Source organism: Chryseobacterium cucumeris (assembly GCF_016775705.1).
In the GTDB taxonomy this organism is placed as follows: domain Bacteria; phylum Bacteroidota; class Bacteroidia; order Flavobacteriales; family Weeksellaceae; genus Chryseobacterium; species Chryseobacterium cupriresistens.
Map to the genome: position 1 here is coordinate 2,479,876 of NZ_CP068760.1, position 57,671 is coordinate 2,537,546.

Annotated in this window: 42 protein-coding genes (2 of these 42 only partly in view); 22 read left to right on the forward strand and 20 right to left on the reverse strand. The window is 37.6% G+C overall.

Annotation, left to right across the window (positions count from 1 at the left end):
* The 6 genes from JNG87_RS11200 to JNG87_RS11225 all read right to left on the reverse strand — a co-directional run.
* A protein-coding gene (locus tag JNG87_RS11200; RefSeq protein WP_202838514.1) for a choice-of-anchor L domain-containing protein crosses the window boundary here: on the reverse strand, window positions 1-1,435 show its 5' portion. 926 nt of this gene lie to the left of the window's left edge; 1,435 of the gene's 2,361 nt are visible here — the first part of the coding sequence; it begins with the start codon at window positions 1,433-1,435; the stop codon falls past the left edge of the window.
* Between the two features lie 194 nt (window positions 1,436-1,629).
* The gene (locus tag JNG87_RS11205; RefSeq protein WP_202838515.1) at window positions 1,630-2,196 is read right to left on the reverse strand and encodes a DUF1003 domain-containing protein; all 567 of its coding nucleotides are present in this window, start codon (window positions 2,194-2,196) and stop codon (window positions 1,630-1,632) included.
* An 11-nt stretch (window positions 2,197-2,207) separates the two neighbouring features.
* On the reverse strand, window positions 2,208-2,978 hold the full coding sequence (locus JNG87_RS11210; protein WP_395972929.1) for a TIGR02757 family protein: 771 nt from the start codon (window positions 2,976-2,978) through the stop codon (window positions 2,208-2,210).
* A gap of 6 nt (window positions 2,979-2,984) precedes the next feature.
* Window positions 2,985-3,899, reverse strand: coding sequence for a ribonuclease Z (locus JNG87_RS11215; RefSeq protein ID WP_110009301.1), 915 nt, complete (start codon window positions 3,897-3,899; stop codon window positions 2,985-2,987).
* Window positions 3,900-3,967: 68 nt separating this feature from the next.
* Window positions 3,968-4,543 carry an RdgB/HAM1 family non-canonical purine NTP pyrophosphatase gene (rdgB, locus tag JNG87_RS11220; protein ID WP_395972927.1) on the reverse strand — a complete coding sequence of 192 codons (576 nt, stop codon included), beginning with the start codon at window positions 4,541-4,543 and terminating at the stop codon, window positions 3,968-3,970.
* Between the two features lie 41 nt (window positions 4,544-4,584).
* Entirely contained in the window at window positions 4,585-5,415 is an 831-nt protein-coding gene (locus JNG87_RS11225) for a CPBP family intramembrane glutamic endopeptidase (RefSeq protein WP_110009300.1), read from the reverse strand.
* Window positions 5,416-5,524: 109 nt separating this feature from the next.
* On the opposite strand from JNG87_RS11225, the gene JNG87_RS11230 reads away from it, so the two are divergent.
* The 4 genes from JNG87_RS11230 to JNG87_RS11245 all read left to right on the forward strand — a co-directional run bounded on the left by JNG87_RS11230 (window position 5,525) and on the right by JNG87_RS11245 (window position 10,083).
* Window positions 5,525-6,226 carry a hypothetical protein gene (locus JNG87_RS11230; RefSeq protein WP_202838516.1) on the forward strand — a complete coding sequence of 234 codons (702 nt, stop codon included), beginning with the start codon at window positions 5,525-5,527 and terminating at the stop codon, window positions 6,224-6,226.
* 1 nt (window position 6,227) lies between these two features.
* Complete coding sequence (locus JNG87_RS11235) at window positions 6,228-6,938, forward strand: hypothetical protein (RefSeq protein WP_202838517.1); 711 nt, start codon at window positions 6,228-6,230, stop codon at window positions 6,936-6,938.
* 161 nt (window positions 6,939-7,099) lie between these two features.
* Window positions 7,100-8,695, forward strand: coding sequence for a peptide chain release factor 3 (locus JNG87_RS11240; protein WP_202838518.1), 1,596 nt, complete (start codon window positions 7,100-7,102; stop codon window positions 8,693-8,695).
* A gap of 443 nt (window positions 8,696-9,138) precedes the next feature.
* On the forward strand, window positions 9,139-10,083 hold the full coding sequence (locus JNG87_RS11245) for a DUF4349 domain-containing protein (protein WP_202838519.1): 945 nt from the start codon (window positions 9,139-9,141) through the stop codon (window positions 10,081-10,083).
* Window positions 10,084-10,323: 240 nt separating this feature from the next.
* On the opposite strand, the gene JNG87_RS11250 is transcribed toward JNG87_RS11245, so the two are convergent.
* Together JNG87_RS11250 and JNG87_RS11255 are read right to left on the reverse strand one after the other, a co-directional pair.
* The gene (locus tag JNG87_RS11250) at window positions 10,324-10,689 is read right to left on the reverse strand and encodes a hypothetical protein (protein WP_034695305.1); all 366 of its coding nucleotides are present in this window, start codon (window positions 10,687-10,689) and stop codon (window positions 10,324-10,326) included.
* A gap of 21 nt (window positions 10,690-10,710) precedes the next feature.
* The gene (locus tag JNG87_RS11255) at window positions 10,711-11,850 is read right to left on the reverse strand and encodes an acyl-CoA dehydrogenase (protein ID WP_110009295.1); all 1,140 of its coding nucleotides are present in this window, start codon (window positions 11,848-11,850) and stop codon (window positions 10,711-10,713) included.
* Between the two features lie 345 nt (window positions 11,851-12,195).
* On the opposite strand from JNG87_RS11255, the gene JNG87_RS11260 reads away from it, so the two are divergent.
* Together JNG87_RS11260 and JNG87_RS11265 are read left to right on the forward strand one after the other, a co-directional pair.
* On the forward strand, window positions 12,196-13,974 hold the full coding sequence (locus tag JNG87_RS11260; RefSeq protein ID WP_202838520.1) for an AMP-dependent synthetase/ligase: 1,779 nt from the start codon (window positions 12,196-12,198) through the stop codon (window positions 13,972-13,974).
* A complete protein-coding gene (locus tag JNG87_RS11265) occupies window positions 13,967-14,641 on the forward strand; it encodes a hypothetical protein (RefSeq protein ID WP_062671147.1) in 675 nt (224 codons plus the stop codon). The genes JNG87_RS11260 and JNG87_RS11265 overlap by 8 nt, the downstream gene beginning before the upstream one ends.
* Window positions 14,642-14,965: 324 nt before the next feature.
* Here the strand turns inward: JNG87_RS11265 and JNG87_RS11270 are convergent, their stop codons facing one another.
* The 3 genes from JNG87_RS11270 to JNG87_RS11280 all read right to left on the reverse strand — a co-directional run bounded on the left by JNG87_RS11270 (window position 14,966) and on the right by JNG87_RS11280 (window position 17,814).
* Complete coding sequence (locus tag JNG87_RS11270) at window positions 14,966-15,742, reverse strand: zinc ribbon domain-containing protein (protein WP_110009291.1); 777 nt, start codon at window positions 15,740-15,742, stop codon at window positions 14,966-14,968.
* 2 nt (window positions 15,743-15,744) lie between these two features.
* Entirely contained in the window at window positions 15,745-16,842 is a 1,098-nt protein-coding gene (locus JNG87_RS11275) for a Nif3-like dinuclear metal center hexameric protein (protein WP_202838521.1), read from the reverse strand.
* A gap of 123 nt (window positions 16,843-16,965) precedes the next feature.
* Complete coding sequence (locus JNG87_RS11280) at window positions 16,966-17,814, reverse strand: hypothetical protein (RefSeq protein WP_228406463.1); 849 nt, start codon at window positions 17,812-17,814, stop codon at window positions 16,966-16,968.
* A 250-nt stretch (window positions 17,815-18,064) separates the two neighbouring features.
* On the opposite strand from JNG87_RS11280, the gene JNG87_RS11285 reads away from it, so the two are divergent.
* Complete coding sequence (locus tag JNG87_RS11285) at window positions 18,065-18,892, forward strand: ion transporter (RefSeq protein WP_202838523.1); 828 nt, start codon at window positions 18,065-18,067, stop codon at window positions 18,890-18,892.
* A gap of 43 nt (window positions 18,893-18,935) precedes the next feature.
* Window positions 18,936-19,094, forward strand: a complete 159-nt coding sequence (locus tag JNG87_RS11290) for a hypothetical protein (protein WP_202838524.1) — start codon at window positions 18,936-18,938, stop codon at window positions 19,092-19,094.
* A gap of 185 nt (window positions 19,095-19,279) precedes the next feature.
* On the opposite strand, the gene JNG87_RS11295 is transcribed toward JNG87_RS11290, so the two are convergent.
* From JNG87_RS11295 to dnaE, 3 genes are all read right to left on the reverse strand, one after another.
* Window positions 19,280-21,604 (reverse strand): GEVED domain-containing protein, encoded by a 2,325-nt coding sequence (locus tag JNG87_RS11295; protein WP_202838525.1) that lies wholly within the window; start codon window positions 21,602-21,604, stop codon window positions 19,280-19,282.
* A 175-nt stretch (window positions 21,605-21,779) separates the two neighbouring features.
* Entirely contained in the window at window positions 21,780-25,061 is a 3,282-nt protein-coding gene (locus JNG87_RS11300) for a fibronectin type III domain-containing protein (RefSeq protein WP_202838526.1), read from the reverse strand.
* A 345-nt stretch (window positions 25,062-25,406) separates the two neighbouring features.
* On the reverse strand, window positions 25,407-30,074 hold the full coding sequence (gene dnaE / locus JNG87_RS11305; protein WP_202838527.1) for a DNA polymerase III subunit alpha: 4,668 nt from the start codon (window positions 30,072-30,074) through the stop codon (window positions 25,407-25,409).
* A 423-nt stretch (window positions 30,075-30,497) separates the two neighbouring features.
* On the opposite strand from dnaE, the gene JNG87_RS11310 reads away from it, so the two are divergent.
* The 4 genes from JNG87_RS11310 to JNG87_RS11325 all read left to right on the forward strand — a co-directional run bounded on the left by JNG87_RS11310 (window position 30,498) and on the right by JNG87_RS11325 (window position 37,207).
* Window positions 30,498-32,618 carry a S8 family peptidase gene (locus tag JNG87_RS11310; RefSeq protein ID WP_202838528.1) on the forward strand — a complete coding sequence of 707 codons (2,121 nt, stop codon included), beginning with the start codon at window positions 30,498-30,500 and terminating at the stop codon, window positions 32,616-32,618.
* Between the two features lie 75 nt (window positions 32,619-32,693).
* Window positions 32,694-34,766 (forward strand): thiamine pyrophosphate-dependent enzyme, encoded by a 2,073-nt coding sequence (locus JNG87_RS11315; protein WP_202838529.1) that lies wholly within the window; start codon window positions 32,694-32,696, stop codon window positions 34,764-34,766.
* 115 nt (window positions 34,767-34,881) lie between these two features.
* Window positions 34,882-35,913, forward strand: coding sequence for a bestrophin family protein (locus JNG87_RS11320; protein WP_202838530.1), 1,032 nt, complete (start codon window positions 34,882-34,884; stop codon window positions 35,911-35,913).
* A gap of 199 nt (window positions 35,914-36,112) precedes the next feature.
* Window positions 36,113-37,207: a serine hydrolase domain-containing protein gene (locus JNG87_RS11325; RefSeq protein WP_202838531.1), complete on the forward strand. Its 1,095-nt coding sequence runs from the start codon at window positions 36,113-36,115 to the stop codon at window positions 37,205-37,207.
* 38 nt (window positions 37,208-37,245) lie between these two features.
* Here the strand turns inward: JNG87_RS11325 and JNG87_RS11330 are convergent, their stop codons facing one another.
* Complete coding sequence (locus JNG87_RS11330) at window positions 37,246-37,704, reverse strand: Lrp/AsnC family transcriptional regulator (protein WP_202838532.1); 459 nt, start codon at window positions 37,702-37,704, stop codon at window positions 37,246-37,248.
* A gap of 157 nt (window positions 37,705-37,861) precedes the next feature.
* On the opposite strand from JNG87_RS11330, the gene JNG87_RS11335 reads away from it, so the two are divergent.
* On the forward strand, window positions 37,862-39,091 hold the full coding sequence (locus JNG87_RS11335; protein ID WP_202838533.1) for an aminotransferase class I/II-fold pyridoxal phosphate-dependent enzyme: 1,230 nt from the start codon (window positions 37,862-37,864) through the stop codon (window positions 39,089-39,091).
* A 197-nt stretch (window positions 39,092-39,288) separates the two neighbouring features.
* On the opposite strand, the gene JNG87_RS11340 is transcribed toward JNG87_RS11335, so the two are convergent.
* Entirely contained in the window at window positions 39,289-40,293 is a 1,005-nt protein-coding gene (locus tag JNG87_RS11340; protein ID WP_202838534.1) for a glycosyltransferase, read from the reverse strand.
* A 209-nt stretch (window positions 40,294-40,502) separates the two neighbouring features.
* Here JNG87_RS11340 and JNG87_RS11345 point away from each other — a divergent pair, with 209 nt between their 5' ends.
* Together JNG87_RS11345 and JNG87_RS11350 are read left to right on the forward strand one after the other, a co-directional pair.
* Window positions 40,503-41,516 (forward strand): SDR family NAD(P)-dependent oxidoreductase, encoded by a 1,014-nt coding sequence (locus JNG87_RS11345; RefSeq protein WP_202838535.1) that lies wholly within the window; start codon window positions 40,503-40,505, stop codon window positions 41,514-41,516.
* Window positions 41,517-41,555: 39 nt separating this feature from the next.
* Window positions 41,556-42,362, forward strand: coding sequence for an AraC family transcriptional regulator (locus JNG87_RS11350; protein WP_202838536.1), 807 nt, complete (start codon window positions 41,556-41,558; stop codon window positions 42,360-42,362).
* A gap of 67 nt (window positions 42,363-42,429) precedes the next feature.
* Here JNG87_RS11350 and JNG87_RS11355 read toward each other — a convergent pair whose 3' ends face one another.
* Together JNG87_RS11355 and JNG87_RS11360 are read right to left on the reverse strand one after the other, a co-directional pair.
* On the reverse strand, window positions 42,430-42,597 hold the full coding sequence (locus JNG87_RS11355; RefSeq protein WP_202838537.1) for a hypothetical protein: 168 nt from the start codon (window positions 42,595-42,597) through the stop codon (window positions 42,430-42,432).
* A gap of 570 nt (window positions 42,598-43,167) precedes the next feature.
* Entirely contained in the window at window positions 43,168-44,334 is a 1,167-nt protein-coding gene (locus JNG87_RS11360) for a class I SAM-dependent RNA methyltransferase (protein ID WP_202838538.1), read from the reverse strand.
* A gap of 137 nt (window positions 44,335-44,471) precedes the next feature.
* Here JNG87_RS11360 and JNG87_RS11365 point away from each other — a divergent pair, with 137 nt between their 5' ends.
* The 4 genes from JNG87_RS11365 to JNG87_RS11380 all read left to right on the forward strand — a co-directional run bounded on the left by JNG87_RS11365 (window position 44,472) and on the right by JNG87_RS11380 (window position 50,606).
* Window positions 44,472-45,197: a class I SAM-dependent DNA methyltransferase gene (locus tag JNG87_RS11365; RefSeq protein WP_202838539.1), complete on the forward strand. Its 726-nt coding sequence runs from the start codon at window positions 44,472-44,474 to the stop codon at window positions 45,195-45,197.
* Window positions 45,197-45,925: a ZIP family metal transporter gene (locus JNG87_RS11370; RefSeq protein ID WP_202838540.1), complete on the forward strand. Its 729-nt coding sequence runs from the start codon at window positions 45,197-45,199 to the stop codon at window positions 45,923-45,925. The genes JNG87_RS11365 and JNG87_RS11370 overlap by 1 nt, the downstream gene beginning before the upstream one ends.
* Window positions 45,926-46,204: 279 nt before the next feature.
* The gene (locus JNG87_RS11375; protein ID WP_202838542.1) at window positions 46,205-48,943 is read left to right on the forward strand and encodes a SusC/RagA family TonB-linked outer membrane protein; all 2,739 of its coding nucleotides are present in this window, start codon (window positions 46,205-46,207) and stop codon (window positions 48,941-48,943) included.
* A 10-nt stretch (window positions 48,944-48,953) separates the two neighbouring features.
* On the forward strand, window positions 48,954-50,606 hold the full coding sequence (locus tag JNG87_RS11380; protein WP_202838544.1) for a RagB/SusD family nutrient uptake outer membrane protein: 1,653 nt from the start codon (window positions 48,954-48,956) through the stop codon (window positions 50,604-50,606).
* A gap of 101 nt (window positions 50,607-50,707) precedes the next feature.
* Here the strand turns inward: JNG87_RS11380 and JNG87_RS11385 are convergent, their stop codons facing one another.
* Entirely contained in the window at window positions 50,708-52,093 is a 1,386-nt protein-coding gene (locus tag JNG87_RS11385) for an OmpP1/FadL family transporter (RefSeq protein WP_238349568.1), read from the reverse strand.
* Between the two features lie 53 nt (window positions 52,094-52,146).
* Entirely contained in the window at window positions 52,147-53,220 is a 1,074-nt protein-coding gene (locus tag JNG87_RS11390) for a prolyl-tRNA synthetase (RefSeq protein ID WP_202838546.1), read from the reverse strand.
* A 144-nt stretch (window positions 53,221-53,364) separates the two neighbouring features.
* Here JNG87_RS11390 and proS point away from each other — a divergent pair, with 144 nt between their 5' ends.
* The 3 genes from proS to JNG87_RS11405 all read left to right on the forward strand — a co-directional run.
* Window positions 53,365-54,840 (forward strand): proline--tRNA ligase, encoded by a 1,476-nt coding sequence (gene proS, locus JNG87_RS11395; RefSeq protein WP_110009327.1) that lies wholly within the window; start codon window positions 53,365-53,367, stop codon window positions 54,838-54,840.
* A gap of 118 nt (window positions 54,841-54,958) precedes the next feature.
* The gene (locus JNG87_RS11400; protein ID WP_202838548.1) at window positions 54,959-56,293 is read left to right on the forward strand and encodes an OmpA family protein; all 1,335 of its coding nucleotides are present in this window, start codon (window positions 54,959-54,961) and stop codon (window positions 56,291-56,293) included.
* Window positions 56,294-56,407: 114 nt separating this feature from the next.
* On the forward strand, window positions 56,408-57,671 hold the 5' portion of the coding sequence (locus JNG87_RS11405) for an Nramp family divalent metal transporter (RefSeq protein ID WP_202838549.1). 71 nt of this gene lie beyond the right edge of the window; only the first 1,264 of its 1,335 coding nucleotides appear in the window; the start codon lies at window positions 56,408-56,410; the stop codon falls past the right edge of the window.

Sequence of the window (57,671 nt, forward strand, 5' to 3'; positions counted from 1 at the left end):
TTTCTTCTTTTCTTAACGTTAAGGTTGCAATTTTACTACAGAAAGCACCATTGGAAACCAGAACATATAATATCTGTCCATCTGTTCCTGTATAATTGGTAAGATTGGTGATATAACTGTTATTTTGAGCCTGCGCATCAGCCTGATTTGCATAAAAACGGAATACCGCTCCCTGCGTTGTACTGATCAGAGGTTTTGCTGTTTCCAGATTAAAACTGGTAATTGCTGGTGTGGTACAGAGCTTAAGTTCAGCATTTTGTACAGTAGGGCTTGTTCCTCCAATAATGGTAATAGTAGCTTCGCCAGGACACTGATTTCCCGGAACCATTACTTTTACCGTATAAACTCCCGCCTGGGTAGCTACATACACGGCACTGGTTGCCCCCGGAATGGCCACTCCGTCTTTGTACCATTGATAAGTCATGCCCGGAATTGCTGCCACCTGTGCTTTCAATTGTTTTGGAGTATTATCACACATGTTGATACTGCCCGGCAGCACTACTCCTGCTTCATCTACAATTTTAATTCCTACGTCAAAAGATCCACCCTCTAAGAAAACTGCAGAGTCATGAGAAGGATCTTTTGCATCAGCCAATACCATTTTGAAATGATAGGTCTGCCCTGGAATTACATCTGCAACAGCTGTCAGAGGTGTTGTTCTTCCATAGTAATTAATAACCAGATGCGGATTGGCCAAAGCCCCGAAATAATTAGCATTGATAGGCCCACAGCTGAATCCGTTTCCTGCAGGAACGATGTTGGTTGCGCTTACAGGTCCGGCACCTCCCGGCAGTACAGCCAGATTGGTATAAGTAGGATCTCCCACTTTTTTCAGCAAAAGGGCAAAGGCATCGGAATACCCGTCACAAGGATAGTTGGAAGTATATTCATCTGAAACGAAGATATAATTAAATTTCACCTGATTGGAATTCGGAACGAAATCAAATTCAAGAGCCACGGCATCCGTTAAGCTAACGGTAGCTCCGGTAGCGGCTACAAGATCTGCATCACTTCCTGTTCCTACTGATTGTCCTACAGCTGACACATAGCTATTACCGGCTTCTGAAGCGTATCCTGTAGTAAGGACGATACCATCGGTAAAAGGAAAGCTGGTAGTTCCTTTATGAAAATATCCCCAGAATCTGTTGCTGTTAGTCACATCATGATTCGGAGATACGGTAACGTTGGTTACATTGGCTGTTGTACAGTTGGTACCGCCATTGATCAGAATATTCTTTACCAACTGCTCCGGTGTATAATTGGAAGGTGTATATGGAGGTACATTCACATCAATGAATGCTCCAGCTCTAAGACTGGCCGCAGAAGGTTTTATTTTTTCGGACTTCCTGACGGGTCTCGTCTGAGAAAATGTGGAAGCAGAAATCAATAAAAAAGAAAAAAGGAAAAAATAGTTTTTTAGTCTATAAATTAACATTTTGTTTTCATTTGTTCAAATGTAGCAAAAATAATTATACTAATTCCCCCTTAACCACTACTATTTTATAATTCATCGTGTACATTCACAATAAATTTTTCTTATCGTTACATTTTCCATAAATCATTAAACCGAACAATTCAGACATAAAAAAACAGACTAAGAGGTTTAGTCTGTTTCCATTTTTAATAAACTTATTCCGTCTGTTTATCATCTTTTTTCAGCTGATCTATTTCATTTTGTAACTGCGAGATAATATCCTTTAAAGCTTTAATTTCATTTTTGTTGGAGCTTACATTGCTCTTGAGCATTACATTTTTCGCTCTTTCATTGTGGTCTTCCTCATCCTCTTCTTCGTTGATCTCTTCAATATCCTCACTGATTTCCTCAATGTCTTCCTGGATATCTTCAATATCCTCATTGATCTCTTCAATGTCTTCGCTGATTTCTTCAAGATCTTCCTGAATGTCTTCGATATCTTCGCTGATCTCCTCAATGTCCTCCTGGATATCTTCAATTTTCTCGTGGCTTTTATTCACAGACATCTGAATGAAGATTGCCAGATAAATAGCTTCCAGGGAAAGTACGGTCGTAAGAATCAGAAGCATTTTATCAAAATCAACGATATTCAGCATCGGAAGTAAAAACGAGGTAAGGAACAGCAGGGTATGAACAATCAGGGACTGAATAGATCCGATCCATGAGGTAATGCTGTCTGCAATTTTCTCAAGAACTTCTGTTTTTTCGTTATATTTTTTCATCCTTTCTATTTTTACAACAGTTCTTTTGTTACTCCTAATCCAAACAATGCAAAATCATATTTTGCAGGGTCTTTTTCATCAAATTTTCTGATGGCAATATCCAGCTCCTCCACTGTTTTCCAATCATTTTGTGTCCTCGAAACCAATCCCAGTTTTCTGGAAATGTTCCCGGTATGTACATCCAGAGGAATGGAAAGATATTTTTGATCAATATTTTCCCAGATTCCAAAATCTACTCCTCTTTTGTCTTTACGCACCATCCATCTTAAAAACATAATAATCCTTTTGGCAGAGGAATTCTTATAAGGTGAACTGATGTGTTTATGGCTTCTGTGCTTTTCTGTTTCCAGAAATCCGTTTCTGAATCTTTCTATGGCATGCAGAAAGTTATTTTCTGTCTTTTTTACTTTAAATAAACTTTCCAGACTTTCATTTTCATTATAAATTCTGTTGAACTGTCTGATAAAATAAGAGAAATCCTGTCCGTTGAACGTTCTGTGAATACTTTTATCCTGAATACTTTCCAGATCTTTTTCAGAATAACTCATTACAAAATCATAGGGTGAATTTCCCATAATATCAAGCATTTTATCTGCAGAATTAATGATCGACTTTCTGTTTCCCCAGGAAATTGTTGCTGCCAGAAATCCTGCAATTTCAATGTCCTGTTTTAAAGAAAAGCGATGCGGAATCTGTATCGGATCATTTTCAATAAAATCAGGAGCGTTATACTGATCTGCTTTTTCGTTGAGAAAATCTCTGAGTTCTTCAAATTTCAGCATATTATTTTAAATCTTTACACTCTCCAATGCTTTTGGCAGAAATGTATTGGGAAATATTTCTCTCGCCTCATCAGTAAATACGGTCAGGTCCCCGTATCTATTAGAAAAGTGGCCTAAAATCAACTTTCCGACCTGAGCTTTCTGAGCTATCGTAGCAGCTTCCAAAGCTGTGGTATGACCTGTATAATCAGCCATTTCCTTAAGATCATGTAAGAATGTGGATTCATGGTATAGAACCGTTACATTTTTAATAATCGGGATGACACTTTCAAGATAACGGGTATCACTGCAAAATGCATAGGATACCGATGGAGCCGGATCAACAGTCAGAATTTCATTTTTAAGAACATAGCCATCACTCAGTACAAAGTCCTTCCCTGCTTTGATATTGTGATAATCGCAGGTTTCAATTTCGCTGTATTTCGCAATCTCCTTCATATTAAGATGTCTGTCTTTCGGCTTTTCTTTAAAAAGATAACCGTTACAGTAGATTCTGTGATCCAGCGGAATAGTATATACTTCTACCCTGTTGTCCTCATATATTTTTTCAGAATAATCTTTATCCAGTTCATGATAAATCACTTCAAAACCACGGTGGGTTTCTGTGATCTGAAAAATAGTTTCCAGCATCTTCTTAATACCTTTAGGACCGTAAACATGCAAAGGCATATCTCTTCCTAAGAGACGGAAAGAAGCTATAAGCCCTGGCAGCCCAAAACAATGATCTCCATGAAGATGAGAGATAAAAATATGATTGATTTTTGAAAATCTTGCTTTTGCTTTTCTCAGCTGAACCTGTGTACCTTCTCCACAATCGATCAGGAAGAGTCTTTCTTCCATTTCCAGCAGCTGTGCTGTGGGTGACGTGTTGATGGTCGGAATCGCAGAGTTAAAACCTAATATTGTTAAATAAGTACTCAAATCAATAATTTATGATGACAAATGTACAACAGAAAAACTAAATGGGGATTTCGCCCTGATATGTAAACTTAATCGGTTACTTTTAAAAAATCCATAAACAGGTCTAATGCCTGTTTGCGGTGGCTGATTTTATTCTTGTCTTCAGGATCCATTTCTGCAAAGGTTCTTTGATATCCTTCAGGAACAAAAATCGGATCATATCCGAAACCTTTGAAACCTTTATTTTCTGTCAGTAAATTTCCATGAACTCTGCCTTCAAAATATTGCGCCCCGTTTTCATCATAATAGCAAAGAACCGTTACAAAATAAGCCTTTCTGTTTTCAATTCCCTGCATTTCTGCCAATACCTTTTCGATATTTTTTGCAAAATCATGGTCTCCGGCATAGCGGGCTGAGAAAATCCCAGGTCTTCCATCCAAAGATTCTACGACCAAACCGCTGTCATCTCCCAAACTTGGAACACCTGTTTTTTCAAAGCAATATTTAGCCTTGATCAGGGCATTGGCATGAAATGAATCTCCGTCTTCTACAATTTCTTCGTGAATATTATAATCGGTAAGACTTTTCACCACGCAGTCACTTCCCAGGATCTGTTGGATTTCTTCTTTTTTATGTTCGTTGTGTGTAGCTACTAATAATTCCATTTCTATATTCATTTTCAATTTTACTTTTTAAATCGGGTAACTTACATTTCAGCATAATGCACTTTATACTTTTTCATAAACAGGTAATAGAATAAGGAGAAAAGTACAATTCCTGCAGCTAATACAAGCCATTCTGAAATATGAAGAACTTTTGCAAAACTCTCATCTTTACCATAAAGAACCAACAATGACAGTGTTAAATTATTAAACGCATGCAGTAATATCGGCATCAGTAAAGATTTTGTTTTATAATAAACCAATCCAAGCACACAGCCCAGCATCACTGCACTGATAAACTGCCATGGATTTCCGTGAACTATTCCAAAAATAATGGAAGCATACAAAATTGCTTTCCAGGGTTCTACTCCTTTATTAATCAATCCTTTCTGGATAATTCCTCTGAAAATAATTTCCTCAAAAACGGGAGCCATAATAACAGTCATGATAATCATTATCACCGGATTATCTGTCAATTGACTCATCAGCCTTGTAAAATATTCATAAAAATCTCCAAAAAAAGGCCCTGTAGTTGGGATCTGAGCGGCTACAAATTCAGAAATAAACATCATTCCCGCCATCATTGGAAAGATGAGGAGATAGGTTGAAAAATTAACTGATGACATGTTGAAATTAAGCTTTTTTTGTGTGGTACGCCTTACGATAAAAAAGTCAAAAAAGGCAATAGCAGTAAGGAATCCTACAGAATTCGCTACCATCAGAAACCAGTCTTTCAATTCAATATTTTCCCTGAAAACCACTTTCCAGAAAGTACTGAATAAAGAAACAGCCATTGTTCCCACGAATAATCCAACCACCAAGACTACACCGCCCAACCATGTAAACGTAAACTTCGGATATTTGCTATTTTCCATCCTTTCTCTCTAAAAAAGTTTATGAAAACAAAGATAATTTTTTTGACTGCTACAGGCAACTAAAAAAGGATTTTCTTATTTTCGTTCCTTTATCCATGAACATCACAAAATGAATACAGAATTTCCATTCCAAAGATTTGAGTCTGCAACCAACAGGTGGATGACTGTTGTTCTGAATGCTCTTTTCTTTGTGATGTTTATTTCTTTCGTTTTGCTTTTTGTTTTAGGTCCTGCTTACGGAATTTACAGAAGAGGGTTTGAAGCTATGCTGTACCCTGCCTTGATCAGTTGGGGACTTTCATTGTTGATTTTGATTCCTGCGATCCGTTATATTATTAAAAGGAAAAAGCCAGCCCATACAATTGTGGTTGATGAAACCGGCCTCTTATTTTATAATTCAAGAAATGAAATTGCAGATCAGATCCTCTACACAGATCTCCGGCCTTCAAAACAGAATTTTGATATTTACACAGTCAATCCGGTAGGATCAGGAATCACTCCTTTACTGGAGGTAACAGTCTTATCAGATAAAAAAGAAGAAACAACAAGGCGTATTGATATGAATCTACCTTTTAAAGTGGTTAAAAATAAATCTGCTTTGTATGCTCATTTTCTGCACGGCATTGTTATTTTCCGTCCTGATTTAACGATAGATCCTTTTGCTTTCCGTAACTACTCTATTGACACAGAAACATGGAAAGTAAACAGCAATGGAATTTCTCTGGGAGGCTGGCTCTTATTTCTGGCAGCACTCATAATTACCGCACTTATATGCGGGCTAGTTTTTTTGTTAACTGAAATCAAGAATTAAAATGATTGAAAAATTCCAGGCCATAGAATCCAAAATCAATACACCCACTACTTATTTTCTCATGGGAATTCTCTGGATCGCTGTTATTCTGATTATGGTGGTAATCGGGGTTGTTTTTAATTTTATCTACAATAATTTCAGACAATATGCAGAAAATGATCCTGGAATCTTTTTCACGATTCTTATTGCCCTGCTTCTTCTTATTTTTTGCTGGGTCGCTTTGATCATGGCTTTAACATACCGTATAAAAGAAAGAGCCAGAAAAGCTGTTGTCAATGAAAAAGGAGTTACTTTTTACAACAATCAAAATACTATTATTGAAACGATCCTGTACAGCGATCTTCAGCCCGCTGAAAATTCATCTGATGATGTATATGTCCGCAACACTCAGACTATAAAATATGGCAAAACAACATTGCAGGTTTACCTGAAAAATAAAGTTGGGGAAATTATACCTTCAACGGTAGACTTTAATTTTAACTTAATAATTCTATGCAACCAATATCAGCTTTACCGTCATTTTCTTAGAGGAATTCAACACTTTCGTCCGGATCTGAAAATAAGCCAACAGACAATTGATCAGTATAATCTTAGTTCAGAACCACAAAAAACAAAATTTGGAATATTTGAATATATCATATCTGCAGTTTTTATACTGATTGCTGCCGGATTGGTTTATGTCTTTATATTGCTGATAAAAATGTTTGTCTGATAAGTAATGTTGACGCAAAGCCAATTACTGATGAGTTTATAGCCATATCTTTCATTCTCAAATGCGGTTATCCTTCTATTCTTCTGCGTAATGAACATTGTCTTCATTTAAATTTGAAAACCTCATAAAAAATCACGATTTTTGCAACTTCAAAATACGATATGTCAGACTTAATCAAAGAAATACAAAAAAGAAAGACCTTCGGGATCATTTCCCACCCGGATGCCGGAAAAACAACTCTTACAGAAAAGTTACTTCTTTTCGGGGGAGCGATTCAGGAAGCAGGTGCGGTAAAATCCAACAAAATAAAAAAAGGAGCTACCTCCGACTTTATGGAAATTGAACGACAGAGAGGAATCTCTGTAGCGACTTCTGTATTGGCATTTGAATATAGAGATCATAAAATCAACATTCTCGATACTCCGGGTCACAAAGACTTTGCTGAGGATACGTACAGAACATTAACTGCTGTAGACTCCGTAATCGTTGTAATTGACGTTGCAAAAGGGGTTGAGGAACAGACGGAAAAGCTGGTTCAGGTATGTAGAATGAGAAACATTCCGATGCTGGTTTTCATTAATAAACTGGATCGTGAAGGTAAGGATGCTTTCGATCTGCTGGATGAAGTAGAACAAAAACTGGGTTTAACCGTTTGTCCGCTTTCTTTACCGATTGGTATGGGAAGTGACTTCCAGGGAATTTATAACATATGGGAAAACAATATTCAGTTATTCCTGGAAGAGAAAAAGCAGAAAGTTGGAGATTCTATTAAGTTTGATGATATCAATGATACTTCAATTGATGATGTTATTGGTGAAAAAGCGGCCAAAAATTTAAGGGAAGAACTTGATCTGATCCAGTCTGTTTATCCTGAATTTAATCGTGATGATTATATGAAAGGTGATCTTCAGCCGGTATTTTTCGGTTCTGCTTTAAATAATTTTGGAGTACGTGAACTATTAGATGCTTTCATTGATATTGCTCCGATGCCGCAGCCAAAGGAAAGTGATACCCGTCTGGTAAAACCTGAGGAAAGTACTTTCACAGGATTTGTTTTCAAAATCCATGCGAATATGGATCCTAAGCACAGAGACCGACTTGCATTCGTGAAGATTGTTTCAGGAACATTCAGGAGAAACGAAAATTATTTACTGGTAAGAGAAGGGAAAAAAATGAAATTCTCCTCTCCCAACGCATTCTTTGCTGATAAAAAAGAGGTGGTAGAAGAAAGTTTCCCGGGTGATATCGTTGGTTTACATGATACGGGAAGTTTCAGAATCGGAGATACATTAACAGGTGGAGAGAAATTAAGCTTCAAAGGAATTCCAAGCTTCTCTCCTGAACATTTCCGTTATATCAATAATAATGATCCTTTAAAAGCCAAACAATTAGCTAAAGGTATTGATCAGCTGATGGATGAAGGGGTTGCACAGCTGTTTACCCTTGAAATGAACGGAAGAAAGATCATCGGAACCGTAGGAGCACTACAGTACGAAGTTATCCAGTACCGTTTGGAACATGAATATGGCGCAAAATGTACTTACGAACCTCTATCCATGCACAAAGCCTGTTGGGTAGAAGCTGACGAAAAATCTGAAGAGTTCAAAGAATTTGCAAGATTAAAGCAGAGATTCCTGGCGAGAGATAAATACAATCAATTGGTATTCCTGGCGGATTCTTCATTCACCATTCATATGACGCAGGAGAAATTCCCGAATGTGAAGTTACACTTCATCAGTGAGTTCAGAGAAAGTTAAGAAGCAATCAGGCAAACCGAAATTGCTTACAATATAGATCCGCAGAAAATTTCTGCGGATTTTTTTATAATATATCGTATGAAACCACCCCGTCAAAAATTCTTTAAATTTTTGCCACCCCTCCGGAGGACGGGAATTTTTAGATTTCCAAACTCATATTTGGTAAAACGACAAAGTGTATGAATAACTGAGTACTCTGTTTGTCATTCTATAGAAATCCAAATCCACAAGTAATAAAACACTGTTATTAAATGTTCCTTTGCGAAGTATAAATCCTATCCTTATTCCATCAAAACTCAGAAAAACGCTTTGTAAATCTTTTGTAAAACAAATACAAAACCCTGGTAATATAAGAGTTAATGTTTTACCAGCATAATACATTTCATTTACAATCTTTACAAGAACTTCCCTTCTAATTTTACTTCATCAAAAAAATTAATCTTATGAAAAAGTTCATCTTACTCGCTGCTGCAGCAGGCACTTTCATTATGTGTAAAAAGGCAGAAGCTACACAGGATAGAATCAATGAAGCCATCCATTCGGCGGACAGTGCTGTCACTGTTGCTACAGAAACCATAGATCATGTCAGTAAAACGGCTGATAAAGTCCTGGACTCAGCCAGTATTAAAATAAAAGATTTTGAAAATTCGAAAAACGACATCCGTCAAAAGGTAGAAAACACTTCCAAAATGGTAGATTCTTTATCGGATAAAATTGCGAATACAAAACTGGAATCCAAAATAGAGAAAAAAGATTCTATAGCAAAGAAATCTGAAAAAATTGCAGCAAAAGTTCCGGCTCCCAAGGTTATTAAAGAAACCAAAATCATCTATAAAGAAAAGCCTAAGAACGGCAGTTACGAACTGAATATGCCACAAGATAAAATGGTAAAATCAGGATATCTATCTATAACCGCAGAGAATGTGGAGACAGTAAAGGAAATCATCAGAGAAGAAATCAGCAGAAATAACGGCTATATCAAAAGTGAAAATCTTTCTTATGTAGAATCCGCCTATCTGCATGGGGAAAACCAAAAAGTATACAGTCTGGATATCAAAGTTCCTATGCAACATTTTGACAGTTTAATGAATGCTATTAACAGCAATGTTGGAGATATTGACACAAAAGATATTCAGATTTCAGGACGAAACTATACGGACAATGCAATCTGTACGATCAATGTAAATATCAGTGAGAAAGCTAAAACAGAAACAGAGCCTGAAACCTTCGGTGGAAAATCCCTGGCAGCCATTGAATCCGGATGGAATGTTATTACTTCTATATTCCTGTTTATCCTGCCGCTGTGGCCTTTATTTCTTATTGCCGGCATTGGATATTATTTCTATAAAAAGAAGAATGGGAACACCGCTGATCGTGATTCTCATTAGATTTTTAATTTTTTTTTAATGAGGTTTGGAATTGGTGTTCGATTCTTATGTTTAATTTTACCAAATATTCAACAGAAGTGTTGTTTATTAGAAAAATAACTCTTAACTTTAAATATAAGCAAAATGCAATGAATCTCCGATCAGACGAGGTTCAAATAAATTTGGAAATTTTATTTCATATATTAATATTTTGTGATTTGGTGTAAAATAAGGCCCTCATATTGAGAGCCTTATTTGTTTTTATTTCATATTCACTACCTTATCTACGATAAATTTTGTGTTTCCTCTCCAGGGAAGTGCGCCATTATACTCTTTGTAATGCAGATCAAAAGTTTTACCACTGTTGGTTTCCAGTTGTTTGAAAACTTCAGGATCATCTACAGAAAATTCGAACTCATAACTTGTAATAGTTCCTGTTTTTCCTCTTCCAAAGCCTTCCTGAATCAGCTTGCCTTCATAAGTTTTGAAGACATAACCTTTTTTCATAGCATAATTCAGGTATCCGGATTTTACTCCTTCTCCGAAAACGAAATAGTACTTATACCAGACAAATACGCCCAGTAACAGCAGTACGACACCGAGGGTGATCCACAAAGATTTTTTCATAGGTAGTGTGTTTTATAAATGTTATTTTGCGATGCTTCTTGAAATAACGATTTTCTGAATTTCAGAAGTTCCTTCATAGATCTGAGTGATTTTCGCATCTCTCATTAATCTTTCTACGTGGTATTCTTTCACGTATCCATATCCTCCATGGATCTGTACTGCTTCAATAGTAGTATCCATTGCCACCTGAGAAGAGTATAATTTTGCCATAGCTCCGCTTTCAGAGATATCTTTTCCTGCATCTTTTTCACACGCAGCTTTGAAACATAACATTCTAGCAGCAGTGATCTGAGTTGCCATATCAGCCAATTTGAATGCAATCGCCTGGTGGTTGATGATTTCAGTTTTGAAAGCTTTTCTTGTTTTAGCATATTTCAGTGCCAGTTCGTAAGCCCCTGAAGCAATACCCAGCGCCTGAGAAGCAATACCGATTCTTCCTCCATTCAACACTGCCATAGCAAAGTTGAATCCGAACCCGTCTTCACCAATTCTGTTTTCTTTTGGAACTTTTACGTTATTAAAGATCAAAGAGTGGGTATCACTTCCTCTGATTCCTAATTTGTCTTCTTTTGGTCCGATTTCAAATCCTTCCCATCCTCTTTCAACGATAAAAGCATTGATTCCTTTGTGTTTTTTCTCAGGATCTGTCTGAGCAATTACGATATAATAAGTAGCTGTTCCACCGTTCGTGATCCAGTTTTTGATACCATTTAAAAGATAGTAATCTCCTTTGTCTTCAGCTGTAGTTTTCTGAGAAGTAGCATCAGAACCAGCTTCCGGCTCAGATAATGCAAATGCTCCGATTACCTGCCCGCTGGCCAGTGGAGTAAGATATTTTACTTTTTGCTCTTCAGAAGCGAATTTTTCAAGACCGGCACAAACCAATGAGTTGTTTACAGACATTACAACAGCTGCAGAAGCATCTACTTTTGCAATTTCTTCCATAGCAAGCACGTAAGAAACGCTGTCCATACCTGCACCGCCGTATTTTGGATCTACCATCATTCCTAAAAGTCCCATTTCTCCCATTTTCTTCACCTGTTCAGCAGGGAATTTCTGGTCACGGTCTCTTTCAATCACTCCAGGTAAAAGTTCGTTCTGTGCAAAGTCTCTTGCTGCCTGCTGAATCATCAGCTGTTCTTCCGATAAATTAAAGTCCATAAAAAAAATAATTAGATAGCCGTAAATTTACACTTTTTAAGCAAATCTGAAAAAATAAATTAAAAGCGGGAAAAAGGCAGGTTTGGGGAGATTCAATGATGATGGATACGTGTTTCGGGAAACGGGATAATGCATTAGGAAGACAATATAAAATGTATTGAGAAAAATAAACCTTTATAAAAGATTAATTGAAAATATAAAATCCCCTTTTCAGGGCTTCCGGTCTCCTTTTTGATTCAAACTGTTATGGTAAGCATTTAACTAATTTCTAATTATTATCTTCGGATGGTTTCAATTAAAAAAAATGCTTATATTTAAATTTCTTTATAAATTACGTAAAAAATCATGACAATCAAGAGATTATTCGATATTCCACACTATGCTTTAGAAAAATATCCTAAAACGGATATATTTGTAACCAAATATCATGGGGAGTGGAAAAAAACTTCTACACAGGAGTTTATTAATGAGGGAAATAAGGTATCCAGAGGATTATTGAAGCTTGGTATAAAACCAGGGGATAAAATCGCTTTAATTACAACCAATTCCCGCACAGAATGGGCCATTATGGATTTCGGACTTTCTCAGATCGGGGTTGTTTCAGTACCGGTTTATCCAAGTATTTCTCCTGAAGATTATGAATTCATCTTCAATAATGCTGAAATCCAGTATTGTTTTGTTTCTGATAAAGAGCTGTTGAATAAAGTAATGAAAGTAAAACATAATATTCCGAGTTTGCAGGGAATTTTTACTTTTGACAGTATCAGCGGGGCTGCCAACTGGAGAGAAATTCTGGATCTGGGCAAGGACGAATCTACACAAATTGAAGTGGATGATCTTTCTAATGCGATCAATACAGAAGATCTGGCAACGATCATTTATACTTCCGGAACCACCGGAAGACCTAAAGGAGTAATGCTTACCCATAATAATATTGTTTCAAACATATTGGGATCCATTCCAAGAATTCCAAAAAAGAGAGGCTTTGATTACAAAGATGCCAGAGCATTAAGCTTCCTTCCTATCTGCCATATTTTTGAAAGAATGCTTTTCTATCTTTATCAGTACAATGGTTTTTCTCTTTATTTTGCTGAAAGTATCGAGAAAATGGGTGAAAACGTAAAAGAAGTGAAGCCTCATTATATGACCGTAGTTCCGAGACTGGTAGAAAAGGTATATGACAAAATCTATAATACAGGATCTTCAGCCGGAGGATTAAAATCCAAAATATTCTTCTGGGCATTGAATCTGATCACCAAAAAGAAAACCATTTCAAAGCCATCCGGACTTCAGGAAATCATCGCAGACAAGCTTGTATTTTCTAAATGGAGAGAAGGTTTAGGCGGTGAAATCGTAACTTTGGTTTCAGGATCTGCTGCACTATCTACAAGACTTAATTTAATGTTCCAGAATGCCGGAATTCCAATTCTTGAAGGGTATGGTTTGACAGAAACATCACCTGTAATCTCTGTGAACAGTTTTGATAAGATGAAAGTGGGAACCGTAGGAATTCCATTGGATAATTTAAAGGTTAAAATTCAGGAAGATGGTGAAATTACGGTAAAAGGGCCATCTGTATTCAAAGGATATTTCCGGAATGAGGAAATGACAAAAGAAGCTTTCACAGAGGATGGTTTCTTCAAGACCGGGGATATCGGACATATCGATAGTGACGGATTTTTACAGATCACAGATCGTAAGAAAGAAATGTTCAAGACTTCCGGTGGAAAGTATATTGCTCCCCAGACTATTGAAAACCTGGCAAAAGCTTCAAAATTTATAGAGCAGATTATGGTGGTAGGTGATGGTGAAAAAATGCCATGTGCTTTGGTACAGCCTGATTTTGAATTTGCAAAAAACTGGGCTATGAGAAATAATCTTAATTTAGGCTCAACACCTGAAGAAATTGCAAAAAGCCCTGAATTGAAGCAAAGAATTGAAAAGGAAATCGAAGGCATTAATGAACACCTTGGAAACTGGGAGAAAATCAAAAAAATTGAGCTTACTCCTGAAGTATGGAGCATTGAAAGCGGATTACTCACTCCAACATTAAAACTGAAAAGAAAGGCCGTAAAAGAGAAATTTATTGCTTTGTATAATAAGATGTACGATCATCATGATTAATTATTCAATGAAATTATGTAAGCATAGATTCATCTACCAATCCACTTTTGTAGGATTGGTATTTTTTATGTTTTCATGTAAACAACAGATAGAAAACACAAAATCAATATCTGAGAAAAAAATTGAAATTCCACAACTTTTGTCAGATTCCACTTTAAAAGAGAAAACATTGAATGATTATATTCAAACTGCTGAAACCATAAAACCCAATGTAAAAAACGGGGTTCCTTTTAACAAGCTTGATTATGATAAAATTATTGCTTATGATTTTGCTGGTGACGAAGAGACCTATCCTAATCCTATTGATAGAAAAGGAAAATTTACACCTGTGATCTTGAAACAACAGTTTCTGACTCAAAAACAAGCTGATCAGATCTTATCTGCTTTAGCAAAAAATTCAAGCTATGGTGAAAGCTCTGCGGCATGTTTTCAACCTCATCTAGGATTAGTATTTTTTAAAGGCAATAAAAAAATCAATCAGATCAGTATTTGTTTAAGCTGTAACACTTCGATTACAGAAATTGAAATTCCCGCCAGAACACATAAAATATTTAATAAGGGAACAGATAATGAGTATTCCTTTACTGGTTTCAAACCGTCTGGAAAAACAGCAATCATCAAACTGTGTAAGGAGATTAACTTTCATTATGGAAACAAGAAAGAGTAATATATTAATAAAATAGATTGAAGAATAACTTTTTATTTATAACAAAGTATTTTATTTCGGATATTTCTATAGTTTTGGCTAAAATTTTATTTTGATTAAACAGGCTAAAGCCCGTTCCTACTGATCCCCATCATTTAGTTTTTTAATCAATTACAACACTATCACCGTCATTCCGTATGAATCCATGCTATGTCGAAAAAAGAGCCGAGATTCTACGGAATGACAAAGACTCTGATTAAATTGTACTGCTATGTTTATATCAGTTCAGATAAAAAAAGCTGTCTCATTTCTGAAACAGCTTTCATATGACTTAAAAATCAATAATTAGAATTTAATTACAGATTTCATTTTTTCGTTTTCTTCCATTACCAACTCATCATCAACAAGGATTTTTCCAGAGTGCTCATCAATGATGATTTTCTTTCTCTGAGCAATTTCCATTTGCTTCTGAGGAGGAATAGTGAAGAAAGATCCTTTTGGAGCACCTCTTTCTAATCCTACAACAGCAAGACCGTTGATAGAGTTTGTTCTGATTCTGTTGTAAGAAGCCAATAATCTCTCATCGATTTTAGCTGCAAATTCTTTAGACTGCTCTAAAAGATATTCTTCTTCTTTCTGAGTTTCAGAGATCAAACCATCCAATTCTTCTTTCTTGAACTTTAAGTGGCTTTTCAAATCGTCGATCTTTGCATTCAGTTCAGCTAAAGTTTCGTTTTTGTGAGCAATTTTAGCTCCGAATTCTTTAATTCTTTTTTCAGCAAGCTGAATTTCCAGCTCCTGGAATTCCATTTCCTTTCCTAATGCTTCAAACTCTTTATTGTTTCTTACATTATCCTGCTGAGATTTGTATTTCTCAATTAAAGTTTTAGCATGGTTAATTACTTCATGCTTTGTTTTGATCTGATCTTCCTGATCTTTGATATCAGCATGAAATTTTTCAGCTCTTTTTTCAAGACCTTCAATCTCGATTTCAAGATCTTCAACTTCAATTGGCAATTCTCCTCTAGTATTTCGGATTTCATCCAATCTTGAATCAATGATCTGTAAATCGTATAAAGCTCTTAATTTTTCTTCAACTGAAATATCGTTGGTTTTTGCCATATTTAAATGAAATAATTTACTGGGTTTGTTTTTTCAATAGATTTTGAAATTGCAAATGTACTAAATTTTTGTGATAAAATTTCAAATAATTGTTGAGCAACAAATTGTTCGGACTCATAATGTCCTATATCACAGATCAGCATTTTAGACTCTGCTAAAAAATAATCGTGATATTTAAGATCTCCTGTAAGGTAAGCATCACATTTTCTGGCCGCTGCAGATCTTATCCCACTTGCTCCCGAGCCTCCCAGAACCCCCACTCTTTTGATTTTTTTATTGTTAAAAGAAGAATGTTTGATCACCTCCAGTCCAAATTTTTCTTTTACAAACCCAAGGAAATCTTTTTCATCCATTTCCTCTTCCAGATCACCGTACATTCCCAATCCGGCATGATGATTTTTATTATCCAGACTATAAACCTGATAGGCTACTTCTTCATAAGGGTGTGCTGACTTCATAGCGCCTACAATCTGCCCTTGTTTAAAGCCTTCAAAAATTACAGAAATCATATCTTCATCTGCATTTTCACGAATACCCTGCTGTCCGGAAAACGGATTTGAGCCTTCCACAGGCCTGAATGTCCCATTACCATTCACTGTAAAACTGCATTCGTCATAGAATCCTATATTTCCTGCTCCGGCTGAGAACATGGCTTCTTTTACTTTTTCCGAATACTCTTTAGGAACAAAAACCGTTAACTGCTTTAAGTTATTTTCTTTGGGCTGAAGAATCTTCATATTCTTTAATCCTAACTGACTGCATATACCGTGGTTCACTCCAAAGAAATCATTGTCAAATGCAGTGTGGATAGCATAGATTGCTACTTTATTTTCAATAGCTTTTAAAACGGCCCGCTCTACATAATTTTTCCCTGTTAAAGATTTTAATCCGGAAAATATAATGGGATGAAAGCACACAATCAGATTACAGTTTCTCTCAATCGCCTCATCTACTACATTTTCCAGCGCATCATGACAAACCAGAATTCCTGATACATCACGATCATAAACACCACACAGCAATCCTACATTATCAAAATCTTCTGCCTGCCTGATGCTTATCTCCTCTTCAATCTTTGCAATTACAGTTTTTAGCTTCATTAATTTATATTTTACGGTTACAGCGAAGATATTAATTTTACCAAAAACCTGGAAAAATTTGCAATAAAAAACCGGCTTCTTCAACCGGTTTTGTTTTGTATTAAAAAAAAATCAATAAGACTATTAATCTTTGAAAAGCGATACTCTTGTAAAGGAATCTACTACTACGCCACAGTTGATATCGGATTCCATAAAAAGCTGATAGCCTTTTCCCGGATCAAGACTCGCAGGGTCCGCAATGGTATAGAAATAAAAGGTAAGAATATTACCTGTTCCACTGGAGCCGCTTGGAACCAGCTGGATAGAATTGATTTCAAAACCGGAATCGGGATTTTTAAAAGTAGCTTTTATGGATCCTGAAGAGTTGGAACCTGGAGTAATTGTAGCGATTGCTCTCCAAAAATGCACCTGCCCGTTAATTTCATTTTCTCTCCATTTACCGGTAGCCGCAATATAGATATTGCTCGTAACTCCCGGAAATGGAACGGTAGTTTCCGGCCAGCTTGTAGTAGGACTTGCCGCAAAAACCAGCGGTGTGGCATAAAGCACCTGTTGTCTCGGGCCATAGCCGCTTCCTGATGCACTTAAATTGAATGAGGGTTTTACATTTGCGTTTCCAGAATTTACTTTAACGACACCGTCGTTACCAGCCTGAGAAGATGTGGGAACAAAAAGCTGTCTCCAGAGGGTACCATCCCAATACTGGAAGTTATTCGTCGTCGTATTATAAATAAGAGTTCCTGCAGTAAGGTTAGCGTTTACTACACCTGCAGGAGGTACAGTGGAAACGTCATTATCAGCCAGGTTGGTATCCCGGTCAGTATCAGTAAGACGAGGAATGAGAATTCCTTTCTGGTTGGAAACTATATCCAGTACTGAAGCACTATTTGGCGTTACAGTATTAATCCCAACCTGAGCATACGCAAAACTGCTTATCAAAAACAGCATTAAAAAGGTTAAAATTTTTCTCATGATATAAAGCTTTTGTAGAATAAAATTACAAAGTTGAACTGTAAAAATGTTAAAAAAAATATTTTTATATGTCATATTTTATTCGTATTTTACTTAATATAATATATTGATAACCACTATATTAAATGATAATAATTCACTTTTACATGATGAATTTTATTTTAACATTTGCAGGATTCTTTTAACAATCATATATTTACCCTATTCTATATATAAATTATTAACTTCGCTGTGAAATAACCCTATCTAAATGGAAAGAGAACATAATCTTATTCCTGAGGAGACTCTATGGAAAAGATTCCTTTACCGGATAATTTATCGCTCCGATACGAAGCTTGGAAAACTGTTCGATATCATATTATTGTTTTTAATTCTTGCAAGTACTGCCATTATTATGATGGAAAGTGTACCTAAGCTTGATAAGAGATTCCATTATACTTTTCTGATTCTTGAATGGATCATCTCCATTTTCTTTACAATAGAATATTCCATGCGGATTGCAGTGGTAAAAAATAAGCGGAGCTATATATTCAGTTTTTTCGGAATTATAGATTTTCTGGCTCTGGTTCCCTTTTTTCTTAGTTTTTTCTTTCCTATTACCAAGTATTTTCTGATTTTCAGAATGTTGAGAATGTTGAGAATATTCAGGATTTTCAATTTACTGGATTTTATGAATGACGGGTATTTCATTGTAAGGGCTTTAAAGAACAGTTCGAGAAAAATTTACATTTTCCTTCTGTTCCTAATCATTTTCTCAGTCATTGTAGGCTCACTTATGTTTATGGTAGAAGGTGGAAGACCTGGATTTGAAACGATACCGCAATCTATCTATTGGGCAGTCGTTACGGTAACTACTGTAGGATATGGTGATGTATCTCCTATTACGCCTTTAGGCAAGTTTTTTGCGGTTATTCTTATGTTGGCCGGTTATTCTATCATCGCAGTTCCTACCGGTATTGTAACAGCAGAAATGAGAAACAAAAGACAAAACCTGGAAATGGTATGCGAACGCTGTGGCAATGAGGATATTGATGATGATGCAAGGTATTGTAAGAAATGTGGCAAGAAATTAGCTTAATATTTGATATAAGTAAAATTCATTAATCAAACACCACAAAATCATGGAACCAAAAAAGAAAAACAGACCCAATAGCTTAGTAATTATTCTTTTTGCACTGATTGTACTGATGGTCATCATTTATTTTATATTAGTAATGTTCTTCCCTGCTGTTTTTGATCTTATGAATACAGGCGATATACAGCCAGTATCCGATAAATGATGAGTGATGAGTAATGTGCAATTGATGACGATAAACAATTTACAAGCATTGCAAACCTGAATAAAATAAAAGATGGGCTGAACATTTCACTCATCTTTTTTATCAATATTTTCAAATACTGTTCAAGCTCAATAAAAAAGACGGATCACATATGACCCGTCTCATTTTTTTATTTAAATGATGAATTATTTTTTAATGGCTTTGATCGTTTGTTTAGATCCGTCTTTCATTTCAAGCGTTATCAGATAAACTCCCTGCGTTACATCTCTTAAATGGATCGTAGATTCGGGATTACCAATGGTTTTCACTAATCTTCCCGTAACATCTGTCACAGATACATTTTTCACATTTTTCACATCAGAGATATTCAATACATCTGTAAATGGATTAGGATAAACCCGGATATTATTTTTCGCTGCAGCGACTTCGGATGTTGCCAGGTTGGCATTGTTAATACTGATATCGTCTATATACAGATTATACTGGTCCGGATCTGAATAAGCATTAAATCCAAAGAAATACACCCCTGTTGCAGGAACTGTAAATGTTATAGATTCTGTATGAGCAATTCCATCATTAATTGAAGGATAATCTGCTATAGAGCCCGTCATAGCGGCCGCATCAGGCGAAGTACCATATGCTACTTTCAGTTTTTCAGCATAAGTTGATGAATTATTACCATATTGATAACTGATTGTATATTGTACCCCTGCTGTTAAGTTCAATCCTTGTGTAAAGAACCATGCGTTGGCAGAATTGGAAGAGTTATACTTATATTTCAGTACATTGGTAGTGAATCCCTGGCTGTCAGAAGGAGGATCCGCTGTTTCCCAGTCATTTGCAGCCCCTGCATTAACATTCATTGTACAACCTGGAAGTTCTGGAACAGTAACATTTTCAAAATCTACAACATAAGGAAGGTTTGCACTTGAACATAATGTTGCAAATGTGGCAGAATCACTCCATGCACTTTTGCTTGTTGCGCTACACGCAGATCTCACCCATACATAATATACAGAGGAAGATGCTAAACCTGGAATATTATAGGTAGTTGCTGTAACTCCCGTAAAATTAGGTGTGCTTGTTGCTGTAGGTGCTGTATTGGTTGTGCTGTAATAAATATCATATCCGTTTGCAGGAACGGGAGTAGCCGCTGCCCAGGAAACGGTAGCTCCTGCAGCAGTAATATTTGAAACAACTAATGCATTAGGTTCACTACAAGCCGGTGCTACATCAATTTTAATATCATCAACATATAATTGATTCATATTAGCATCAGAATACGCCTGGAATCCAAAATAATAAACACCTGTAGCTGCTGGCGTGAAGTTCACAAAAGCGCTTGTTGCTGTACTGGTAACAATATCCGGGTGATCCGCCAGTGTATTGACCATTCCTGCACTGGTAGCTGAAGTTCCATAGGCTACTTTTAATTTTTCTGCGTATACAGTTCCTTCTGCATTGGCATATTTGTATTTAATTCTGTAGGTAGTTCCTGCGGTAAGGTTAATTCCATTGGTAAAAAACCAGGTATCGGCGTTATTAGCATAATCGTAAGAATACTGAAGTACATTACCTGTAAATCCCTGGGCGTCCAGATCACCTGTTTCCCACATATTTCCAGCACCATCATTAATCACCGATGTACAATCCGGCATTTCAGGCGGAGTTATACTTTCGAAATCCAACGCGTAAGGTACTCCCACAGCGACACATGATGTCATAAATGTTGCCATCTGGGACCATGCACTTTTGTTCGAAGTACTGCATACAGAGCGTACCCATACATGATAGGTAGTGGCTGGTGCAAGGGATGGCAGATTTGTAGTCAATCCATTGATAGATCCGGAAACAACTGTTGTAGCAGTAGGATATGTACTGGAAGTTGAATAATAATATTCGTAACCGCTTCCCGGCGCAGAAGAAGGAGCTGTCCATCCGATCTGAGCAGAATTGGCCGTAACAGCAGATACGGTTAAAGCAGATGGCGCAAAACAGGTCGGAAGGGCACCAATGTTTACCGTATAATCATGTGCTTCTCCGTACCCATCCGTATTACAAGGTATAGGATCACTGGAGAACCTGTCTCCTACTCTCATCCTGTAAGTACCTGGAGTAACGGTAGCAGGAATGGTTATAAGTCCAGCCGTAATATTATTGCCTCCTACAAGAGTACTGCTTGCCGTAGCTACAAGTTCAGGAGCGGCATCATCAAAAGTTCCGTCGTTATTGAAATCTATCCAGATACGGACATTCTGATCACTGTAATCATGTTTAACACTAAAATCATAACTCAAACCTGCACTCAGGTTGATCGTCATAGAGGTATAATCTCCATAGGCATCAGTAGAACAACCTGTATTAGGATGATCAAATCCGGCACCCGGAATTGCAAAAGAATCTATCACATCTCCTCCACTACACCCACTGGCAAAAGCAGGCGTACAGTAAGTCTGCGCAGAAGATAAAAAGCCGGCCATTAAGAAACCAACAAGTAAAAAATTTCTCATATAAAAACAGTATTAGTTAATCAAATCTAGTGAAAATCAGCAATAAAAAAAATATTTATTTAATTATATCACAATGAATTAAACTTTTTCTTTAATAAAAGGCAATTTCACCTATATAAAGAGAGGCCGCTCAAATTGAGCAGCCTCTCTTTTCCTGTTTTTTCAAGAAACTATTTTATCTCTTAATTGCTTTAAGGGTTTGTTTAGATCCGTCTTTCATATTCAGGACCACTAAGTATAACCCTTCTTTAAGATCTCTCAGCTGAAGCTCTGAAGATGGCTTATCAATAGTCTTAATCAATCTTCCGGAAACATCAACAATTAAAACAGACTGTACTTTGGATACATCAGAAATTGTCAGCATATCAGTAAACGGATTAGGATATATATTAATCTTGTTTTCTTTTACTGCAGTTTCAGACGTTGCCAGATTAGGATTTTGTTTTATTTCAACATTATCTAATAGAACATCATCATAGTAATATCCGCTACCATTCACATTTTTATCTACAGTAAATCTCACCTGGATAGTAGTTCCGATGTAAGAAGCCGCCAAAGGAACAGCAACTGTTCTCCATTGGTTTGAGTTGGTATTATCACTAAAAATAACTACCCATCCGTTTCCATCGTTTACTTCTACCGTAAGCTTGTTGTTATCATAAGTGGAAGGTGAAACCGTTGTAGAAGAAGTGGTAGAATGGTTTTTAAACCAGTCAAAAGAAACAAGAGGTGCGGTTAATCCTGTTAAATTTACAGGAGGAGTAACCAGCTGAACCGTGTTGGCACCCGCTCCATTATATGGTGAACTTGCATCTACCCATGCATATGTACCTGCCGCTTTTTGGTTATTAGCCGGACTTGCACCATAATCTGCAGACCCTGAGAACTTCCAGAACAGATTGGCGTCGGTACCTGTTGCCGTAGGGTTTATACTGCTCCAACAGTTGGGTGCTGCTCCATTATCAAAGTTTTGAGCAAAAGGAGCCATAGCAGTTCCACAAAGTGTATTGAAAACAGCAGCCTGAGAACTCCACGCACTCTTATCGGAAGAACTACATACCGATCTCACCCATAAATAGTAAGTACTGGAAGGAGATAACCCGGACAAAGGAGCTGAAGTGGTAGTGCTGGTTCCGGAAGCTGTAGTAGACGCCGTAGGAGCTGTACTGCTTGTAGAATAGTAATACTCATATCCACTTCCAGGAGCAGTAGCCGGAGCAGTCCAGGAAGCATCCGCTCCATTGGTTGTCATCCCCGAAACAGTAACAGCCAATGGTTCAGAGCAGCTAGGAGTCACATTTATATTGATATCATCAACATAAATCTGGTTCATGTTAGCAGCAGAATAAGCCTGGAATCCTAAATAATAAACTCCTGTTGCGCCTGGTGTAAAGTCTACAAATGCATATGTAGCAGTTCCACCTGTAATATTAGCGTGGTCAGCTAAAGTATTTGTCATTGAAGCACTTGCAGCAGAAGATCCGTAAGCAACTTTTAATTTTTCAGGATATTGTGTGGTTCCTGATGCATTCGCATACTTATATTTGATTCTGTAGCTAACTCCTGCAGTAAGATTTAAACCTTGGGTAAAGAACCATGTATTGGCAGCATTAGAACTATTATAGGAATAATTAAGCACTTTCCCTGTAAATCCAGCCGGAGCAGTTGCTGTTTTCCATGAATTTCCGGAACCACTGTTTACCACTGTTGTACAAATTGGCAATGCAGGTGTTGTAACATTTTCAAAATCTAAAGTATAAGGTAAATTAGATGAATTACATACCGTCTGGAATGATCTTACCGTACATGCGGTAGCAGGTCCTGTAATATTAGCTGTATAAGCAGTTACAGAATAATAATAGGCAGCACCAAAATTTAAAGGAGCAGCGAAAGTATAAGAATTATTCGTTCCGCCTGCAATATCCATATCTGCAATATCATTTCCTCCAGAGGTAGTTCCAACTTTCAGTTTATACCCGGCAGCGCCATTTATTGCATTCCATGTAATCGTAGGGGTTACACTTACTCCTGTAGCATTGGATGCAGGAGCGGTAACGGTAGGACATAACCCAAGTGTTGTAAAGTTTGCAGAGCTTGACCAATTTCCTTTATCTGTTCCATTACAGTTTCCTCTTACCCAATAATAATACTGAGTTGAAGGAGTCAGACCAGATAAATCAGCTGTTATTACCCCGGCACCTACAGATCCTGAAGGCGTAGCCGTTGCAAGCGGAGTTGTTGAAGATGTAGAATAATAATACTCATATCCATTACCCGGAGGTGTTGTAGAAGCTGTCCAGCTTATTGTTGCGGATTCAGGAGTCAGGGCAGAAGAAGAAAGACCGGTTACTGTACTTGCACAGTTAGGTGTAGTGGTAAAAGACCCTGAGGAGACATACCCATTCCCCGTTCCGGCTGCATTTGGAATATGAGAATATATAGATTTTACTGATCCGTTTAAAGCCTGAACCTGAACCTGGTAGCTTGTATTCTGAGTTAACCCTGTAATTGTAGCAGTTGCAGCAGAAACCGGATTACCAACAAGATCTGTCCAATCACAGTTTCCGACTTCTCTAAACTGAACATTGTAAGCTGTTGCACCTGTCGGAGCCGTCCAGTTTACAGTAGCAGCATTGTTGGTAATTGCAGTGGCAGCTGCAAAAGTCCTTACCGGAGCCTGTGTGCCTGGTGTCCATTTATATTGCAGCCCGGCAGGGATTTTAACACTTGCGTTGGTTGTGCTGGAAAAAAGCATTGTACTGCTAGCAGCATTACCGGTAACAGCTTTAGACCAGTCACAGGTAGTTCCTGACGGCACGTTTCCGATCATCAGGGAATTTACATTGGACGCATAAGTAGTACTGTTTCCTCTTATCCCTACCTGTGGAGTACTGCCTGAAGTGCTGGTACCCGGATCTGTACAGCTTCCATAAATGATCTTTATTTCACCTGTAGCATAAACCAATCTGATCTGAAAATTTAATTTTTCAGTAGATCTGTTAAAGTAATTGGCATGATCCTGCCACTGTACAACAAATTCAGTTCCCAGGTCTTCATATCTCACTTCATGATTTCCTGCTGGTTGTGTTGCATCTGATGATGAAAAGCCTCCATCCTGCCCAAAAGCAGAAATTGCCCCTGTAGTTGATCCCAGACTTGACATTGGAGTATAATTTGTCCCGGAAGGAGCTGCTCCAAACGTGATAAATCCATTGGCACTCACATAACATGTGGTCATAGCAACACCACCGAAATTAAAAGGAGAAGACAATGGAATTGCTGCGGATACATCATTGTCATAAGTAGTATTAGTCCCAGAAGGGAATAATTTTGTACCTCCTGTAATGGAAGTATAAGCCACCCCGGTACTTTTTGAAAAAGTATAGTTGGCGACGTCGGTTTGCGCATAGACTCCCATACTCAGGGAAGCCAGACACGAAAGTAGTAATTTCTTCATAAAATAGTAAATAATAACAGTTAGGGCGGTAAATGTATAAATATTAATTTAAATTTTAAATGAAATATTAGAAAATATCATAAATTTTTATACAAAAACAATAAAAAACATCATCCAAACATTATATAATTAAACATTTATTTAAATTATATAATTATTTCGCAATATGATGAAAAATAACAACTAATTAAATAACAGACACTTAACTAATATACAACCAAAATAGACTTCAGTAAATTTTTCTATCTTAAGAGAAAAACTATTTAAAATTTTTCATCAATACTGATAATATATAAACAAAAAAAAGAGTGGCATAAGCCACTCCTTTCTTTATCATGTATTTTTCTAGTTTAAATAAAATTCATATTTATTAAGAAGTTGAATTTCTTTTATCAGATCACCATTCAGATCCACCGAATGTTTCATAGACTGAACTTCAATATGGGAGTCATCTTCCAGGTTTTTGATAAAGAATTTCAATTTTTGGTTTCCTTTGTTTCTGTCGAGAACCGTTCTGAAAAAGTCGAGATCTTCAGGTCTTACATCCATCACATCCATCACCAATGATATACTCTTTGCAAATCGTTCAAATGCTTCCTGAAGTTCAATTACATCATTTACATTAACGAAGACCCTGCCATCTTTTACCTGAGCAAATTTTATCTTAAAAATCACAAATCTCTGTACTTCCAGCTTTTCTTTCAATCTCATGTAATCTCTGTCTCCCAGCCTGAATGAATAGGATCCGGAATAATCTTCAAGTGTAACAAAAGCTACTTTCTCACCACTTCTGAAACCATCCTGAACCCTGTATTCGGTAATAAGACCGGCTACAGTATATTCTTTACCACCACCGCCATTTTCCCTCTCTTTCTGAAGGGTTTTCCAGTCTTTCTTTTTCTCTTCAAACAGTTCTTCCTGTTTATTAGAGAAAGCCTGTTCTTTGTAAGCATCCACCTCATCCAGATTCAGGAATAAGAAATTCCCTTTTGGCTCTGCCTTCTTAGTAACTTCTTCTATCACTTCCTCTTCTCCTGCCACTATATCATCTGAAACAATTTCCGTAAGATCCACAGCATCGTCCAGGGCATCCTGTTCCAAAACAGGCGCTTCATCGGTAACAACCTTTTCTTCTTCATTTTTCTCAAGAACTGCTTTTTTAGAAAGCTGCCCCTGCATAAACTGGAACTGATATTTAAATTCGTCCAGCGGATGAGCAGAAAGATAGAAGCCAATGATCTCTTTTTCTTTATTAAGCTTATGCATATTGGGCCATTCCGGACATGGAGCCAGTTTCGGCTGTTCAATCTGAACTTCTTCTGCGAAATCCGCAAATAAAGAGTGCTCCATCTCGTTTTTGCTTTCCTGGAAACTCTGCCCGTATCTGATCAGTCTTTCAAGATTGGTCTTTCCTGCCATGTCAATATCAAAGTACTGTCCCCTATGGAAAGCATCCAGTTCATCAAAAGCACCTGCAAGCACCAAACTCTCCGCTACCCTTTTGTTCATCTGTGAAGGTAGTATTCTTTCGAAGAAATCATAAATATTTTTAAACCTTCCGTTTTCTCTCTCTCTTGTAATTGCTTCACTCGGTCCTTCCCCAATTCCTTTTATTGCACCCAACCCAAAGCGGATCTGTCCTTTTTCGTTTACGGAGAATTTGTATTGAGATTCATTCACGTCCGGTCCCAGAACATCCACGCCCATACTTTTACAGTCTTCCATGAACATGGTGATAGAATCTGTGTTGTTAATGTTATTACTCATTACACTCGCCATGTATTCTGCCGGATAATTAGCTTTTAAATAGGCGGTCTGATAAGCGATGAATGCATAACACGTTGAGTGGGACTTATTGAAGGCATATTCTGCAAAGGCTTTCCAGTCATTCCAGATCTTCTCCAGCCTTTCTTCATTAAGGTTGTTTTTTCTACCTCCTTCAATAAATTTCGGGTACATTTTATTAAGAACATCAATCTGCTTTTTACCCATTGCCTTTCTTAAAGTATCGGCTTCACCTTTGGTAAAGTTGGCCAGCTTCTGGGACAAAAGCATTACCTGCTCCTGATAAACGGTAATTCCGTATGTTTCTTTTAAATATTCTTCTGTTTCCGGTAAGTCGTAGACAATCTCTTCAATTCCGTGCTTTCTGTTGATGAAGTTCGGGATATATTTAATCGGACCGGGACGGTACAAGGCATTCATAGCGATAAGATCGGCAAAAACCGTCGGTTTAAGCTCTCTCATGTATTTTTGCATTCCCGGACTTTCATACTGGAAAATCCCGACCGTTCTTCCTTCTTTAAACAGTTGATATGTTTTGGCATCATCCAGCGGAATAAGATCCGGATCAATATCCACTCCATATCTTGCTTTAACAAGCTTCAATGCATCTTTAATAATAGTCAGCGTTCTCAGCCCCAAAAAGTCCATCTTCAGAAGACCGGCACTTTCCGCAACAGAGTTATCAAACTGTGACACCAGGATATCAGCATCTTTTGCTGCAATGGTAACCGGAACAAGATTACTCACATCTTCCGGCGTAATAATCACCCCGCAGGCGTGAATTCCGGTGTTTCTGATACAGCCTTCCATTTTTTTAGCACTTGCTAAAACTCCGTGTCGTGCATCATCAGGACTTTCAAGAACATATCTCATCTCATCAACGAGCATCTGTTCTTCCGGTTTTAATTTATCATACTTCGCTAAAGCTTTTGCAATATTCATCCCGGGACTTGGAGGAATCAGTTTGGCAATATTATTGGTATCAGGAATAGGCACATCCAAAACCCTTCCGGCATCTTTAATGGCAGATTTTCCTCCCAATACCGAGTATGTAATAATTTGTGCTACCTGAGTTTTTCCATATTTTTCAACAACCCATTTGATAATTTTATCTCGCCCTTCATCATCAAAGTCAATATCAATATCGGGCATGGAAACCCTTTCCGGGTTCAAGAATCTCTCAAAAAGGAGATCATATTTGATGGGGTCTACATTGGTAATTCCGATACAGTACGCCACCGCAGATCCTGCCGCCGACCCTCTTCCCGGACCAACCCAAACACCCATATTACGGGCTTCATTACAGAAATCCTGTACGATAAGGAAGTACCCCGGATAACCGGTATTGGCAATTACCTCAAGCTCAAAGTCAAGACGTTCTTTAATTTCATCAGTAATACCCGTTTCTGCATACCTTTTCTTGGCACCTTCATAGGTAAGATAGGTAAGGTAAGCCATTTCCCCTCTTTTTCCGCCGTCTACCTCATCTTCTGCATGGATAAATTCCGCAGGGATATCAAATTTAGGAAGAAGTACGTCTCTTTTTAAGGTATAAGGTTTAAATTTTGCCGTAAATTCTTCATAGGCATCAAAAGCATCCGGATAGGCTAAAAAGGCTTCTTTTATTTCATCAGAATTTTTGATGTAATATTCGCCTGTCGCCAGCCCTCTCCTTTTACCGAATCCTTTTCCAATAGGCGTAGTAAGCTTTTCACCATCTTTGATACAGCTTACAATGTCCTGAATATTAGAATCATCTTTATTGGTGTAAAAGGTTTCGTTCTGAGCTAAAATTTTCACATTATATTTATCTGCCAGATACAAAAGAACTTCATTTAAATGTTCTTCTTCAGGCAGTTTGTGATTCTGAATCTGCACATAAAAATCATCTTCAAAGGTGTCTTTCCACCATTTGAAAAGCTCCTCTCCTTTCTGCTCACCGGTATTTAAGATCGCGTCGGGAATATCCCCCATAATTCCGGATGTTAAAGCTATGACTCCTTCCTTATATTGAGCAATCAACTCCCTGCTCACCCTGGGAACTCCAAAATAGAATCCTTTCAGGAATCCGATACTGGAGAGTTTTGCCAGGTTTTTATATCCATTAAAATCTTTCGCCAAAAGCACAACCTGTGTTCTTCTGTCCGGATCATCTTTGGTAAACTGCTTTTGTTCGTAACGGTCTGAAATATAAAACTCACAACCCACTACAGGAATAAGCGGTTCTGAAACAGGCTCTTCTTCAGTAAATTCTGTTCCGTTTTCTTCTGCTTCCTGTTTTTTTGCCAGGTATTCTTTATGCTTTTTCGCTCTGTCTGCATTAGCTCCTTCTACTGCCGAGACGAACTTGAAAGCTCCCATCATATTTCCAAGATCTACCATTCCGACAGCTGGGAAATTTTCATCAGAGGCTTTTTTAATCAGGTCATTAATGCTTGAGGTAGCCGTAAGCGTAGAGAAAACACTATGGTTATCAAAATTGAAATATTTACCTAAATCAATTTCATCAATACTTCCGAAATCCTGCTGCTTTTTCTTATTATGAAAATCAGCAACCTGCCTTCTGATAACAATATTGAAGGGCTTGATCGGGTCCGGATAAAGGCTTCTGAAATACGCGAGCTGATCTTCTGAAATCTTTAATGTTTCAGCAGGAACTACGCCAATTCTTACCATTTCAAAGAAAGCTCTGGCCGTTGCATTTACGTCGGCTGCAGCATTATGGGCTTCATCAAATTTGTTCCCATAAAGTTTTTCATATAATTCTTCAAGTTTCGGAGGTTTAAAACGGCCTCCCCGGCCACCGCCCAGCTGGCAGAAGTCGGTTCCCAAAATCATAGTATCCGCTTTAGGCTTTTCCTGAAGGTTATCTTTCAGGTTTTTTCTGTAAAATTCTGCTCCTACGATATTGTAATCGAACTCTACATTATGCCCGGAAACCACCCTGATTTTTTCAAGAACGGTAGAGAATTCTTCAAGAACCTCCTGAAGATCACGTCCTTCTTCATTGGCAATTTTGGTTGTAATTCCGTGAATACGTGCTGCGTTGAAGGGAATATCATACCCTTCAGGTTTTATTATATAATCCTGGTTTTCAATCAAGTTTCCATCATCATCGTGCACCTGCCATGCAATCTGGACCATTCTGGGCCAGTTATCCGAGTCTGAAAGCGGAGCGTTGAAATTTTTTGGTAAACCGGTTGTTTCTGTGTCAAAAATTAAATACATATAATGTTCTAACTTTTTTATAAAAAGAGAATGTAAAGTTACTTCATTTTTTTCTAATCACCACCCTGGTTTCAGAATATAAAATCTCCGCCTTTTAAAAATATAAAGCTTAATTTTTTCTACTCCTTGGATTTGCTTTTTTTCCAATTAATTCTCCATCAAATGATAAATTATAACATATAAAAATACCATGAATGCTAATCTCAGGACTTTTTCTAACTGTTTTCCTGTCAAAAACCATCAATTCTCATTTAAATCCAGTAAAATAAAAACTATAAACACAAATTAAAATATTAGATTATTCATAAATAACCAAATAAAACATTAAAATAATCAATAAAAACAACATTCAGTTGTACAAAATAAAAAATAAAAGCATTTTATCCATACATTTAACAACCAAAGAACATAAAAAATATCACAATGAAAAAAATTTTTATTTCGATCGGCATACTGACAACCATTGTCATGAATGCGCAAAACAGTAATGAAGTTTTAAAAAAAACATTAGAACGGCAACGAATAGAAAACAACAAAAAATTTGATCTGTTTCTCTCAAAGCATTTTGAGTCTGATAAAAATCCTGAGACACTTAAAGAACTCGAAGAACAGCGAAAAATTTTGGCAGGATTCGATCCGGATGGAAAGCCTTATTTCTATCAGTCGGATGATTTGGATCAAATAAAAAACTCCAATGCAGACTTTTTACAGAATGGCACCATCACAGGGTTGACAGGTTCATTTAACGGCGAAAATATTAAATATACCATCTTTGATGGCGGAAGAGCATTTGAAGGACATGAACTGTTTAACAACGCAGCAGACAGGGTTAATAATAAAGAAGCCAGTACCATGAATTACAGCTCACATGCCACTGCTGTTACAGGATTTATCGGCGCCAAAGACTATCCTTATACGCTTACATTTACCAATGGAACAACCCGGGTTACGAATTTAAGAGGAATAGCACAAAATTCAACTTTTGACAATTATGCCTTCGCTACTACAACATTACCCGGAGGTTCTGCTTCCAGTACGGTATTTGAAAAAATAGTCCTGGCACAGCCCAAAATGTCCAATCATTCATACGGTACAAACCCTGGCTGGAGTAGCCTTTATGGAATTGCCTGGATATGGGGCGGGCAGTTCATAAGCCCTGGAACCACTGCTGATCTACAGGGAACCTATCTTGATAGCGACCAGACTTATGACAATATCGTGTATAACAATCCCACCTATGTTATCGTTAAATCAGCCGGAAATTCATATGGAATGGGGCCAACAGGAAACACCTTAGCTAAATATTATAAAAACAGTGCAGGAACTTATGTACAATTTGCAGCTACAGACACACTTCCACAAAACAACTGCGCTTTAGGATATGACTGTATTGGTTTTGGTTCTTTGGCAAAAAACATTATTGTAGTAGGTGCTTCTGATATCCTGACTGCCAGCGACAAAAGATACTCCTCTCCTTCTGATGTTATAAAATCAAGCTACAGCAGCGCAGGTCCAAGAGATGACGGCGCTATAAAACCGGACATTATTACTACAGGAACTAATGTAGGATATGGTTCCACAGCGGAAAATACAACAGGCAGCAGCTTATATAACGTGGGCAGTGGAACCTCTTTTTCCGGGCCTATTGTTACCGGAATCATAGGAGTCTGGATGCAGATTTATAAACAGCTATATCCTGCTCTTGAGCTTAATGCAGCCTCTGCAAAAACCTTAATGATCCACTCTGCATCGGAAGCAGGAACTGTCGGCCCGGACCCATGGAATGGCTGGGGGTATATAGATGCAAAAAAAGGAGCAGAACTTCTTGTAGGAAAATCCAACAATACCATACTATTTAATGATGAAACCTTAAATAATGGTTCGGTTAATGCTCGAACAGTGAAAGCATCCGGATCTGAACCCTTAAAAGTAACCCTATCCTGGATTGATCCGGAATATGTTATCCCCACAAGCATAACATGGGCAGAAGCCTACAACAACAGAACTTCCAGATTAATAAACGATCTGGATGTAAGAATTATAGATACCGGAACAGGCATCATTTATCAGCCTTGGAAATTAAATGCATTAGATCCAATGACTCCTGCTACAAAAGGAGACAACACAGTAGATAATGTAGAGCAGGTTGTTATTGATAACCCAACACCAGGAGCTGTTTATAGAATTGAGATTTCTCATAAAGGAACATTAAAAAATAACGCTTCTCCAAGTGTTACTTCCCCTCAGAATTATTCTATCATTGCATCAGGATTTAGCGAAGTGCTGGGAACCAAGGATGCCGGATTAAGAAAATCTGATGGCATAACGATCGCACCAACGGTTGTAAAAGATTTCACCAATGTATTAAAAGCTCCTAAAAATTCCACATTCAATGTCTATGATCTTTCAGGTAAGAAGTTACAGAAAGGAAAGATCAACAATCACAAAGAACCAATAGATTTATCTGCGTACACCAATGGAATTTACATCATTGAAATAAAAACAGACAAAGATGTTATTTCTAAAAAAGTGATCAAGGAATAACCTATATAAACAAAGATTTTTCACAAAATACTAACAGTTGTTAGTATTTTGTTTTTTTATGTATATTTGCTTCCTATGGAAAATGCACTTCACGAAAAAGTTTCTCAGGATATATTACTCAAAGCGTATAATCATATGATGCTGGCCAAGGCAATGGCTGACATTTACGAAGAAAACAGAAATGTATGCAAATACGTTCACAGTACTTCCAGAGGTCACGAAGCCATCCAGCTTGCGACAGCCTATCAGCTTAAAAAAGAAGACTGGGTTTCTCCCTATTACAGAGACGAAAGCATTCTTTTAGGAATCGGTTTTGAACCTTACCAACTAATGCTTCAGTTACTGGCTAAAGCTGATGATCCTTTTTCGGGAGGAAGATCTTATTACTCCCACCCTTCAAGCAGGGATGAAAACAAACCAAAAATCGTTCACCAGAGTTCCGCTACTGGAATGCAGACTATCCCAACGACAGGAGTTGCACAGGGAATCAAATACATTCAGGATTTCAATCTTCAGCAATTTGAAAACAATCCTGTTGTGGTTTGTAGTCTTGGAGACAATTCCGTTACAGAAGGTGAAGTGAGTGAAGCTTTACAGTTTGCAGCTCTGCATCAGCTTCCGATCATCTTCCTTGTTCAGGATAACGAATGGGGAATTTCCGTAACGAAAGACGAAGCAAGAACCTGTGATGCATACGATTTTGTAGCAGGATTCACGGGGTTAAGCAGAATGAGAGTAGACGGAACTGATTTTGTGGAAAGTTTCGAAGCCATGAAAAAAGCCGTAGATTTTGTAAGAACAGAAAGAAAGCCTCTTGTTGTCTGTGCCAAAACGGTATTGATCGGTCATCACACTTCAGGAGTAAGAAGAGAATTCTATAGAGACGAAGAAGATTTAACAAAACACAGGGCCAAAGATCCGGGAGAAATCCTTAGAAAACATTTACTGGAAACAGGTGTTGATGAAGATCTTTTAAAGCAAATCACTAAAAAGGCGCGTCTTGAAGCAGAAGAAGCTTTTGAAAAAGCTAAAAATGCAGAGGATCCAAAGCCTGAAACCGTAATGCAGCACGTTTTTGCCCCAACTCCCATTACTGAGGAAACAGGGACACGTGAACCCGCCAACGGAGAAAAAATTGTAATGGTGGATGCTGCCATCCATGCCATCCAGGAACTGATGTGGAAACACCCTGAAGCACTTCTTTATGGGCAGGATGTAGGTGAAAGAATCGGTGGAGTTTTCCGTGAAACGGTTACTTTAGGAAAAAAATTCGGAAGCAAAAGAGTATTCAATACGGCCATTCAGGAAGCTTATATCATAGGATCTACTGCCGGAATGAGTGCTGTTGGGCTGAAACCAATTGTTGAGGTTCAGTTTGCAGATTATATTTATCCGGGAATCAACCAGTTGATTACGGAAATTTCAAAATCAAGTTATTTAAGCGGTGGAAAATTCCCGGTAAGCAATATCATCCGTGTTCCTATCGGAGCCTATGGCGGCGGCGGTCCTTACCATAGTGGAAGTGTGGAAAGTATCTTAGCCAATATCAAAGGAATCAAAATAGCATACCCAAGTAATGCCGCAGATTTTAAAGGTTTGCTAAAAGCAGCTTATTATGATCCGAACCCGATAGTGATGCTGGAGCATAAAGGGTTGTACTGGAGTAAAGTTCCGGGAACTGAAGATGCCAAAACGATAGAGCCTGCTGAAGACTATGTTCTTCCATTTGGAAAAGGTAAAGTAATTATTGAAGCAGATAAGGATGAAACCGAAAAAGGCAGAACTTTATTGATAGTTACTTATGGAATGGGAGTTTACTGGGCTAAAGAAGCAGCTAAGAGATTCAACGGAAGAGTTGAAGTGATCGACTTAAGAACATTGATCCCTCTTGATGAAGAACTTGTTTTCGAAAGAGTGAAAGCGCATGGAAAATGTATCGTTCTAACAGAAGAACAGCTTAATAACTCTTTTGCAGAAGCTTTTGCACACCGTATTTCCAAAAATTGCTTCAGGTATCTTGACGCACCGGTAGAAACAATGGGATCACTGGATGTACCTGCTGTTCCTATCAACCTTGTTCTGGAAAAAGAAATGCTTCCAAATGCTGAAAAGCTCAGCAGTAAGATCGAAGAAATGCTGAAATATTAAATAATTGAAACCTCTGAAAAATCAGAGGTTTTTTTTATTAATTTTAATCAACAGAACAGATGTCTCATTTTGGTATCTATTTTGTTTATATGCACCAAAAATTCGATACTTCTTTATGATCACTACTAAATACGTCAATTATAAGCAGGTTCTCAATTTATCAGGTTTTCATCTTATACTGATTTCAATCTGGTGTACGCTGATCGCTGTCCTATTCTATTTTTTCAATTGGCAGTGGATGACTATTCCATGGGTTCCAGTAGCTTTGATTGGTACGGCAGAAGCATTCCTTGTTGGTTTTAAAAACAATCAGGCTTATGACAGACTTTGGGAAGCCAGAAAAATCTGGGGCGGAATTGTGAATTCCAGCCGTTCATTTGCCTCTATGGTATATGCCTTCGATACTAAAAATGAAGAAATTGGTGTTTTTGATCTTGAAGACCGTAAAAGAAGAATCGTTTACCGTCATATAGCATGGTTATATACTTTCCGGGAACAGCTTTTGATTCCTACAGAATGGGAGCATATCAGCACAGAAAATAATAAATTCGGGAATATCAACCTGAGAAGAAATAGGTTAATAAAAGCCGGTTTTCCTGACTACGGAAGAGCTCCTATTTTCCTGCACAAATATCTGTCAGAGGAAGAGTATGATCTTAAAAATGATTATAAAAATTTTGCTACCTATCTGGTTGCCCAACAAGCGAAAGACATTAACGAGCTGAAAAATATGAATGCCATTACGGATTTCAATCAGACTCAGCTTCAAAACAGCCTGAATGAATTCTACAATTTCCAGGGACAGGCGGAGAGAATTAAAAAATTCCCTTCTCCAAGACAGTTTGCCAGTACAGCTTTTGTTTTTAATATTCTGTTCATCATGCTTCTTCCCCTGGGATTAGTGAACGAGTTTGCCAAATTGGGAGATTGGGGAATATGGACCTCTATTCCTTTCTGTATTATTATCGGATGGATTTATATCATTATGGAACTGGTAGGAGATTATTCTGAAAATCCTTTTGCAGGATTAATGTTTGATGTTCCGATGCTTTCAATCTGCAGAACGATTGAAATAGACCTTCTTCAGATGAGCGGAGAAACAGACCTTCCGGATCCTATTTCTTCTAAAAATGGAGTGTTGGTATAATTTCTTAGTTATCTTGAAGACCTAAACTTTATATCAAAATCATTGTAAACTTTAAAATATTCTCTAAAAAGTATTCAAAAAGTTCATTGTTTTTCATAATTTAGAAGCATTGAAAGCATAAGCTATATTGATTCATCCGAATTGATTTAGCTTTTACTTTTTCCATCAACTAATAATTTTATCCTTCCTTTTGTAAACAATGAAATCCAATCAACTCCTGCAGGCTATCGCAATGTTATGTCTTGCCTTATTCTCCCCTAAAGTGAAATCACAGGCAGCTTTCAACAAAGAGTTACCCAAAGAGTTTACGGACGGATTTACCAAAGAAATTAATGACAGCATTTCTTCTTTGGGATCGTTCATTGTTTCCCAAAATGACAAACTGATTTATGAGCATTATTTCCACGGAGCCAGCAAGGAAACCATCTTCAGCATAAAGTCCGTTACCAAGAGTATCGTCTCTGTTCTGGCAGGCATTGCACAAGATAAAAACATACTTCCTAATCTCAATACACCGGTTTTAAAAATTCTTCCGGAATACAATATATCGAGAAGCAGTTTCAAAAACATTTCCAATATTGAAGGAAAAGTAGCTCATGATTCCATCAGAAATACATTAACGTTAAAAAATCTATTGACCATGCAGGGTGGTTTTGACTGGGTTGAAAATTCAAAAATTTCAACAGCCATGTCATTTTCCGGTGATCCTGTAAAGTTTGTACTGGATCTTCCTTTTGAAGAGTATCCGGGAACCGTATTCAATTATAACAGCGGTGAAACCCACCTTTTCGGAGCAGCACTGGCAAAAATTGTGAAAACCAATCTGAAACAATTTGCAGCAGAAAACCTTTTTAAACCATTAAAGATCAATGTTCCCCGATGGGATACAGATTCCATGAACAGAAATATTGCAGGTTCGGAAATGTTTATGAAACCTGAAGATATGCTGAAATTTGGTTTGATGATCCTGAATAACGGAAAACTTGGAGGCAGACAGATTGTTTCCTCAAAATGGATTCAGGAATCGACAGCTGAGCATGTCAAACTGGATTCCTGGGATGTAATGCCAGGTGCCAATGGATACGGCTATTACTGGTGGCGGAGAAAAACCAACGGACATCAGGCTTTCGTAGCTACCGGATATGGCGGACAGCTTATCTGCATCATTCCTGATTTAAAAATGGTTATCGTGACGACCTGCTTTCTGAATGACAAAAACAGAGGCAGAAGCGAGATTAAAAGACTTCACTATTTTATCGACAATATGACCAAAGAAGATATTTATAAACATTGATCTTCCACACAGTTTAAATCAAAAAACCTGCGATAAGCTTACAATACAATCGCCGTCGTATTTTTAACTTCGGAAATCATAAATGAGCTGTGCGTACTTGCGATGTGCTGAAGTGTTGTTAGTTTCGTCAGCATAAAACTGCGGTAATCTTCAATATCTTTCACTCCTATTTTAAGGATATAATCATAATCTCCGCTTACATGGAAACATTCCGTAACTTCCTGAAGGTCCATTACCTCTTTTTCAAACTGAAGAACAAATTCTTTTTTATGCTGGCTTAGTTTCACATGACACAAAACGATAAAATTTTTCTTAACTTTACCCTTGTCCAGCAAGGCTACATATTTTGAAATAACCCCTGCATTTTCAAGCTTTTTTACACGCTCATAAATTGCTGTAACGGATAATCCAAGCTTAGCGGACAGTTCTTTGGTGGTTTGTTTACAGTCTTCCTGTAAAAAAGACAAAAGTTTCTTATCAGTTTCGTCAAGTTCCATAGATAATTTTTTGGTAAAAATTTAATACTATCGAAGATACTAAATATTTTTTCTAAATAAACAATATTTTACAGTTTTATATTCTATAAATTCAAATTTATGTTGTAATAATTAACAATTTAATGCAAATTAGAACCATAAAATAAAAACAATATTTATGGAAAACTTTAACGCAGCCAATGAGATCCAAGATCTTCAGTATTTTGGTGAATTCGGGGGAGTGAATCCTTCTATCTCTGACAGCTCCACCTATACCTTCCTTTCTGCAAAGACAATGTTTGATACTTTCGAAGGCAATGCGGAAGGATGCTATCTGTACTCCAGACATTCATCACCGATGAATCTTTATCTGGCACAGGCTCTTGCCAAGATGGAGAACACAGAATCTGCCAACGTTACAGCATCCGGAATGGGAGCAATAACTTCTGTTTTGATGCAGGTGTGCAAAAGTGGAGACCATATTATTTCAAGCCGGACTATCTACGGAGGAACCTATGCTTTTCTAAAAAATTTCTTCCCTCAGTTCAATGTAGCGACCACTTTTGTAGATATCAATAATTTTGAATCTATAGAAAAAGCTATTACTCCCGATACTAAAGTCATTTATTGTGAAAGTGTCAGCAATCCGCTGCTTGAAGTAGCAGATCTTAGAAAGCTTTCCGAAATCTGTAAGAAACACAACCTGAAACTGATTGTAGATAATACCTTCTCCCCTCTTTCAATTTCTCCGACATTATTCGGGGCTGACGTCGTGATTCACAGCCTCACAAAGTTCATCAACGGAAGCAGTGATACGGTAGGAGGAGTATATTGTGCCACTCAGGCATTTATTGATGATACCAAAAATGTCAATTCCGGAGCATGTATGCTTCTTGGCCCAACCATGGACAGCTTACGATCTTCAAGTATCTTAAAAAATCTGAGAACATTACACATCAGAATCAAACAGCACAGCCACAATGCCATGTATCTGGCTGAAAGATTTGAAAAAGATGGTTTAAAAGTATCTTATCCGGGCTTGCCATCCCACAAAAACCATGAATTAATGAAAAGTATGATTCATGAAGAATATGGATACGGAGGATTACTGACTCTGGATGCCGGAACAACAGAAAAAGCAAACGAACTGATGGAACTGATGCAGACAGAAAACCTGGGTTATCTTGCTGTGAGTTTAGGGTTCTATAAGACCTTATTCTCATGCTCAGGAAAATCTACCTCATCTGAAATCCCTGAAGAAGAAAGAGCATCTATAGGAATTTCAGACGGACTGATCAGGTTCTCCATCGGTCTTGACCACGATATCAAAAGAACTTACCAAAAAATGAAGGAATGCATGCTGAAAGTTGGAGTTCTTAACCACCATGAAAACATTTCCATTTCCTAAATTTATTGTAAAAAGGCTGTTTCATTTGTGAGAAACAGCCTTTTTTATTTATCAATCCACCTGTTTTAATATTGATTAACAAATGTTATGTGTAGTCTTTTACAGGTTTAGGCTAAAGCCATTGGAAGATTTTATTTATTTTGATGAATGGGCTAAAGCCCACTCCTATTGAATTTTCTTTTTGATAATCCCTCATGTTATTTCTTATAATAATGATGCGGAAAAGCATCCTCGGGCTTCATTCTGAAAACATTCAGCAAAATCCAGGACTTTAAAAATCCGTATCCGTAAGAAAACATCTGAATATACGTGGAAATAACTGCCATTCCGGCAATACTGATATTTTTTGTCAGCAATAAAGCGTGAAACAACACCAGAAAGGTATACAATCCATAAAAGGCAAGGATGATTCCTCTTCCCATAATAAAATACTCCAGAAAGCCCATCACATATCCCAGCATAAATAAAGTAGGAAAAGCAAAGGAAATTTTTACATAATTCGGGTGTCTCTGGTTAAGAATCGGTCTTGCACAGCCAAACTGATAGACCTGTTTGGAGAATTTTCCAAAATCGACCCTACGTTTGTGATATACAGCGATATCATCAAAAAAAGCAGTAGTAAAACCATTTTCCCATAGGGTCATGGAAAGATCCGGATCTTCACCAATTCTCATTTCGGAAAATCCGCCTACTTTTTTAAAGACTTCTTTTTTCACTCCCATATTAAAACTTCTGGGCTGAAATTTTGAAACCGCTTTCTTACTTCCCCTTATTCCTCCGGTTGTAAATACAGACGTCATGGAATAAGAAATAGCTTTCTGCATCAGATTAAATCCTTTATGCGCTTTATCAGCCCCGCCAAACGCATCACAAGGAATGGTCAGGATATCGTTTTTAATATGCTCAATATAATCTTTTTCAACAATGACATCACTGTCTACAAATACCAGCCATTCGTTAGCGGCTCTTGCCGCACCGTAATTTCTTGTCAGTCCCGGTCCTGAGTTATCTTTTCTGAAATATTTAATATCCAATCCCTGTTCAAAGTTTTTGATAGTAGGTTTCAGATCGATCAGAGAACCGTCATCCACGATAATGATCTCAAACTCCTTATCTGTCTGTTGAGTAAGAGAAGTCAGCAACTCAAAAAGTTCGTCTTTCCGGTTGTAAATGGCAACGACAATAGAAATAGTAGGCTTCAAATTGAAAATTTTTCAAAATTACTTATTCGCAGAACAACCTACAAACAGTTTAACAGCTTATTCAGATAAATTAACGATGTTACATTGTATTCTTCTCTCTGTACATATTTTATCAATGAAATTCTGAACCAAGTAATTTGGCATTCTAAACAAAATAAACATCCGGAATCCCTCCTAATTTTGCTATAGAAATTTAAACCCACAAAAAAATGGAACCAATTATCAGCACATTACAGCAACCCATTCAGTCAGGCTTTAACGCTTATTCAACAGCACAGGAAGTTATTCAGGGAATTGATCTTACTGGAAAAACAGTGATCATTACCGGTGGCTACGCAGGAATCGGACTTGAAACTACAAAAGTACTTACTTCGGCCGGAGCCTATGTCATTATTCCTGCAAGAGATATTGAAAAGGCAGGAAAAAACCTTACAGGAATTGAAAATATCAAACTTGAAAAAATGGATCTGATGGATCCGGCATCCATTGATGCCTTTGCAGAAAGATTCGTCTCATCACGCAGAAAACTGGATCTTCTTATTAATAATGCCGGGATTATGTGGGTACCACTCCGCAGAGACAGCAGGGGTTTTGAATCTCAGCTGGCGACCAATTATCTTGGACAGTTCCATCTCACCTCAAAATTATGGCCGGCTCTGAAAAAAGCAAATGGAGCAAGGGTTATCAGTGTTTCTTCGTATGGACATCAGATGGCTCCTTTTAATTTTGAAGACCCCAACTTTGAGGAAAGAAATTACGATACCCTTTCCGGATACGGACAATCCAAAACAGCTTGTAATCTGTTTGCCGTAGAACTAGATGAAAAAGGAAAAGAATTCGATATCAGAGCTTATTCTCTCCATCCCGGTTCTGTATATGGTACTGATCTGGGCAGAGAAGAACCTGTTGAGCTTTTTAAACAGCTTGGAACGCATGACGAAAACGGAAATATAAAACCTGAAGTTGAAGCACGATTAAAAACAATTCCACAAGGGGCTGCTACTACAGTCTGGTGTGCTGTGACGCCTCAACTTAACGGAATTGGCGGAGTGTATTGTGAAAACTGTGATATTGCAGAGGTAGACAGAGGGCAAATTGAGCACAGATTTGATGAACCGGCTACTATTCGTGGAGTACAACCTTATTCCATCGACAAAAACAATGCTGCCCGTTTATGGAAATTAAGTGAAGAGATGCTGGGATTTGAGTTCGATACCCAATAACTGTTTTTTAAATACATTTGTAATGAAAAACTTTTGACAATGGATTTCCAGATACAATACCTCACCCCGGATATCAAGCTTTCCAGTTATGATGACAAGCTCTTCAAAACGGAAACAGTTTTTGAATACCATATGCTGGTTTGGTTCATATCAGGAGAAACGAAAATTATTCAAGCAGATAAAACCTATGTTTTCAAAGCTGGAGATATTTTCCTGATTCCAAGAAACCATCTTGCCACGATTATCAATTATCCCAAAGACGGGCTTCCGCATAAAGCGGTAGTCATGCATCTTACCACAGAACGCCTGAAGAATTTTTACAGTTCTGTTGATGAGCAGAGGAAGACCGGAAATCACAAAGCCAGTATTCATCGCTTCAGCAGTCATCCGCTTCTGAGCAGCTGTCTTGCATCGCTCATACCTTATTTTGAAATGGAAGATCCGCTTCCTGAGAATATTGCCCATTTAAAAATCACTGAAGCCATCAGTATTGTAAGGGAAATTGATCCGGAGATAGATTATATACTCGCCGATTTTGATGAGCCGGGAAAAGTAGATCTGATCAGTTTTATGGAAAAAAATTATATGTTCAATATGCCATTGGAAAGGTTCGGATATCTGACAGGAAGGAGTTTATCTACTTTCAACCGGGATTTCAGAAAGATTTTTCAAACAACTCCGCAGCGATGGCTTACTCAAAAACGTCTTGAACTTGCCTATTATCATTTATCAGAAAAGAATAAAAAACCTTCCGATGTTTTTCTGGAAGTAGGTTTTGAAGACCTTTCCCATTTTTCACATGCCTTTAAAAAACAGTATGGCTTTGCGCCATCAATGACACGATAAATAAAATAGGTTGTACTAATCTGTACAACCTTTTATTATTTCAATTAAACTTATAATGTATGACAAGTTAATTTTTCTTTGGAATATCTGTATCTTTTAACTGCTTCTTTTGAGATATCACATGATGATTTAAAGCTTTTCTTTCAGGTTTTGAAGGTGATGATTTTGATCCGGAACCAAGCAGACCAAATAAATCAAGAACCACATCAAATATATCTAAAAAATTCCAGGACATTTCAATCTCCGAGTTTATGAATTATGATCTTCTAATTTATGTATTTTTTTCGTTTCTTCATATATTTTTTCCGACTTTCCATTGTTCTACAGCCTCTATCCTTTTACTTTAAAACCTGTTTTTGTTTTGTTATATGAACCATCCTGACTTAAAGTAGACATATAATATTGCAGAAATAATGAAAATTATTACTGAACAGCTGAAGAATAGTAATTTGAACAATGTTTTAAAGTAATAAAGCTTCAAAACGTGCAACACAAAAAATACTAAAAATGAAATCCCGGCTCCTATTAAAGAAGCCACCACTAGGGTTGGTGTATAGTTTTGTACAGGTAAAGGATCTTTAAAAACAATAAAAAAAGAAAATGCTGCCAATAACAAAGCAACTGCACTTGCTTTCTCTGTGAAGTATTTTGATCTCTTAAATTCTTTCTTTTGAAGTTTATCATCATAATTCAGGCTCTTTCTTTCAGAACTTAAACGTGATGATCCCGAACCGCTCTGAAACAGTCCGGACACACTAAATAGAGTATCTAATAGATCAAAAAAATGTCCCAGCACTTTTTGTTGCTATTTATTTTCTTCCAGTTTATGTACCTTTTTCGTTCCTTCATACATTTCATACTGTAAAAATCTTGTTTCCAGTTTTCCGTTGAAAAGTTTGATCTTTCTTGAAGGACGTAAACCGATTTTCTTCACCGCTTCAAGGTCTGAAGAGATCAGCCATGCTAAGGTATTCGGATAATGGGTTTTAAAGGTATCTCCTATTTTCTTGTAGAAATCATCGTCATTAATGGAAATTCTCTCATCGTATGGCGGATTGAATACCATTAATAAAGGGAACAGATCTTTTTTAGAATCAAAGAAGTTTTGTTTTTTAATCTCAATAACATCTTCCATTTCCGCTGCTTCCACGTTCATTCTTGCCGCATTCAGCATTCTTGCATCGATGTCATATCCAACAATTTTTCCATCAAACTGTCTGATTCTGTTAATTCTGAATTCTTTAATTTTTGCAAACAGGTCTGCATCATAGTTATTCCAGTTCTGGAATCCGAACCTTTTTCTGAAAATCTGAGCCGGAAGATCCATTGCAATCATTGCTGCTTCAATCAATAATGTTCCTGAACCGCACATCGGATCAAGGAAATTACCTTTTCCGTCCCAGCCTGCCAGCTGAAGCATTCCGCTTGCCAATACTTCATTGATAGGCGCTTCTCCCTGCTCTCTTCTATATCCTCTTTTAAACAAAGGATCTCCTGAAGAATCCATAGAAATCATTACCAATTCTCTGTCTATGTGAAGATGGAATTTGATATCCGGATTTCTCGTTTCCACATTCGGGCGTCTTTTGAATTTTTCCTGGAAATAATCCACGATGGCATCCTTCATTTTCAAAGTCACAAACTGAGAATGTTTGAACGTTTCAGAATTGACCGTAGCATCAATAAAGAAAGACTGATCAACATCCATGAAATTATCCCATTCAAATTTGAATAACCTGTCATAGAACTGATGCTGATTAAAAGCCTTGAACTCATGAATGGGCACCAATATTTTCAATGCCGTTCTTGCAGAATAATTGATTTTGTAAAGAAAACCCAGATCTCCTTCACAATTTACCGCTCTGTTTTTAATTTCAACATTTCTTCCGCCCAATTTTTTGATTTCTTCCGCCAGAATCTGCTCCAATCCGAAGAATGTCTTTATCTGTATTTTAATATTTTCTGTATCCATAAGTATGTATTAAAAGATTTAAAGCTTTAAAAACTAAAAGATTAACCACCCAATTTCTTATCCAATTGAATTTTTCAATCTCTTAATGTTGTAAAATACTTTGCTTTTAACCGCACAAATTTAGTTATTTTTGCATTATGGAATGGTTTGAATCTTGGTTTGATACCCCTTATTATCATTTGCTTTATAGCAACAGAGACTATACTGAAGCTGAAAACTTCATTACAAAGCTCACAGCGGATCTTCAGCTTCCGCCTCAGTCGAAAATCATAGATCTTGCCTGCGGAAAGGGAAGACACTCTGTTTTCCTTAACAAATTAGGGTATGATGTTTTGGGACTGGACCTTTCAAGACAAAGTATTGAATCTGACAAACAATATGAAAATCAGACACTGCTTTTTGAAGTTCATGATATGAGAAACCCTATTGATGCAGATCCTATGGATGCTGTATTCAATCTGTTTACCAGTTTTGGGTATTTTGACAATGAAAATGACGATAAGAAAGTATTTCAATCCGTTTACAATGCTTTAAAACCAGGAGGATATTTTGTATTGGACTACCTGAATGAGGAATTTGTAAGAAGTACTTTGGTTCCTGAAACAACGATCACGAGAGGAAATATTGAGTTCAGAATCCTAAAGAAAATCGAAGGAAGACATGTCATCAAAGACATCCGTTTTGAGGCTGACGGTAAGCCGTTTCATTTCTTTGAAAAAGTAAAGCTCCATACTTTGGAAGCCATTCATGCCTATGCTTCTGAATGTGGGTTTGAAAGAATAAAAATCTGGGGAGATTATCAGCTGAATGAATTTAAGAAAGAAAATTCCCCGCGTTGCATCAATTTATTTAAGAAAAAATAATGACAACAGTACTTTTACTGATTTTAAGTGTCGTAACAGGAGTATTCCTTGGAAAACACTTTGGTAAAAAAGAGAAGCTGGCCAAAAATCTATTGATACTGAGTGCCGGTTTTTTGATTACAATCTGTCTCAACGAAGTCTTTCCTCAGGTGTATACCTCTGCAGGAAGCAGCAGCCTTGGGATATTTGTAATTGCAGGAGTTCTTCTCCAGATGATCCTGGAAGCTCTTACCAAAGGTTTTGAACACGGGCACTTCCATCATCATAGCGAACACAATATTCTTCCTGTTGCTTTAATGGTAGGATTATTCATTCATGCTTTTATTGAAGGAATTCCTTTGGCTAACGAGCAGCACGAAATGTCGCCTTACCTTTGGGGAATTGTATTTCACAATCTTCCTATTTCATTTATTCTGGGTGCATTTTTATTTAACAGAAAAGGAGAATCAAAAAGTTCCTCATCTTATCCTTCTATTCTCATTGTAGCTTTATTTGCATTGGCTTCTCCAATGGGAATGTTATTAGGAAATTATTTCAATCCTGACCTTCAGCCTTATTTCCTGGCTATCGTAGGAGGAATTTTCCTTCATATCTCATCGGTGATCATTTTTGAAAGCAATAAAAATCACAATATCGATTGGGTAAAAATCGGGCTGGTTGTTTTAGGAGTTTCACTCGCATTGATGATGCATGTTTTCCATCAACACCCCCCTGCTCATTCTCATTAAACATAAAAAGCTCCGGAATCCGGAGCTTTTTCATTTTAGGTTGTATTAATAATATATATTTTCCACGATATGCCCCGTGGATTTTTACTTATAGCATTTTAGACAAATAAGTTAAAATTTGTTTTTTTAAAAATATTTTACATTAAAAAATAAATAAAAATTAAATATTTACATTTAAAAACACAATAAAACATATTGTTTAACATTTTTTAACAAAATATTAACAACAATACATTGTTTTTCGTACATTAGCCACATTACCATCATCTAAAAAATTGTATGAAAAAACAAAAAAACTTAACAACATCAGTCTGTTTTTTCTTAATGACGGGTTTTATGGCAGCCCAGACCACAAAGAAAACAGATTCTTTAGAAGAAAAAAAAATTGATGACATTGTAATTATTGGCTACAAAGCACAGAAAAAATCCAGTCTTACAGCCGCTGTCTCTGTTATTTCCGACAAAAAACTTCAGGATTCCAATACTCCAAGCGTATCCGGTCTTCTGCAGGGAAAAGCTGCCGGTGTTCAGATTTTGCCAGGTGGAGGTTCTGCTGGCTCAGTAGCCACTGTAAAAATCAGGGGTACTTCCACTATCAATGGTCCCAGTTCTGCCCTTTGGGTGGTGGATGGTGTAGTAATGCCCTATACTCCCAATCTGGATCCCAACCAGATTGAAAGTATCAACATCCTGAAAGATGCTGCTTCTACAGCCTTGTATGGTTCCAGAGCTGCCAATGGTATTGTACAGGTATTTACCAAATCAGGAAATTCAGGAAAAGGAACATTAAGTGCATCTCTTAATAATTCTTTTAATGTGTTTAACAACGGGCGTTTCAAACTGATGAACGGAACACAGCTGTATGATTATTTCACTTCATTAAAAGGAGCCCCTGAAATCCCTGAAGCACTTAGAAATGATGGCTACAACTGGCTGAAGGGTGGTACACAAACAGGAATTGTACAAAATTACACTATTGATTTCAAGGGAGGATCATCAAGCTCCAAAACCTATATTTCAGGAAATTATTATAATGAAACCGGGACAATAAAAGGAGATGAATACAACAGATTCTCATTCAGAATCAATCATGAGCAGACCATAAAACCGTGGCTGATACTGAAATCCAAAATCAGCTTATCATATACTACCGGAAAAGATACTCAGGCTTCGCTTTATCAGATGTACCTTAATATGCCATGGGACAACCCCAGAGATGCCAATGGAAATCTGATCCGGGTGGATGAGGATTACACAGATTGGTATGGAAGGGATAAAAGCAATTATCTGTATGACCTTCAATGGAACTATGGTAAAAGCAATCAGTTGGATCTTATCGGAAATATAGATGCTGAAATCCGACTTACCGATTATCTCAAATTCATCAGTACCAACAATATTACCTATAAAAACTACGATGATATGTACTATACTGATCCCAGATCGATCAGCGGAACAAGTAATAAAGGTGAACTGACAGAAAACTATCAAAAAGATATCAGCAAATTTTTCAACCAGATGCTGAGGTTTGATAAAGATTTCGGAAATCATAATATCAATGCATTAGCTGCGTATGAATATACCGACAGATTCTACAAAGCCTCAAAAGCAGGTGTTTATGGGATAGTACCTGATACAGATATTTTCAACACAGGTGCCACAACAGGTGAAAAACCATCGGGAACCAAATCAGACAGAGCTTATAATGCTTTTCTGTTTAACGTTGAATATGTGTTTAATAAAAAATATAGTATTCAAGGATCGCTAAGGAGCGAATCATCTTCTGCATTCGGCGCCAACAAAAGAAACGGCTTATTCTATGCATACAGTGCAGGATGGAATATTCATAAAGAAAACTTTTTCAAGATAAAACCTGTTAATGAATGGAAATTACGGGCGAGCAGGGGTCTTGTGGGAAATACACCCAGTCCTAATTATGGATGGCAGGACTTATATGCGTTGACACAAAAATATAACGGACAAATAGGAGCAACATGGTATCAGCTAGGGAATCCGGAATTAACATGGGAGTCCATCTATCAGAATAATATCGGTTCAGATATCAGGGCATTTAACAACAGGCTGACTTTAAATATTGATTATTTTAACAATAAAACGAAAAACTTGCTGATGCTTGTTTCTCTGCCATCACTAACAGGGGTTGACAGACAGTACCTGAATATTGGTGATGTCAAAAACAAAGGCTGGGAATTCAATGTAAATTATTCTATTATCCGCTCAAAAGATATCAGCTGGGATCTGGGATTCAATATCAGTACTTATAAAAACAGTGTACTTTCGACCCGAAATAACGGCACACAGGTATTAGGTAATTACCATGTAGCCATACCGGGATATGACGTTAACTCTTTCTATATGAGAAAGTGGCTGGGAGTAAATCCGGACAATGGCGAAGGACAATGGGAAGTAATCAACCCGGACGGAAGCAGAAGTGCAACTTCAAAGTATAACCTGGCTACCGTACAGGTAGTAGGAACAGCCACGCCGGATTATTACGGTTCTGTAAGCACTAATCTCAATATCAAAAATTTCTATCTTGCTGCAAATCTTTATTTCTCACAGGGTGGGCAAGTCTATAATAGGTACAGGGAATTATATGATTCAGACGGCGCCTATCCTTATTACAACCAGATGGTTTTAGAAAACGGATGGACAAGATGGGAAAAGCCGGGAGATATCGCAACCCATCCGGCTGCTGTATACAACAATAATTCATTAACCAATAAGCCCTCGTCACGTTATCTTGAGGATGTCAGCTTTGTCAAATTAAGATCCTTGAGAATAGGATATAATTTACCAACATCTCTAACAGAAAAGATGAAAATAAAATCAGCGAATATTTATATTATGGGTGAAAATTTATTTACTATCACCAAATTTTCCGGGGTAGACCCAGAAGTTGGTAATGCAGACAACCAAAGTGTCTATTCTGGCAATGCCGGAGCTATCTACCCTATTCCAAGAAGATTTTCATTAGGCTTAAACTTTTCTTTTTAAAAAAATAATTATGAAAAAAATACTTATTCCCATTCTCATACTGTCATTAACGGCATGTAATATAGACCGTTCACCGTATGATTCAAAGGAGTCTGATGTGGTCCTGGCAGATGCAACAGGACTAAAAACCATAACGCTAGGAAATTACGCATTGCTTAAAGGGGATGCCGAAGGTGGGGGGTTTTACAACAACCTGTACAGAATCAGTGAATATGGCGGCGATAATGTTGATATCAGCGGAACGACCAGCGATTCATTCTTTTATTATTATAATTATAAAAGCATTAAAAACAACTACCGAACCAATATCATCTGGAACTCAGGATATAAAGCTATCATCGGTTGCAACAGATTGATCTCAAAGATTGCTGAAGGAAAAGACACAGAAACAGATCAGCTGATCGGCGAAAATTATTTCCTGAGAGCTTATGTATACTTTTCTATGGTCAACGTTTTTGGAAGACCGTATAATCAGGGAACAGGTAATCCCGGAGTCCCCTTAAAACTATCTGACGATGTCAACGATTTGCCCGCCAGAGCCACTGTAGGAGAAGTATACAATCAGGTGGTAAGCGATCTTATGAAAGCAGAAAAACTGATGACCCTGGATAAAAACAATATATATGCATCCAAAGAAGCAGCGCAGGCTTTACTTTCCAGAGTCTACTTGTACATGGAAAACAATGATAAAGCGATAGAATATGCAGATAAAGTCATCAATTCCGGAAAATATACACTCCTGCCCAAAGCAGAGCTGTCAGCTTATGCCACCAAAACTCCGGAAACCAATACAGAAACCATTTTTGCATTTAAATATAATAAAGATGGAGACTATAGTGATGGCTGGTCTACTATAGGCTCCATGTATGCTACCATACAGAATGTAGGCTGGGGTGAAATGTATGCATCTTCCACTTACCTGGATCTCATCAATCAGAATCCCCAGGATGTAAGGCTGAAGTTTATTTCTCCAAAATACAGCAGCCCGGTAGTTCCCGTAGCCTATTGGGTGCAAAAAGGAACCAGCTCATCCGGGGCCGCAACCTACAGCTATCAGTTCCAAAAAACCTTCCAGCAGAATGGAAATACTTATTTTACCATGAATAATATCAATTATCAGGTACTATCTGAAGCAGCCCCCAATAAAACAAACTATTATTTTGTTAACGCAAACGGCGGGAAAACTTACGTCTACCTTGATAATGATATGGATAAAAGAAACGGATATCCTAAATTTTATGTTTTAAAATGTTCATTACAGGAAGGGGTTCCTCAGTTATGGTCGCCGGTTATTATAAGACTGGCAGAACTATACCTGAACAGAGCTGAAGCCTATGCAAAAAAAGGAAATACTACCTCAGCACTCGCAGACATAAACATTATCAGAACAAGAGCAGGAATACCTGTATATAATTCAGTCCCTGCAGGGCAGACTATTCTGGACATTGTTCTACAGGAGAGAAGGTTGGAAATGGCTTTTGAAGGACATAGAAGATACGATGTCTTCAGAAACAAACTGGATCTCGACAGACAATATCCCGGAACTCATTTAAGTGGAAATAATGCTTTTTATACAGTACCTTATACCCATAACAGAGTGGTAGAATATATTCCCGAGCAGCAGATCCAGATCCAGCCAAATTTGGTGCAGAATCCGGATTAAGAATGATACGGAAATCAACAGCAATCAAAAATTTAAAATCAACAAAAAAGAGGCTGTCCTGAATATGGGCAGCCTCTCTTTATATATTCTGATATTCTAACTTAGAATTTCCATCCTACTGTAAGGAAGAAATTATTCCTGTTGTTTTTCACCTCACTTGCCGCATACGCATCACTTTCAAAGATGTTATTAGCAGAATAATAAGATGAATCAGAATTTCCATCCATATATCCTCTCATGAAAGGATTAGTATACTTAGATGAGATATTCTGATAAGATGCATCTACATAGAATGATTTGAAGTCATACCCGATACCAAAAGAAAGGGTATTTCTGTCACTTAGCATCATATTGCTGTACGATTGATCTCCTACAGTACCTGCATCATTAAATCTGCTGATCGTAAGGGCATCAAAAGGAGTTGACTGGTAGGCGTAACCTCCTCTCAATCTGAACTGCTGTAGTCTGTACTCCGCTCCCACTCTTACTTCAGAAAGATTCTTGTAATTTTCTTTGAAGAAGTCATTCAAAGCTCTTTCCGCACCTCCATATACCTTATAATCAGGTTTTGTAAGTCCAAGGGTATAATCTACGTTCAATGAGAAATTTTTACTCGCTACAAAAGCAGCACTCACTGTTGCTTTAAGCGGTGAAGTGAACTTTCTGTTTTCAGCTCCCATATCATCTCCATACACAGGATCGTTATAGAAATAATAATTTCTGTCTATTGTCCAGAATGTAGGCGTTTCAAGAGATGCTCCCAATCTGAAATTTGGACTTAGCTTACCGATTACCCCTAATGAAGCAGAAAAACCTGATGATCTTTCTGAATAAGGAGTATCCTGCTTACTGAATCCTTCTGTGGAATTATTGGTCAGATTTCGGTAAAACAAACTATCATACTGATCCAATGAAGCATTGAAAAAATTGAAACCTGCTCCTAAATATAAATTATGATTATAGTTGGCACCTACCCCAAAACTCATCTTTGACAGGTTACCGTATCTTTCATACATATGTCCTGCCAATGCCGCGTCTTTGGTAATATCATCCTTATCAAAAGCATAAACGATATTATTATTACCCGGCGTCTGGATTACATTATCCAGCGTCTGGTTAGAAAAATTAATACCAATATTGATGAATTTCCAGCCGGTTTCTGTCATCAAAGGAAAAGCAATAATCCCTCCGGCATTCCCCAGATCTCCTTTGGTTTTGCTGTAGTCTATTGAAGATCCCGCCAGCGAACTCGTGTTTTTATTTCCTAAAATAGATAAAGTTCCTGAAACCTCTCCTGAAATAGCCACTCCTAAACCTGCAGGGTTGGTAAGCAAAGAATTTGCATCACCTCCCAGTGCACCATTAGCACCAGCCATCGCATTAAACTTAGCTGATCCCACCATAGGAGTACTTGAATAAACCTCTACCGTATTTCTTATGACAGAAACATCCTGAGCCTGTGCATAAAATGCAGCAGAAATACTCATTAATACTAAAGATTTTTTTAACATTATTTTTAAATAGTTTATTAATTTGAATATTATCTGAAGCCTCCTCTGCCTCCACCGCCGGATCTCATTCCGCCGCCTCCTGAAGAACCGCCTCTGAAGCCTCCACCTCCGGAGTTGAAGCCACCACTCGATCTGAAACCTCCTGAATCATTAGATCTGAAGCCTCCGTTATTATTGTTATATCTTGGTTGTGGTTGCTGATAATTGTAATTAGGTCTTGTTTGTGGTGCCGAGTTACGGAATCCACCATTAGACTGTGTATTTCTGAAACCTCCGGAGTTACCGTTTCTGAATCCGCCATTACTGTTACTGTCTCTGAAACCACCATTGTTATTGGTATTTCTGAAACCACCATTCGTATTTCTGAAACCTGAATTGTTGGTATTCGTTCTATAAACTGCGTTGGCTACCCCTGTATTCTGGAATCCGCCTCCGCTGACACCACTTCTTCTGTAAACAGGTCTGTTGTAGTAGCCACCACCCCAGTAACCTCCACCGTATCCCCAATATGGGTTACCGTAGTATCCGCCCCAGAATGGATCATAGTATCCGCCATAGCCGTATCCCCAGTATGGACTTCCCCATCCGAAAGAGCCTCCCCAGCCCCATCCGAATGATCCGCCCCAACCCCAGGACATACTTGCACCCCAGCCCCAGCCGCGGTTCCAGCCCCAGCCCCAATATGGGCTGTAACCACCATACCATCCCCACGGAGATCCCCATCCCCATGAGTTGTCATAGTAGTTCGTTTGTGAACCTGCATAAAGTCCCCAATCTGAGTCTGTAGCATTGGAATTCCAGTCTGGATTGGTATTGCTCCAGTCATTATATCTGTTTTGCTGCTCTCGGGAATTCGTCTGTGCATTCTGAATTACATTGGAATCCTGATAGTAGTCATAATATTCTCCTACTCTGTTTCCGCTATCATTGATGATAACTCCTTCAGGTAGCGTATCCTTATTGGGGTCGTAATACACCCCATCTGTCTCGCTATACCCTCCCATCTGAGCACCACAAGACACAAGTAATAATCCGCCCGATACAGCCAATATCCCTTTGGATCTTAGCAGACCAAGCAAATTTTTATGTATATTTCTTTTCATGATAACGTAAAAATTTTTAATTTAAATTATATTTGCAATCTGTACCAAAAATGTACCAAAATACTGGTAAAAAAATCTATCAAAAATAGATTTTTATTTTTAGATAACAATAATGTACAAAAGTTAAAAAAATTAAAAAAAATAATGGCAAAATTAACCTCAAGAAGCGAAGATTACAGCAAATGGTATAATGAGCTGGTTGTAAAAGCTGATTTAGCTGAAAACTCAGGCGTGCGTGGATGTATGGTGATCAAACCGTATGGCTATGCGATCTGGGAAAAAATGCGTGATGAAATGGATAAAAAGTTCAAAGAAACAGGTCACGTTAACGCATACTTCCCGCTTTTTGTGCCCAAGAGTTTGTTTGAGGCTGAGGAAAAAAATGCAGAAGGTTTTGCAAAAGAATGTGCTGTTGTTACCCACTACAGGTTAAAAACCGATCCGGACAATCCATCCAAACTGATTGTAGATCCGGATGCAAAACTGGAAGAAGAACTTATTGTTCGTCCTACTTCAGAAGCAATTATCTGGAATACCTATAAAAACTGGATTCAGTCTTACAGAGACTTGCCGATATTAATCAACCAATGGGCGAATGTTGTTCGTTGGGAAATGAGAACCCGTCTTTTCTTAAGAACCGCAGAGTTCTTATGGCAGGAAGGGCACACCGCTCACGCTACAAAAGATGAAGCTGTGGAAGAAGCAGAAAAAATGAACAAAGTATATGCTGATTTTGCAGAAAACTTTATGGCTATTCCAGTTATTCAGGGGTTGAAAACACCTTCTGAAAGATTTGCAGGAGCCGATGAGACTTATTGTATTGAAGCATTGATGCAGGACGGAAAGGCTTTACAGGCTGGAACCTCTCACTTCTTAGGACAGAATTTCGCAAAAGCATTTGATGTAAAATTCACCAACAAAGAAGGAAAAATTGAACATGCATGGGCTACCTCATGGGGAACTTCTACCCGTCTGATGGGAGCATTAATCATGACCCACTCTGATGATTTCGGATTGGTACTGCCTCCTACCCTTGCTCCAATCCAGGTCGTGATTGTTCCTATCTTTAAAGGAGAAGAGCAGCTGGAGCAGATCAGTGAAGTGGCTTTGGATATTCAGGCTAAACTGAGAGCAAAAGGAATTTCTGTGAAGTTTGATAATGACACCCAGAACAAGCCAGGATGGAAATTTGCAGAATATGAATTGAAAGGAGTTCCTGTAAGAATTGCTATGGGACCTAGAGACCTTGAAAATAAATCTGTGGAAATCGCAAGAAGAGATAACCTGACTAAAGAAGTTCGTTCTATTGAAGGACTTGATTCTTATATCGAAGATCTGTTGAAAACGATTCAGCAGGACATTTATAACAAAGCATTTGAATTCAGAAAAAATAATATCACGAAAGTGGATACTTATGAAGAATTCAAAAAAGTTCTGGAAGAAAAAGGTGGATTCATCTATGCACATTGGGATGGGACAGCTGAAGAAGAGGAACAGATCAAAGATGAAACGAAGGCAACCATCAGATGCATTCCTTTGGATGATGACGTAGAAGAAGGAATTTCTTTGATTTCAGGAAAACCATCTAAGAGACGTGTATTATTTGCAAAAGCTTATTAAAAATTTTAATGATTTAGAAAAAAATCATTAATTTTTAAAGAAATATTCAAAAAAAAGTGACATTTGGACGGATTTTTGTTTAAATTTATCTCAACATTAATCAAAAAAATTTATTATTATGTCTTTAAATGTCATTGATTTAATTAAAGGACAATTAGGTCCCGCATTGGTTTCACAGGCTGCATCGCAGTTTGGAGAAAGTGAATCCGGTATTTCTAAAGCAATTGGCGGATTATTACCTGCTGTAGTAGGTGGATTAGCCAATAATGCAGATAAGCCTGGCGTTGTGGATGCAATTACACAAGCCTCTTCAAGTGGAATTTTAGGAAATTTATTAGGAGGTTCGTCCAGCAGTCCTGTTATTTCAAACTTGTTGTCTTCCATTTTTGGAGATAAAGTAGGTGCATTAGTGAATTCCATTGCCAGTTTTTCAGGTGTCAGCAATACCTCTGCAGGTTCTTTGTTAAACCTGGTGACTGGAGCTACCGTAGGCACTATTGGAAAATATGCAGCAGACAATAATCTGGGTGCTTCAGGTATTTCCAGCTTACTGCATGATCAGAAAGGCATTGTTTCTTCTTTACTGCCAGCAGGTCTTTCTTTGGCATCCTTTGGATTAGGAGCTGAGAATTGGTTTGGACAGGCTAAAGAAACGGTTTCTTCAGTAACGTCTACTGCTAAAGATAACATCGCAGAAGGTGTTGCTACAGCAAGAGAAAATGTTTCAGAAGGAGCAAGAGAAGTAAGAGAACGATTTGAAAATAATAACAACAATAATCAAGGCGGAGGTTCAATCTGGAAATGGTTGCTTCCGCTTTTATTATTGATAGCTGCTGCTTATTTCTTATGGAAACAGTGTGAGAAAAAGCAGACGACTACCACTACTACCACAACATCTGACTCAGCAGCAACCAGTACAGCAACAACAGATACTGCTGCTACAACGGGAACAGCAACACCTGCTCCGGCAACAGCTAAAACAGATGAAGACATTGATCTTAACGGAGTGATGTTAAAAGGTTATAAAGGAGGAATGGAAGATCAGATGATTACATTCCTGAAATCCGGAAACTACAAAAATGCCGCTGATGATGCAGCATTGAAAGATAAGTGGTACGATTTCGATCACGTAAATTTCAAAATGGGAAGTGCAACTGAGCTTGAGGCAGGTTCACAAGGACAATTGGATAACCTGGTGGCTATCCTTAAGGCTTTCCCAGATGCAAAAATCAAAATCGGAGGTTATACGGATAAAACCGGAAACGAAGCCAACAATGTAAAACTATCAAAAGCCAGAGCTGAATATATCAAGGCTGCTTTAGTAAAAGCAGGAGTTGGTGCTCAGGTTTTAGAAGCTGAAGGCTATGGAAGTAAATTTGCTAAAGTTGATGCTACAGCTTCTGATGCTGAAAGAGCTGCAGACAGAAAAATGGCTGTAAGATTTGCTAAATAATCTTTAGATTCAATAAAAATTAGATCCCGGAAAGCAAATTTCCGGGATTTTTTTATGCGATGATTTTTCTGTTTACATTTATTTAATTAAATTTGTTAGTCATTTCTAACATTTATGAACTTCAATATAAAGAGCGCCTGGCGAAAAGATAAAACAAACCATTCCCTATCAGAGGTTTATTCATCAATCAAAGTCCCTAAAAATGCAACTTTCTGGAGAAAGTATCTTGCATTTGCAGGACCAGGACTGATGATTGCCGTAGGTTATATGGATCCGGGAAACTGGGCAACAGATATTGCAGGAGGAGCCCAGTTTGGATATACCCTTCTTTCAGTGATTCTTATTTCAAACATTTTTGCAATGGTTTTACAGCACTTGTCTGTAAAACTTGGGGTAGTTGCAGAAAGAGATCTTGCCCAGGCCTGCAGAGACCACTTCAGTCCTACCACGAATTTTATTCTTTGGGTGTTCTGCGAAATCGCCATTGCGGCCTGTGATCTTGCCGAGGTTATCGGTTCTGCTATTGCGTTAAATTTGCTATTTCATATCCCACTGACCTGGGGAATTGTTATTACAACAGTAGATGTATTAATCATCCTTTTACTTCAGGCAAAAGGCTTCCGATGGATCGAAAGTATTGTAGGAGGACTTATTTTCATTATTTTGGCGTGTTTCGTATATGAAATCATTATTTCAAAACCTGCTTTCAATGAGATTCTGGGAGGTTTGGTTCCACAAAAGGAAATCATTCAGAATCCTGCCATGCTTTATATAGCAATCGGGATTTTAGGAGCTACCGTAATGCCACACAATCTGTATCTGCACAGCAGTATTGTACAGACCAGAGATTATACCCGTGATACCGAAGGAAAAAAAGAAGCCATAAAGTTTGCCACCATAGACAGTACCGTTTCATTAATGTTGGCATTTTTCATCAATGCAGCAATTCTTATTCTTGCTGCTGCTACATTCCATACTACAGGTAATGAACATGTGGCGGATATTCATGATGCCTATAAAATGTTAACCCCTATTCTGGGAGCTTCTATGGCCAGTATTGCATTTGCCATTGCTTTATTAGCATCCGGACAAAATTCAACATTAACTGGAACTCTTGCCGGACAGATCGTCATGGAAGGCTTCCTGAATATCAGATTAAAACCATGGCTGAGACGATTGATCACCAGACTTATTGCTGTAATTCCGGCACTTATTGTTGCCATTCTTTACGGAGAACAGGGAACAACTGAATTATTGGTTTTAAGCCAGGTAATTCTTTCCATGCAGCTTAGTTTTGCAGTTGTTCCATTGGTGATGTTTACCAATGACAAAGCTAAAATGGGAGAATTTGTCAATAAACCATTCCTGAAAGTCTGTG

What these genes read in the sequence shown, in the direction of transcription:
- JNG87_RS11205 (WP_202838515.1), bottom strand. Translation starts at nt 2,196, where the DNA reads ATGAAAAAATATAACGAAAAAACAGAAGTTCTTGAGAAAATTGCAGAC.
- JNG87_RS11210 (WP_395972929.1), bottom strand. Translation starts at nt 2,978, where the DNA reads ATGCTGAAATTTGAAGAACTCAGAGATTTTCTCAACGAAAAAGCAGAT.
- rdgB (WP_395972927.1), bottom strand. Translation starts at nt 4,543, where the DNA reads ATGGAATTATTAGTAGCTACACACAACGAACATAAAAAAGAAGAAATC.
- JNG87_RS11225 (WP_110009300.1), bottom strand. Translation starts at nt 5,415, where the DNA reads ATGGAAAATAGCAAATATCCGAAGTTTACGTTTACATGGTTGGGCGGT.
- JNG87_RS11230 (WP_202838516.1), top strand. Translation starts at nt 5,525, where the DNA reads ATGAATACAGAATTTCCATTCCAAAGATTTGAGTCTGCAACCAACAGG.
- JNG87_RS11235 (WP_202838517.1), top strand. Translation starts at nt 6,228, where the DNA reads ATGATTGAAAAATTCCAGGCCATAGAATCCAAAATCAATACACCCACT.
- JNG87_RS11240 (WP_202838518.1), top strand. Translation starts at nt 7,100, where the DNA reads ATGTCAGACTTAATCAAAGAAATACAAAAAAGAAAGACCTTCGGGATC.
- JNG87_RS11245 (WP_202838519.1), top strand. Translation starts at nt 9,139, where the DNA reads ATGAAAAAGTTCATCTTACTCGCTGCTGCAGCAGGCACTTTCATTATG.
- JNG87_RS11250 (WP_034695305.1), bottom strand. Translation starts at nt 10,689, where the DNA reads ATGAAAAAATCTTTGTGGATCACCCTCGGTGTCGTACTGCTGTTACTG.
- JNG87_RS11255 (WP_110009295.1), bottom strand. Translation starts at nt 11,850, where the DNA reads ATGGACTTTAATTTATCGGAAGAACAGCTGATGATTCAGCAGGCAGCA.
- JNG87_RS11260 (WP_202838520.1), top strand. Translation starts at nt 12,196, where the DNA reads ATGACAATCAAGAGATTATTCGATATTCCACACTATGCTTTAGAAAAA.
- JNG87_RS11265 (WP_062671147.1), top strand. Translation starts at nt 13,967, where the DNA reads ATGATTAATTATTCAATGAAATTATGTAAGCATAGATTCATCTACCAA.
- JNG87_RS11270 (WP_110009291.1), bottom strand. Translation starts at nt 15,742, where the DNA reads ATGGCAAAAACCAACGATATTTCAGTTGAAGAAAAATTAAGAGCTTTA.
- JNG87_RS11275 (WP_202838521.1), bottom strand. Translation starts at nt 16,842, where the DNA reads ATGAAGCTAAAAACTGTAATTGCAAAGATTGAAGAGGAGATAAGCATC.
- JNG87_RS11280 (WP_228406463.1), bottom strand. Translation starts at nt 17,814, where the DNA reads ATGAGAAAAATTTTAACCTTTTTAATGCTGTTTTTGATAAGCAGTTTT.
- JNG87_RS11285 (WP_202838523.1), top strand. Translation starts at nt 18,065, where the DNA reads ATGGAAAGAGAACATAATCTTATTCCTGAGGAGACTCTATGGAAAAGA.
- JNG87_RS11290 (WP_202838524.1), top strand. Translation starts at nt 18,936, where the DNA reads ATGGAACCAAAAAAGAAAAACAGACCCAATAGCTTAGTAATTATTCTT.
- JNG87_RS11295 (WP_202838525.1), bottom strand. Translation starts at nt 21,604, where the DNA reads ATGAGAAATTTTTTACTTGTTGGTTTCTTAATGGCCGGCTTTTTATCT.
- JNG87_RS11300 (WP_202838526.1), bottom strand. Translation starts at nt 25,061, where the DNA reads ATGAAGAAATTACTACTTTCGTGTCTGGCTTCCCTGAGTATGGGAGTC.
- dnaE (WP_202838527.1), bottom strand. Translation starts at nt 30,074, where the DNA reads ATGTATTTAATTTTTGACACAGAAACAACCGGTTTACCAAAAAATTTC.
- JNG87_RS11310 (WP_202838528.1), top strand. Translation starts at nt 30,498, where the DNA reads ATGAAAAAAATTTTTATTTCGATCGGCATACTGACAACCATTGTCATG.
- JNG87_RS11315 (WP_202838529.1), top strand. Translation starts at nt 32,694, where the DNA reads ATGGAAAATGCACTTCACGAAAAAGTTTCTCAGGATATATTACTCAAA.
- JNG87_RS11320 (WP_202838530.1), top strand. Translation starts at nt 34,882, where the DNA reads ATGATCACTACTAAATACGTCAATTATAAGCAGGTTCTCAATTTATCA.
- JNG87_RS11325 (WP_202838531.1), top strand. Translation starts at nt 36,113, where the DNA reads ATGAAATCCAATCAACTCCTGCAGGCTATCGCAATGTTATGTCTTGCC.
- JNG87_RS11330 (WP_202838532.1), bottom strand. Translation starts at nt 37,704, where the DNA reads ATGGAACTTGACGAAACTGATAAGAAACTTTTGTCTTTTTTACAGGAA.
- JNG87_RS11335 (WP_202838533.1), top strand. Translation starts at nt 37,862, where the DNA reads ATGGAAAACTTTAACGCAGCCAATGAGATCCAAGATCTTCAGTATTTT.
- JNG87_RS11345 (WP_202838535.1), top strand. Translation starts at nt 40,503, where the DNA reads ATGGAACCAATTATCAGCACATTACAGCAACCCATTCAGTCAGGCTTT.
- JNG87_RS11350 (WP_202838536.1), top strand. Translation starts at nt 41,556, where the DNA reads ATGGATTTCCAGATACAATACCTCACCCCGGATATCAAGCTTTCCAGT.
- JNG87_RS11355 (WP_202838537.1), bottom strand. Translation starts at nt 42,597, where the DNA reads ATGTCCTGGAATTTTTTAGATATATTTGATGTGGTTCTTGATTTATTT.
- JNG87_RS11360 (WP_202838538.1), bottom strand. Translation starts at nt 44,334, where the DNA reads ATGGATACAGAAAATATTAAAATACAGATAAAGACATTCTTCGGATTG.
- JNG87_RS11365 (WP_202838539.1), top strand. Translation starts at nt 44,472, where the DNA reads ATGGAATGGTTTGAATCTTGGTTTGATACCCCTTATTATCATTTGCTT.
- JNG87_RS11370 (WP_202838540.1), top strand. Translation starts at nt 45,197, where the DNA reads ATGACAACAGTACTTTTACTGATTTTAAGTGTCGTAACAGGAGTATTC.
- JNG87_RS11375 (WP_202838542.1), top strand. Translation starts at nt 46,205, where the DNA reads ATGAAAAAACAAAAAAACTTAACAACATCAGTCTGTTTTTTCTTAATG.
- JNG87_RS11380 (WP_202838544.1), top strand. Translation starts at nt 48,954, where the DNA reads ATGAAAAAAATACTTATTCCCATTCTCATACTGTCATTAACGGCATGT.
- JNG87_RS11385 (WP_238349568.1), bottom strand. Translation starts at nt 52,093, where the DNA reads ATGAGTATTTCTGCTGCATTTTATGCACAGGCTCAGGATGTTTCTGTC.
- JNG87_RS11390 (WP_202838546.1), bottom strand. Translation starts at nt 53,220, where the DNA reads ATGAAAAGAAATATACATAAAAATTTGCTTGGTCTGCTAAGATCCAAA.
- proS (WP_110009327.1), top strand. Translation starts at nt 53,365, where the DNA reads ATGGCAAAATTAACCTCAAGAAGCGAAGATTACAGCAAATGGTATAAT.
- JNG87_RS11400 (WP_202838548.1), top strand. Translation starts at nt 54,959, where the DNA reads ATGTCTTTAAATGTCATTGATTTAATTAAAGGACAATTAGGTCCCGCA.